This is a genomic window from Pseudomonas sp. PICF6 (assembly GCF_009831705.1).
GTDB classification, from domain to species: Bacteria; Pseudomonadota; Gammaproteobacteria; order Pseudomonadales; family Pseudomonadaceae; genus Aquipseudomonas; species Aquipseudomonas rhizophila.
The window spans coordinates 258085-314784 of record NZ_WUUD01000002.1 but is presented as its reverse complement, the minus strand read 5'-3'; the positions used below and the strand labels follow the sequence as shown (position 1 = coordinate 314784).

Genomic DNA, 56700 nt, shown 5'->3' with positions numbered 1-56700 from the left:
CAGTACAACCTGTGAGCGTCATCTTATGAAACTGGCGATGAAGCTGCGCACACGGCTGTTTCTGAGTATCTCGGCGCTGATTACCGTGGCATTGCTGGGGCTGTTGCTTGGCCTGGTCAGCGTGGTGCAGATGGCCAATACCCAAGAACAATCGGTGCGCGACAACTTCATCCTGCTCGACCTGGGCCTCAAGCTGCGTCAGACCCTGGGCGACCAGTTGATGATCATGCTCGATGAGAAGCCCGACCTGGTGGCACTGGAAGCATCCAAACGGCAATACTTCGAGTTGCTCGACGAGGGCATCGCCCACGAACAGGTGCTGGACGATTCAGCCGACAGCTTCAGCAGGGCCAAAGCCGATTACATCAGTTTTCTGGAGGCTTTTTCAGCCTCTCGCCAGCTACCGGCCCAACTGTCCGGTATCCAGAACCTCACCGAAAAATTCAACGTGCTGCGCACGGGCTTGATCGACGCGTATCGGCAGGCGCTGAACAACATCAGCGACACCCAGAACAAAGCTCGCGAGCGCGCGTTGCTGATTTCCGGATTACTGGGGCTGGTAGGGTTGGCAGTGCTGATCATCGGCTTCATCACAGCCCACGGTATCGCCCGACGTTTCGGGGCGCCGATCGAGGCGCTGGCGGCGGCGGCGGACAATATCGGCCAGGGCAACTTCGAGGTGACGCTGCCGATCTCCTCGGCCTCGGAACTGAACTTGCTGACCCGTCGTTTCGGCATCATGGCCCAGGCTCTGCGCGAGCATCAGGCCACCAACGTCGATGAGCTGCTCGCCGGCCAGCAACGCTTGCAAGCGGTACTCGACAGCATCGACGACGGCTTGCTGATGATCGATCGCCAGGGTCGCCTGGAGCACCTCAACCCGGTGGCCCAGCGTCAATTGGGCTGGGACGAGGAGCGCCTGGGCCAGGGATTGGGCGAGGCGCTGGAACGCAAGGATTTGGATGAGGAACTGCAACTGGTGCTGCGCGGGGGAACGCTGGAGCGGGCGCCGGACGACTTGAGCATCGAAGTGGATGGCGAGTCGCGGTTGCTGACGTATAGCCTCACCCCCGTCAGCCATACCCAGGGGCACATCCTCGGGGCGGTGATGGTGTTGCACGATGTCACCGAACAACGCGCTTTCGAACGGGTGCGCAGTGAGTTCGTGTTGCGCGCGTCCCATGAGCTGCGTACCCCAGTGACCGGCATGCACATGGCGTTCGGCCTGTTGCAGGAGCGCGTGCATTTTCCTGAGGAATCGCGCGAAGCCGATCTGCTCAACACCGTCAACGAAGAAATGCAGCGCCTGATGCAGCTCATCAATGACCTGCTGAACTTCTCCCGCTACCAGAACGGCCTGCAAAAGCTGACGCTGGCACCTTGTTCCATCGAAGAACTGCTGGAGTCGGCCCGGCTGCGGTTTGCCGCACAGGCCCAGGCCAAGGGCATCCAATTGCTCGTGGCGATCCAGGGACCCTTACCGCGCCTGCATGCCGACGCTGCGCAACTGGACCGGGTGCTGGATAACCTGATCGACAATGCCATGCGTCACACGGGCGACCACGGTCAGATCCGCCTGCAGGCCCGTCGCCACGGCGAGCGGGTGATCATCAGCGTCGAGGACAATGGTGAGGGCATTCCCTACGGCCAGCAGGGACGGATCTTCGAACCTTTCGTCCAGGTCGGTCGCAAGAAGGGCGGCGCAGGGCTGGGGCTGGCGCTGTGCAAGGAAATCGTCCAGCTCCACGGTGGGCGCATGGGCGTTTATTCACGGCCGGGGCAGGGCACCCAGTTCTATATGGCGCTGGCGGTCTGAGTCGGTTCAGGCCTCGTCGTCCATGCGTCGCCCCAACAGGCGCCGGCCGCGGGTAATCAGCTCGATCAACTGCACGGCACTGAGCGCATGGGCAAACAGCCAACCCTGCCCGAAAGTCACGCCTTCGCTGCTCAGGTAAGACGCCTGGGCTTCATGCTCGATGCCCTCGGCAATCACCTTGAGCTCTAACGCGTGGGCCATGCGGATAATATGCGGGGCCACACCGCTGCTGGCGGCATCGTGCCCCAGGGCGTCAATGAAGGCTTTGTCGATTTTCAAGCAGTCCACCGGCAAGGTTTGCAGATAGGCGAGGCTGCAATAGCCCGTGCCGAAATCATCGATCAACACCTGATGCCCGACATCGCGCAGCGATTGCAGATTATCCCGGGCGACCAGGACATCGACCAATCCGCGTTCGGTCACTTCAAAGGCTATCTGGTGCGCCGACACCCGATGCAACGCCAGCAGGCGGGCGATCACTTCGCCGATACGTGGCACCATGACGTCGCACGCTGCCAGGTTCACCGAGATGTAGAGCTGCGGATTGGCCCGCAGCAGCTGACCCAACTGGTCGAACAGGCGTTGCAGCACGAAGTCTGTGATCTGACGGATCTGCCCGGTGTTCTCTGCCATCGGAATGAACAGATCCGGGCTGGTGAGGGTGCCGTCCGGGCGCCGCCAGCGCAACAGGGCTTCAGCACCGACGCAATTGCGACTGCGCAGGTCGAAGATCGGCTGGTACAGCACCTGCAATTCCCCGCGCCGGATGGCCCCGTGCAGCTCGGCGTCCATCGATTGGCGCTGACGCGCCAGCAGGAATACCTGGAAACCAATCCCCAGGCCCAGCATCAGGCTGATGGGCAGCAACCACCAGGCGTTGGAGGGAATATTGAAACCATTGCGTTGAGCAATCAGCACCAGTTGATATTCCGGGCTGTCGGTCTGCATCCGATAGATCAGGCGGTTCTGCGTCACTTGCAATGCATTGCGGCTTTTCGAGGGCCAAGGCTCCGTGGGCGGCCAGTATTGATCGGTGCCCAGCACCGGTATCGCCCGCTCGCCATGATCGAGCACCACAAGCAGGCTACTGCCGGGGGGCAGGTCGACCACGTCGGTCAGATGCCCGCGGGAAGTCGCAACGCGAAAATTGCCACGCCCCAGCATCAATGCAGCACGGTTTTCATCCGGCTCGGTGGTGGTATTGAGCCAGTAGCTGTAGGTCGGGCCCCGGATGTCAGGCGGTCGGATCACCGATAACCCGCTGCGGCGTGGACGATTGGAACAAACCCCGCTGCTATCGATATACGCCGCTTCGTAGACGAAACGGTAGTTGAAGCTGACCTGCTGCAACGTCGCGATCATGTCGTCGTCGCATCTGCGCAACGGCTGGTTTTGCAGATCGTCGAGGCTTTCGCGCAACTGTCCGAAAAGCTGCTCGAGTCGCTGCAGAAAGCGCTCGCCCTGAGCATTCATCTGGTCGCTTTCGCGCTGCTGGATTTGCTGCATCACCACGAACAGACTGGCGCCCAGCAATAGCACGGTACTCAGGACAGCCGCCATCATCGCCAGGAGAAACGGGCGATGGAGCCAGCTTTGCAGGGTTTCGCGGGCAGGCGTCATCATTGGTAATCCGAAAGTTACCAATGAGTTATAGCTTCTGATTTGGATTTAGCCCTGACCGTCGGACGGGCGTCATTATTTTGTCTGGTTGAGCACCTGCAGGATAGCCGCACTTTGCGCATCCGGCATGCCGTCGAACCGGGTCGGCCGGAAGCGCATCTGGAAGGCAGCGAGCACATGATGAGTGGCCACATCCCATTCGCCGGTGCGGGGCGTCGGGTAACCGAAACGGGCCAGCTCGGCCTGGAACCAACTGGCGTTCGGTACCTGCGCCGCGAAAACCGCCTGCTGGCGGATTACCGCCTGCTCGTCTGGCCAAATCCCCACCCCAGCTTGCGCCAGGCGCTTCCAGGGAAACAGCGGCCCAGGGTCAAGCTTGCGCATCGGGGCAATATCGCTATGCCCAATGATGTTGCGCGGGTTGATCCCATTACGCTGGGAGATGTCCTTGAGCAAGGCGATCAACGCCTGGACCTGAGCTTCGCTGTAGGGATACCAGAGGCGCCCGGTGGGCGTATCGACGAAACCGGGATTGACGATCTCAATGCCGATGGAGCTGGAATTGAGCCAGGTCCGGCCATCCCATTCACTGTCTCCGGCGTGCCAGGCGCGCCGGCCTTCATCTACCAGCTTGTAGACGGTCGCGCTTTTATCATCGCCGATCAGGTAATGCGCACTGACTTCGCCGTGGGTGAGCAGAGCCAGGGACCGCTCCAGGGAAGCGGAAGTGTAATGCAGCACCACGAACTGGATACGGTTGTCATGATTGACTGAAGGGTGGCTGGTATCGAGCCTGGGGCCGCTGGCGCAACCGGCCAGAACCAGTAAGAAGGCAATGAGCGAAAAAAATTTCATGGCAGGTGCATTACGCGCTGGGGTAATGCAACAGTGTAACGTATCGCGTTGCGATGATCTGGCTCGTATAGCGGGATTCACAAAATGGAACAATTGCCTTCAGCCCCATTCCACTCGGTTGCGCCCGGCATTTTTGGCTCTATATAGCGCCTGATCGGCTCTTTTAAGCACCGAATCGCTGTGCTCCCCGCTTTTGAACGCGGTCATGCCCACGGACACGGTGATTGTGACCGGCTCACCCTTGAAGTGAAACGGGCAGGCCTCGATGGCTGCGCGCAGGGACTCGGCCAGTCTTGCCCCGGCCGCCAGCGGTGTGTCGGGCACCAGCAGGACAAATTCCTCACCGCCAAAGCGGGCGATGAAATCGCTGCCACGCAGACGTCTACGCAGCACCGAAGCGATGATCTTCAGCACCCGATCACCTGCCAGGTGGCCGTAGTTATCGTTGATGCGCTTGAAGTGATCCAGATCGAGCATGGCCAGCAGCAGACTGTTGCCGTGCCGCTGCCATTGGGCAACTTCCTGTTCGAGACGCTCGGACCAGGCGGCGCGGTTAGGCAGCCCGGTGAGCGGATCGATAAGCGCTTTTTGCCGCTGCTCTTCAAGATTATCCCGGACAACCTGGGCATCCTGCTCCATCAGCGCGACGCGCTCGGCCAGGCTTTTGAGGCGAGCCGACACTTCCTGCTCGCGCTGATCGCGCTGCTTCTGGTGCTGGTCCATCGTGCCAAGCAGGCCTTCAAGATGGTTCTCCAGCACTTGCTTGAGACCTTCCAGGTCATCAGCTTCCTGCACGCTGCTTTGCAAGCCATCCACCTGCTCGCGAATCTGCGTGTCCATTTCCCGGGAGGCCGACTGGTTATCGGCATGGTCTTCACTGGCTGCCCGTAAACTGCTCTGGAAGGACTCAAGCCGATCATTGAGGCGCTGCAGGTACGCTTCGAATTCATGTTGGCCGGTGTCGGTAATTGCCAGCATGAGTACGGCAAGATCGTCGAGAATGGGCAGTAATTCATACCAGTTCAAGCCATTTTGCAGCCGTTCGCGCATGGCCTCGGCCTGGGGACGGTGACGCTCGGGCAGGGTCAGATCGCCCAGCAGGCCCAACAGGGTGTCTTCTATATGCCTGGCCACCGAACTGTAGGACGGCTCCGGTGAGTCGGGCAGTTCATAATGGTCGTCCTCCGGCTCAGACGCTGCCGGCTCGACCGCGGCCGAGGGTTCGACGGGCTCTTCCGGGAGGGGCAGCGACTCGTCCAGCGCTTGCGGCGGCTCCTCGGGCATCAGCTCATCAGGGTTCCCAAGGGCGGGTACCGGCACCGCCTGTTCCGTGGGAATCGGTGCCGGCTCGGTTGCCTCCTCCTGCTCGGTAGCCTCATCTCGTTCCAGAGTCGGCTCGGCAGCTTCGGATACCGGCGACGGAGAGCGTTCTGGATCGGGATCGGGATCGACCATTGGCGGAATGAACGCGACCGTTTCAGGCGCTTCATCGACTGTTGCCGCGGGTCCGGCTAACACTGCCGGGGCTGGAACTGGAGTTATGGCAGGCGCAGCGTCAGTCGCTAACTGTGCCGGTGCCGGCGGTGTCGCTTCCAAAACCGTTACCGCGCTGCGCTGGGCAGGTTCGTGCGACGGAGGCGCCGCTTCTTCCTGGCCGTGGCCACCAAACAACCGTTGCAGCAGGCCGGGACGATTCGGTTCAGTGGGCGCTTCCAGCACACTCAGCGCCTGGCCCTGCAAGCTGCTCAGTTCACTGAGCAGCAAAGGAATCTCCCGAGCCTGGTCCACCCGGTCTTCCAACTGCTTGGAAAACTTTTTCAAGGGCCGGCTGACTTCCTTTGGCAGCGGCAAGGTTTGCAACTGAGCGACCAGGGAAGTCAATGCAGCGCTCACCTGTTCGACTCGAGTCTCGCGACGCTGCTCGGAATCAAGCACAGCTTTTTCCAGGCGGGGCAAAAGAGCGGCGAGGGCGGCATCCATGTCATCGCTGCGCACCACTTCGCGCATTTCTTTCATGCACTGATCGACCGCCCGGTCAGTGCCTTCGGCGGCCAGCGTACTGCGCACCAGGCCGCGACGCAGCAAGTCGAGCCGAGCCGCCCAGCGGCGCTCGAGCTTTTCTTGCTGTTCGATGCTCTTGAAGTACTTCTCTCTCCAGCGTTCGGCTTCGTCGCTCATTCATGGGATCCGCGAGGGGCAGGACTCAGTGCGGGGAATGCATCCGCCGTGAGCGAACCCGGCAGACGAATTTCGACCGCGACAGGCAGGTGGTCGGAAATGGGGTGAGCCAGCACCTCGAACCGTTCGAGGGTCAAGGTGGGGCTCAGCAGAATATGGTCCAGACAGCGCTGGGGGCGCCAGCTGGGGAATGTGGCTTCGAGTTGTGGGGCGAGCAGCCCAAGATCACGCAACGGCGAATTTTGCAGCAAGTCGTTGGCATGGGTATTCATGTCGCCCATCAATACCTGGTGCTTGTAGTCACCAATCAGCTCGCGGATGTAGGCCAGTTGCATCGTTCGGGTACGAGCCCCAAGGGCCAGGTGCATCATGACCACGATCAACGCCTCCGGACCTTCGCCAAAGCGCGCCAGGATCGCTCCGCGTCCCTTGGGACCGGGTAACGGGTGGTCTTCTATCGCCCACGGCCGCAGGCGGCTCAACACACCATTGCTGTGCTGGCCCAGGCGTCCGAGGTTGCGATTGAGTTGTTGGTACCAGTAGGGGAAAGCACCCAGTTGAGCCAGATGCTCCACCTGATTGACGTAGCCCGATCTCAGGCTCCCACCGTCGGCCTCTTGCAAGGCCACCAGGTCGAAATCTTTCAGTAGGTCGCCGATCTTCTGCAGGTTGACGGCGCGTCCGGTGTGCGGCAGCAAATGTTGCCAGCCACGGGTCAGGTAATGCCGGTAACGCTCTGTGCTGATGCCCACCTGAATATTGAAACTGAGCAGCCGCAGGCAGTTGTCGGCAGGCAGGCCCGTGGAGGCGATATGATGCTCATTGACCCGCGGTTCATGCAGGCCAACGACGCGTTCGGTGCTCCAGCGGGCCATGGTCAGCGCCGCGCTTAGTTGGCGGCGGCCTTGGTTGCCGCTCGCTCTTTGGCAATCAGCTGGTCGGCCAGCTCCAGCGCCTGGTTAGCACCACCGGCCGAACCGATATCAAAGCGGTATTTGCCGTTGACGACCATGGTGGGTACGCCAGTGATCTCGTATTTCTTGGCAAGTTCTTTGGCTTTGTTGATCTGGCCCTTGATGGCGAAGGAGTTGAACGTCGCCAGAAACTTGTCCTTGTCCACACCTTGGGTGGCGAGGAATTCAGCCATTTCTTCAGGATCGGTCAGACGCTTCTTCTCAACCTGGATCTCATTGAACACTGCAGCGTGAACCTTGTGCTCGACGCCCATGGCTTCGAGGGTCAGGAACATCTGGCCGTGGGCGTCCCATGGGCCGCCGAACATGGCCGGAATGCGTACGAAGTTAACGTCCGAAGGCAGTTTCTCGACCCATGGGTTGATGACCGGCTCGAACGCGTAGCAATGCGGGCAGCCGTACCAGAACAGTTCCACCACTTCGATCTTGCCAGGCACGGCCACCGGAACGGGATTGCTCAATTCGACGTAAGGGGCTTTCGATTCCTCGGCGTTGGCTTGGGCGGCCATGCCGAACAGGCTGACAGCGGCGAGCGCGGCGCTGATGATCAGATTACGCATGCTTTACTCCTGGACAATGAGGTGACCTCGCGAGGCGTGTTTTTCAGACAGGCCGTGACGGGTTCAAGTTCGCTAGTGTAACGGTAGCGGCCACAAAAAAGGGCGGCCAAAGCCACCCTTTTGATGTTCGCATCGACAGATTAATCGAGCGTTAACGTTGCAAGAGATGTAAACCCTCACAACGCCCGGCCAACGGTCTTAGTGCAGGCCCTGAATGTAACTGGCCACCGCCGCGATCTCTTCGTCGCTCAGCTTGCGGGCAATGGTGCGCATCATCGCCTCGCCATCATTGTTACGACCGTCTGCTTCCTTGCGGAAGTCAGTCAACTGCTTGGCAACGTACTGAGCGTGCTGGCCCCCAAGGTGCGGGAAGCCGGCCGCTGCGTTACCTTTGCCGTCAGGCGAGTGGCAACCGGTGCAAGCTGGAAGCCCCTTTTCCAGGTTGCCTCCGCGAAACAGCGCTTCACCACGTGCGACCAGTTTTGGATCGGCGGCGCCAACGCTGCCCTTCTGGCTGGCGAAATAAGCCGCCATGTCCGCCAGGTCCTGATCGTTCAGGTTGGTCAGCAGGCCGGTCATTTCCAGCACGACACGCTTGCCGTCCTTGATGTCCTTCAACTGCTTGGTCAGGTAACGCTCGCCCTGGCCCGCCAGTTTCGGAAAGTTTGGTGCCATGCTGTTGCCATCCGGACCATGGCAGGCCCCACATACGGCGGCTTTCGCCTGGCCGGCGGCGGCATCGCCAGCGGCATGGGCTACGCCGGATATCCCCAATGTCAACAGCAGACTCACGATCAGTTTGTTCATCAGCTAATCCAACTACGGCTAAGGGTTAAAGAGTTATGGACCGGGTTTACTCGCTCATCCACTGGATGATGGCTCGGTAATCCTCGGCACTGCAGTCCATGCACAAACCACGCGGCGGCATCGCCTTGAAACCCTGGGTCACGTGTTGCACCAGCGTCTCCATACCTTTCGCCAACCTCGGCGTCCAAGCTTCCTGATCACCCTTGCGGGGTGCCATGGGGAGTTGGCCGGAATGACAGGCACCACAAACACGGTTGTACACAGCTTCCGGATCCTGTGTAGCCTGAGCGCTGTAAAGCGGCATCAAGACACCGGCAGCTAGCAGCCATTTCGTCATAAAACGACCTTTTCAGGGTTGAGAGCGAGCTGCGTTCTAGTGCGCAATTTCAGTCGGTCGCTCCCGTGAGCTTCATCCTACGCTGGGACAAAGCGCACACAAAATCTGCGGCATTATATACTGGCGTCACTGAAACGGAAACGACACAGCTTGCCGCGTCCATTCCCGACGCCACCCACATCGGAAATCCCATGCAACTGAAGAACCCCATCCTCGGCCTGTGCCAACAGTCCACCTTCATGCTCAGCGCCGCCAAAGTCGATCAATGCCCCGACGATGAAGGCTTTGAAGTGGCTTTCGCCGGGCGTTCCAACGCCGGTAAATCCAGCGCACTGAACACCCTGACCCATGCAAGCCTGGCACGCACCTCGAAAACCCCGGGTCGCACGCAGCTCTTGAACTTCTTCAAGCTAGACGATGAACGCCGTTTGGTCGACCTGCCCGGTTACGGCTACGCCAAGGTGCCGATTCCGCTCAAGCAGCATTGGCAGCGCCATTTGGAAGCCTATCTGGGCAGCCGCGAGAGCCTCAAGGGGCTGATTTTGATGATGGACATCCGTCATCCAATGACCGACTTCGATCTGCTGATGCTCGACTGGGCTGTCGCCAGCGGTATGTCGATGCACATCCTGCTGACCAAGGCAGACAAGCTCACCTACGGCGCAGCCAAGAACACCCTGCTCAAAGTGCAGTCGGAAATCCGCAAGGGGTGGGGCGAGACGATCACCATCCAGTTGTTCTCGGCGCCCAAGCGCATGGGCCTGGAAGAGGCCTACACTGTATTGGCCGACTGGATGGAATTGGCAGACAAGGGCAGCGAAGAGGCGGAATAAGCCAAATCGCGGGCAAAAAAAACCCCGGACTTCGTATGGGGAGGGGGAAGTTCGGGGTCCAAGTTCCGGACCGCTAGGGCGGGGTCCAGATATCTGCCAACACTTAACACAACATAGGAGCATTGAAGGGCTTCACCAGCCTTTCAGAAACTCTGAGTAGCAATTCACGGTTTTAGTTCAGATTATTTTTGGAAATAACCTTAGGAATTTTCCGAACTAATGAGGCCAGGATTCGATTTGGCGAGGGGATTTCCCTCGCCACAGGGCCTACCATATCCCCCCCGACCCACACAGGTCCCCGCAATTTCGGCAGTTGAGACTCAGTGCGCCTCATCCCAGTTATTGCCCACGCCCACTTCCACCAGAAGCGGCACATCCAGCGTGGCGGCGGCGCTCATGTGCTGGCGAATTTCCTCGCGCACCTGGTCGACCAGATCCTCGCGCACCTCCAGCACCAATTCGTCGTGGACCTGCAGGATGACCTTGGCATCCAGCCCCGACGCACTCAGCCAGCGATCCACCGCCACCATGGCTTTCTTGATGATATCTGCCGCTGTGCCCTGCATCGGCGCGTTGATGGCCGTGCGTTCTGCGCCTTTGCGCAAAGCCGGATTTTTCGCGTTGATATCCGGCAGGTACAACCGACGACCGAAAATGGTTTCGACGTAACCTTGCTCAGCTGCCTGGGCACGGGTGCGCTCCATGTAGGCCAGTACGCCTGGGTAGCGGGCAAAGTAGCGGTCGATGTAAGCCTGGGACTGCTTGCGATCCACACCGATCTGCTTGGCCAGACCGAAAGCACTCATGCCGTAGATCAGGCCGAAGTTGATCGCCTTGGCGCTGCGGCGCTGGTCATGAGTGACGGCGTCCAGCTCTACGCCGAAAACCTCGGCGGCGGTGGCCCGGTGCACATCCAGATTATTGCGGAAGGCGTGGAGCAGGCCTTCATCCTTGGCCAGGTGCGCCATGATCCGCAGTTCGATCTGCGAGTAGTCCGCCGCCAGCAGCTTGTAGCCTTTCGGCGCAACGAATGCCTGACGAATCCTGCGGCCTTCGGCGGTGCGAATCGGAATGTTCTGCAGGTTGGGGTCGATCGAGGACAGTCGCCCGGTAGCGGCGACCGCTTGCTGATAATTGGTATGGACGCGGCCCGTGCGGCTGTTGATCTGCTCTGGCAGGCGGTCGGTGTAGGTGCTCTTGAGCTTGCTCAGCGAGCGGTACTGCATCAATACCTTGGGCAGCGGATAATCCTGCTCGGCCAGCTCGGCCAGCACCGCTTCGGCGGTAGACGCCTGGCCCTTGGCGGTTTTGCTGAGCACCGGTAAGCCAAGTTTTTCGTAGAGGATCACCCCCAGTTGCTTGGGTGAACCCAGGTTGAATTCCTCCCCGGCGATGGCAAATGCCTCGCGTTCCAGAGCCACCAGCTTCTCGCCCAACTCAACGCTCTGCACCCCCAGCAGGTTGGCATCGACCAGCGCACCCTGGCGCTCAATGCGTGCCAGGACCGGCATCAGCGGCATTTCGATTTCGTTGAGCACCTTGCCCAGACTTGGCGTGGCAGCCAGTTTTTCCTGCAAGGCCTGGTGCAGGCGGAAAGTCACGTCCGCGTCTTCGGCGGCGTAAGGGCCGGCCAGCTCCAGGGCAATCTGGTCAAAGGTCAGCTGTTTGACGCCTTTGCCGGCGATGTCCTGGATATCGGTCTTGCTTTGTCCCAGGTACTTGAGCGCCAGGCTGTCCATGTCGTGACGGGTTGCTGTGGAGTCCAGTACGTAGGACTCAAGCATGGTGTCGAAGGCAATGCCTTGCACAAGAATGCCGTTGTTTTGATCACCACCGATGGCGCAGTTGGCCAGGATGTTGGTTTCGAATTTGGCATGCTGGCCGACCTTGAGCTTGTTCGGGTTCTCCAGCAATGGCTTGAGCGCCTTGAGCACCGTGTCGCGATCCAGTTGCTCCGGCACGCCCATGTAGGAATGGGTCAAGGGAACGTAGGCCGCCTCAAAGGGCGCGACGGCAAACGACAACCCTACGAGTTGCGCATGCTGGGCGTCGTTACCATTGGTTTCGGTGACGAAAGCAAACAGCGGCGCCTGTTCAAGCTTGGCGAGCCAGGCGTCGAAACGTGCCTGGTCGAGAATGATCTCGTACTTGGCCTCAGCGGCGCCGGGTTGTTCGTCGGCAGCTTCGACGATCTCCTGACCGGCACGCTTGGCATCGCGCTGGTTTTCTTCGAACCAGCTCTTGAACTCCAGCAGGGTATACAGCTCGGCGAGTTTCTCGTGATCCGGCTGGCCCATTTGCAGGTCGTCGAGACCGACATCCAACGGCACGTCGGTCTTGATGGTCGCCAGCTCGTAGGAGAGGAGGGCCATTTCCTTGTGTTCTTCGAGTTTGGCGGCCAGGGTCTTGGCGCCACGAATCGGCAAGGTGGCGACGATCTCCAGTTGCGCATACAGCTCGGTCAGGCCGCCATTGACGCCCACCAGCAGGCCCGAGGCGGTCTTCGGACCGATGCCCGGAACACCGGGAATGTTGTCGGAAGAATCGCCCATCAATGCCAGATAATCGATGATCTGCTCCGGAGCGACGCCAAACTTCTCCTTCACGCCAGCCACGTCCAGGGCGCTACCGGTCATGGTGTTGACCAAGGTAATGTGCCCGTCGACCAGTTGCGCCATGTCTTTGTCGCCGGTGGAGATCACCACCGGCCGGTCGGCTGCGGCGCTGCTGCGGGCCAGGGTGCCGATCACGTCATCGGCTTCGACGTTGTCCACGCACAGCAGCGGGAAGCCCAGGGCCTTGACGCTGGCATGCAGCGGCTCAATCTGCACGCGCATGTCGTCGGGCATGCTGGGGCGGTTGGCCTTGTATTCGGCGTACAGCTCATCGCGAAAGGTCCCACCCTTGGCATCGAACACCACGGCGAACGGGCTGTCCGGATACTGTTTGCGCAGGCTCTTGAGCATGTTCAGCACGCCCTTGACCGCGCCTGTCGGCAGGCCTTTGGAGGTGGTCAGCGGTGGTAGCGCGTGAAAGGCGCGATAAAGATAAGAAGAACCGTCCACCAGGACGAGGGGGGCTTGGCTCATGAGCAGGATCAACCTTTTCGGCGGGTCCGGGGCTAGAATAGCGGGACCGTTGACGACAAAGGGACAAGGTTATCATGCGTACACTAAATCGCCTGTTACTGGCTGGCTTGTTTGCAATCACCCCGCTGGCCGTCATGGCGGCGGACGACGCCCCCTCGGCGGACCCGGATGTCACCATCCGCACCGAAGGCGATAGGACCATTCAGGAGTACCGGCAAAACGGCTTTCTGTACGCGATCAAGGTCACGCCCAAGAACGGCAAGCCTTATTTCCTGGTCCGTGCCGATGGCAGCGACGGGAATTTCATCCGCTCGGATCAGCCGGATATGCTGATTCCATCGTGGAAAATCTTTGAGTGGTAATACCGCTCTCGACTTCAACCGGCGCTCGCTGATGGGCGCCCGTACTGGCAGTTTTTAACCATGTCTGTGTTCACTCCCCTGGCTCGGCCCGAGCTGGAAACCTTTCTCGCCCCTTATGGGCTCGGCCGCCTGCTTGATTTCCAGGGGATCGCCGCCGGCAGCGAAAACACCAATTTTTTTATCAGCCTGGAGCAGGGTGAATTTGTCCTGACCCTGGTGGAACGCGGCCCGGTGCAGGAAATGCCGTTCTTCATCGAGCTGTTGGATGTGCTGCATGACGCCGACCTGCCGGTGCCTTACGCCTTGCGTACCACCGACGGCATTGCGCTGCGAGAACTGGCTGGCAAGCCGGCGCTGCTGCAACCGCGCCTGGCCGGCAAGCACATCAAGCAGGCCAACGCACAGCATTGCGCCCAGGTGGGGGAGTTGCTGGCCCATCTGCACCTGGCGACCAAGGACAACATGATCAAGCGCAAGACCGATCGCGGCCTGGACTGGATGCAGGAGGAGGGCGCGAAGCTGTTGTCGCACCTGGATACCGAACCCCGCCGGTTGCTGGAGGCTGCGCTGGATGAAATCGCCCAACAGAAGGTAAAAATTCTGGCGCTGCCCCGGGCCAACATCCACGCGGACCTGTTCCGCGACAATGCGATGTTCGAGGGCACACACCTGACCGGGCTGATCGACTTCTATAACGCCTGCTCCGGGCCAATGCTGTATGACGTTGCCATCGCCCTGAACGACTGGTGTTCGGATGACAACGGTGTGCTCGATGGCCCACGGACGCGGGCCTTGTTGGGGGCTTATGCGGCGCTGCGCCCATTCACGGCCGCCGAGGCCGAGTCATGGCCGACGATGCTGCGCGTGGCATGCGTGCGCTTCTGGCTGTCACGGTTGATCGCCGCCGAGTCTTTTGCCGGGCAGGATGTACTGATCCACGATCCGATGGAGTTTCAGCAGCGCCTGGCGCAGCGGCAGACGGTCAGTGCGATGTTGCCGTTCGCCCTCTGACGCAACTGAATGCCTCTGTGGCGAGGGAGCTTGCTCCCGCTGGGGTGCGTGCGCAGCAGCCCTAAGATTTTGCGGTCGCTGCGCAACCGAGCGGGAGCAAGCTCCCTCGCCACAGGGTTTGCGCTCGGCAGTTATAGCGACTCCAGGCACCCCGCCAGATCATTCCCCAACTTCTCCAGCAACTGCTCATACCCTTGCGCCGTCGCAGGGGTATAGCCGCCCAGCGCATCCAGCTCCGCCAATTTCACCGGTAACCCGGCCACCAGGGTTTCGGCCAGGCGCGGGCGCAGGGGCGGTTCGCTGAAGACGCACGTCTTGCCCACGGCCTGCAAGCGATTGCGCATCGCCGCCACGTGTTGGGCGCCGGGCTGGACTTCGGTGGCCACGGCAAAAACTCCGGCGTGCTTGAGGCCGTAGTGGTCTTCGAAATAGTCGAACGCTTCGTGGAACACGAAATACGGCTTGCCCGCGACGCTGGCCAGACGGGTCTTCAAACGCGCATCCAGCGCATCGAGACGCTGGTTGAAACCCTTGAGGTTGCTTTGATAGCGGCTGGCATTAGCCGGATCGGCCGCGCTCAGGTCGGCAGCCATCTTGGCGGCAATCACCCGGGCATTGGTTGGCGAGAGCCACAGATGGGCATCGATGGTACCGGGGCGATGGTCGTGATCATGCTCATCGGCGCCATGCTCATCTTCGGCGTGGGAATGACTGTCCTGGGCGAAGTGACGCAACTTGAGCCCCGGCACATCCTGCACCGCGACGGACGGCAACGTACGACCGTTCAGCACGCGCGGCAGGAAACTTTCCATGTCGGGGCCAATCCAGTAGAGCAAATCCACCGACTGCACCTTCCGTACGTCGGAAGGCCGCAGGGCGTAATGGTGAGGTGAAGCGCCGGGCGGCAGCAGGACCTCAGGAACCGCCACGCCGTCCTGCACCGCGGCGGCAATCAGTTGCAATGGCTTGATGCTGGTAAGCACTTTGACTTCGGCCTGGGCCGGGCCGATCAGCAGAAAACTGGCGACAAAAGCGACAAAGATCGAAAAATTTCGGGACACGATGACCACTCGAAGAGGCGAGAACGGGTAACATAATAACGTCTCTCACTAAAATCGTCGCTGCCCATGCCTATTACGCCCCTTGCCAGTCGTCCCCATGACCATTCTCACTGCGTGCACACCGCGCTGTCCGAGGCCGACGCCATCTGCGCGCGCCAAGGGCTGCGCCTGACCGCTTTGCGTCGACGCGTGCTGGAGCTGGTCTGGCAAAGCCACAAGCCGCTGGGCGCCTACGACATACTCGCGGTGCTCAGTGAGCAGGACGGCCGCCGCGCCGCGCCGCCCACGGTTTATCGGGCGCTGGATTTCTTGCTGGAAAACGGCCTGGTGCATCGCATCTCGTCGTTGAATGCCTTTGTTGGCTGCAATCATCCGGAACACGCGCACCAGGGCCAGTTCCTGATCTGTCGCGAATGCCACGCCGCTATCGAGCTGGAGCAGAAGTCCATCAGCGATGCCATCGTTGCCAGCGCCAAAGAAGTGGGTTTCGTGGTTGATACCCAGACCGTCGAAGTGGTCGGGCTCTGCTCCGGTTGCCAGGGGGCCTGATGAGCAATGCGTTGATCCGTCTCGAGCACGTAGGCGTGACGTTCGCCGGCCAGAGCGTGCTGGATAATATTCACCTGAGCGTCGAGCCGGGGCAGATCGTCACCCTGATCGGCCCCAACGGCGCCGGCAAGACGACCCTGGTGCGTGCCGTGCTGGGGTTGCTCAAACCCGACAGCGGCAGCGTCTGGCGCAAGCCGAAGCTGCGGGTCGGTTACATGCCGCAAAAGCTTCATGTCGACCCGACGCTGCCCCTGTCGGTACTGCGCTTCTTGCGCCTGGTGCCTGGCGTGGATCGCGCACGGGCCCTGGCGGCGCTCAACGAAGTCGGTGCCGAACAGGTGATCGACAGTCCGGTACAAAGTGTTTCCGGCGGTGAAATGCAGCGCGTGTTGCTGGCTCGCGCTCTGCTGCGCGAACCCGAGTTGCTGGTGCTCGACGAGCCCGTGCAAGGGGTCGACGTGACCGGTCAGGCCGAGCTGTACAGCCTGATCACCCGCCTGCGCGACCGTCACCGCTGCGGCGTGCTGATGGTTTCCCATGACCTTCACCTGGTCATGAGCACCACTGACCAGGTGGTCTGCCTCAATCGCCACGTCTGCTGTTCCGGGCATCCCGAGCAGGTCAGCGGCGATCCGGCATTCGTCGAACTGTTCGGAAAGAACGCACAAAGCCTGGCGATTTATCACCACCATCACGACCACGCCCATGACCTGCATGGTTCGGTGGTCAGCGACTCGTCTGTTACTACCCATGTTCATGGAGATGGCTGCAAGCATGGCTGATTTTCTGTTGTACGCCCTGCTCGCAGGCTTGGCCCTCGCGATGGTGGCCGGCCCCCTGGGCTCGTTCGTGGTCTGGCGGCGCATGGCCTATTTCGGCGATACCTTGTCCCACGCGGCCTTGCTGGGCGTGGCCCTGGGCTTTTTGCTGGACGTCAGCCCCGCAGTGGCGGTGACCGTCGGCTGCCTGTTGCTGGCGGTGCTGCTGGTGACGCTGCAACAGCGTCAACCGCTGGCGTCCGACACGCTGCTGGGCATTCTGGCGCCCAGCACCCTGTCTCTCGGGCTGGTGGTACTAAGCTTCATGCATGACGTGCGGATTGATCTGATGGCCTACCTGTTTGGTGATCTGCTTGCCATCAGCCCCATGGATCTTTCGTGGATCCTGGGTGGCAGCGCGGCCGTCCTGCTGCTGCTGGTAGCGCTCTGGCGCCCGTTGCTGGCGGTTACTGTGCATGAGGAACTGGCGCGGGTCGAAGGCTTGCCCGTGGTGGGTTTGCGGCTGGCGTTGATGCTGTTGATTGCGGTGGTCATTGCCGTGGCGATGAAAATCGTCGGTGTATTGCTGATTACTTCTTTGCTGATTATCCCGGCAGCCGCAGCACAGCGGCACGCCCGCTCCCCGGAGCAGATGGCCCTGGGCGCGAGCCTGCTGGGCATGCTCGCAGTATGCGGCGGGCTGGCGCTATCGTGGTTCAAGGACACCCCGGCCGGGCCGTCGATTGTGGTCAGCGCCGCCGCGCTATTTCTGCTGAGTTTTGTCCTGCCCCGCCGAGGGGTGTAGACTTGCTCGCTTTTTGCGCAAATAGAGAGTCGCAGGAATGAAGCCGTTCGCCTCCCGTTATCTGCTCCTTGTCGCATTTTCCCTGCTGCTGGGCGCCTGCCAGAGTTCGCCGCCAGTCGCCGAAGCCCCCGACACCCGGGGCCCGGCCCTCGTGCAGTTTGAACAAAGTCTGGCCGGCAATGAGCTGGCCACTGCTGAAGACCAACTGGCCGCCTTGCAGGCCCAGTCGCCGGAAGACCCGGCGCTGGAACCCTACCAACGGCAACTGGCCGAGGCGTATCTGCGCCGCAGCCAAATTGACCTGCAAAAAGGCGATGTAAACGCCGCCGCCACCGCCCTGAGCCGAGCCCGAGCCTTGATGCCCAAGGCGCCGGCGCTCTCCGGTGAGGTCAACAGCGCCATTGCCGAGGCCCGCAAGGTCGAGCTGGAAAAAGCCGAGGCCGCCCTCAAGGCCGCCGAAGCCAAACCGGTCGCCAAAGTGATCGACCCGAGTGCTGAAAGCACGACAGTTGCGCTGAATATCGGCGATATCCAGAAAATGCGTCGACAACTGGATGCCATTGCCGCCGACGTGGTGAATTTTCAATGTGACGTCAGCATCCAGGCGCCGCGCACCGACGATTATCCGTGGTTGGCGACTTTGCTGACCAAGCGGGTCAAGAAACTGGACCCGGGGTTTGATTTGAAACTGCAGAAGCAGATTCTGCGCAACGTGCCGGCGCAAATGGTGCTGACACCGCGCAATCCCTAAAAAGCATCGCGAGCAGGCTCGCTCCCACATGAGGCTTTGTGATCGACACAAAACCACTGTGGGAGCGAGCCTGCTCGCGATAGCGTCCTACCAACAAAAGCTCTGTCAGCCGCCCATCAAGCCGGAATCGCCTTGGCCTTAGGCTCCCGCGCCCACACCCGATGTTGGGCAATAGCGTCGAAGAATGCCGGGAACTGGCTGGCATCCGCGTCAGGAATCAGCCCCGCATCCGCCTCCAGCTTCAACAGCACCAGCAATTGCCGGGCCTCGCCGTTGAGCGCGATGGCTTTCAGGTGCTTGTAGGCTTCCAGTACGTAATGCAACGCCACACCGTCCGCACTCAAGGCTTTGATCGATTCCGCGCCACCTGGGACGAACACCGCATCAAAGGCAATGGACGGCATACCTTCCATGGACGCATCCACCGGCAGCTTTTGCCCAGCGGCTGTGGTGACCGGTGCGGAGGTTGGCCCCAGCACTTTGGCGTGAGCCCCCTTGGCTTCCAGGGCTTGCTTGAGCGCATCGATAATCGCTCCATCGACACCGTTGGCCACCAGCACAGCCACCTTACGGGTCTTGATGTCCCCGGACAGCAGGTTCGCCTGACTCAAGGCGGGGGATTGTTCCAACGAAGGTTTCGGTACGTCCACGGTGCAGGCGGTCGGTGCTGGCAGCCCGAGGTTTATTGCCACCCGCTCGGCCAACTTCAGATCAATGTTGGCGAGGATTTCATTGACCTGTCGTGCCCGAATGAACTCCCGCTCCACCTTGCCCAGTTCGAAACTGTAGGCGGCGATGATGTGTTCCTGCTCGTGGGGGCTCATGCTGTTGTAGAACAGCCGCGCTTGGGAAAAGTGATCGCCAAACGACTCGCTGCGTTGACGAATCTTGTGGGCATCAATGCGCTCTGGATAACTTTCGAAGCCGCCGTCCTGCGGGCCGGGCGGGGTTTCCTTCGGCCAGCCGCCATCGATGGAGTTCGGCTCGTAGGAAGCGCGGCCCTTGTCGATGGTGGTGCGGTGCATGGCGTCACGCTGGCCGTTATGCACCGGAGTAATCGCCCGGTTGATCGGCAGCTCATGAAAATTCGGCCCACCGAGTCGGCTGATTTGCGTATCGGTGTAGGAAAACAGCCGGCCTTGCAGCAGCGGATCATTGGTGAAATCGATGCCCGGCACGATATGCCCAGGGCAGAACGCGACTTGCTCGACCTCGGCAAAGAAGTTATCCGGGTTGCGGTTCAATACCATCTTGCCCAGGGGCGTGATAGGAACGAGCTCTTCGGGAATGAGCTTGGTGGGGTCGAGGAGGTCGAAGTCGAACTTATGCTCGTCTTCCTCGGGGACAATTTGTACGCCAAATTCCCATTCCGGGTAGTCCCCCATCTCGATCGACTCCCAAAGATCGCGACGGTGGTAGTCGGTATCTTTACCGGCGAGCTTCTGCGCTTCGTCCCACACCAGCGAACAGGTGCCGACTGTGGGGCGCCAGTGGAATTTGACGAAGCTGCTCCGGCCCTCGGCGTTGATCATGCGGAAGGTGTGTACGCCGAAACCCTGCATGGACCGCAGGCTTTTGGGAATGGCCCTGTCAGACATGGCCCAAATCACCATATGGGCCGACTCCGGCACCAGCGAGACAAAATCCCAGAAGGTGTCGTGGGCCGAACCGCCCGTAGGAATTTCATTGTGGGGTTCCGGTTTCACCGCATGGACGAAGTCTGGAAACTTCACCGCATCCTGGATGAAAAACACCGGCATGTTGTTGCCCACCAGGTCGAAGTTGCCTTCGTCGGTAAAGAACTTCACCGCAAAGCCCCGCACATCTCGCACGGTGTCGCCGGATCCTCGTGGACCTTGCACCGTGGAAAAACGCACAAATACCGGCGTTTTTTTGCTCGGATCCTGTAGGAAACCAGCCTTGGTCAGCGCCGAATGCGCTTCATAACTCTGAAAGTAGCCATGGGCGCCGGTGCCGCGGGCGTGGACAATACGCTCCGGGATGCGCTCATGGTCAAAGTGCGTGATCTTCTCACGCATGATGAAGTCTTCCAGCAACGAAGGCCCGCGCGCCCCGACCCGGAGGGTGTTCTGGTTGTCGGCAATCTTCACGCCCTGATTGGTGCGTAGCGCCTGCTCGGTGGCGTCGGAGCGAAACTGTTCCAGGCTTTCAAGCTTGGCATTGGTGTTGCCGCGATCCAGCGTGTCGGTCCCGGCCAGTTGGCTTTCGGTGCCGGTGGGCTTGTTGGTACTCATCAGACATAACTCCTCGTTGCGATCCCCGCCGTGGCCAGGACTCTTGAGTTCGATGCCGCAGGCACGGTACCCGGGCATTTTCGAGTTGCTTAGTGAGTGACCGATACCGGTTCGCCGCGTTCCTTTTTTATGTCCTTTGATCGCCTTATTGCCAAATGGCTGGTTCAATCGCAAATAAATGCTAAGAACCTCTATACGGACAGGCTAAAATGCGCGCCCGGCTAACCGCTGATCCTTTTCCAACGCGCCCCACAAGGTTCGCTACGTGATCGAGTTTCAAAACGTCCATAAAACCTACCGGGTCGCCGGTAGGGATATCCCCGCCCTGCACCCGACCAGTCTGACGATTGAGAACGGTCAGGTCTTCGGCCTGATTGGCCATTCCGGTGCGGGAAAAAGTACCCTGTTGCGCCTGATCAATCGCCTGGAAGACTCCAGCGGCGGCAAGATCATTGTCGACGGCGAGGAAGTCACTGCCCTGGACGCCGGCGGCTTGCGGCGTTTCCGTCAGCAGGTCGGGATGATTTTCCAGCACTTCAATTTGCTGGCGTCCAAGACCGTGGCCGACAACGTGGCGCTGCCACTGACGCTGGCGGGTGAATTGTCCCGCAGCGAAATCGACCAGCGCGTCGCCGAATTGCTAGCGCGGGTGGGCTTGTCCGACCACGCCAAAAAATACCCGGCGCAGTTGTCCGGTGGCCAGAAGCAGCGCGTCGGCATCGCCCGCGCCCTGGCGACCAAGCCCAAGATCCTGCTGTGCGACGAAGCCACCAGCGCACTGGACCCCCAAACCACCGCATCGGTGTTGCAACTGCTGGCGGAAATCAACCGCGAGCTGAAGCTGACCATCGTGCTGATCACCCATGAAATGGACGTGATCCGCCGCGTCTGCGATGAAGTGGCGGTGATGGACGCCGGCGTGATCGTCGAGCAAGGACCCGTGGCCGAGGTCTTCTTGCATCCCAAGCACCCGACCACCAAGCGTTTCGTCCAGGAAGACGAGCAGATCGACGAAAGCGAACAGCGCGACGACTTTGCCCACGTACCAGGGCGCATCGTGCGTCTGACGTTCCAAGGCGAAGCGACCTACGCGCCATTGCTCGGCACCGTCGCCCGGGAAACCGGCGTGGACTACAGCATTCTGGCCGGTCGTATCGACCGCATCAAAGACACCCCCTACGGGCAACTGACCCTCGCCGTCACCGGCGGTGACATGGAGGCGGCATTCGCCCGCTTCACCGCGGCTGACGTCCACATGGAGGTGCTGCGCTGATGGAACTGTTGAATTCATTCTTCGCCAACATCGATTGGCTGGAAATCTGGCTGGCGACCGGCGACACCCTGCTGATGCTCTTTGGCTCGCTGCTTTTCACCGTGCTACTCGGCCTGCCGCTGGGCGTGTTGTTATTCCTCTGCAGCCCGCGCCAGTTGCTCGAAGCCCGCGGCGTTTATGCGCTGCTGTCGCTGATCGTCAACATCTTGCGCTCGCTGCCGTTCATCATCCTGTTGATCGTGATGATCCCGTTCACGGTATTGATCACCGGCACCTCCCTGGGCGTGGCCGGCGCGATTCCGCCACTGGTGGTCGGCGCAACACCGTTCTTCGCCCGCCTGGTGGAAACCGCCTTGCGCGAAGTCGATCGCGGCATCATTGAAGCCACCCAGGCCATGGGCGCGACCACGCGGCAGATCATCGTCAACGCCTTGCTGCCGGAAGCCCGCCCGGGCATTTTTGCCGCGATTACGGTGACAGCGATTACGCTGGTGTCCTACACGGCCATGGCCGGTGTGGTCGGTGCCGGTGGTTTGGGTGACCTAGCGATCCGTTTCGGTTACCAGCGCTTCCAGACCGATGTGATGGTGGTCACGGTGGTGTTGCTGCTGGTGCTGGTCCAGGTCCTGCAAACCGTGGGCGACAAACTGGTTGTGCATTTCTCTAGAAAGTAAGGCCTCGCGGCCAATAAACCATGAGCCGGCCATTCGCTGGCAGGCGCCAAGAGCGGGCGCCCCACAAGGAGTTAGCTGAATGAAAAAACTACTGGTTGCCTTCGCTGCCGCCGCAGCATTTTCCGCCCACGCCGCCGACACCCTGACCGTCGCGGCGACGCCGGTGCCGCACGCGGAAATCCTCGAATTCGTCAAACCGGCCCTGGCCAAAGAAGGCGTGGACCTCAAGGTCAAAGTCTTCACCGACTACATCCAGCCGAACGTCCAAGTCGCCGAAAAGCGCCTGGACGCCAACTTCTTCCAGCACCAGCCGTACCTGGATGAGTTCAACAAAGCCAAGGGCACCCACCTGGTGAGCGTGACTGGCGTGCACCTGGAACCTTTGGGCGCGTACTCCAGCAAGTTCAAGACACTGGCAGAAGTGCCAGGCGGTGCCAACGTGGTCATCCCTAACGACGCCACCAACGGCGGCCGTGCGCTGTTGCTGCTGGCGAAGCACGGGGTGATCACGCTGAAGGATTCCAACAACATCCTGTCGACGACCAAGGACATTGTTGAGAACCCGAAGGATTTGAAGTTCCGTGAGCTGGAAGCCGCGACCATTCCGCGGGTGCTGACTCAGGTGGATCTGGCGTTGATCAATACCAACTATGCGTTGGAGGCCAAGCTTGATCCGTCCAAGGATGCGTTGGTGATTGAAGGGAACGACTCGCCGTATGTGAATATTCTGGTTGCCCGTGAGGACGACAAGAACAGTGAGGCGATGAAGAAGCTGGCGGCGGCGCTGCATACGCCGGAAGTGAAGGCTTTTATTCTTGAGAAGTACAAAGGGGCGGTTTTGCCGGCGTTTTGATCTGATCGGGTGGTGAAAAAAAACGGGGCTGCGTGGGAATGCAGGCCCGTTTTTTGGTTTGGGATGTCGATGGGACGATGGGCAGGAAGTTTACTTCCACTCAGTGAGAGGAATAGATCAAGTAGTTACGCGGGTGGTGGAAAAATTCCATACCAGGCACTTGCAACCCAAAATACGCCTGATGCAAGACCCGTTAGTCCAGCTGTTACTCGGGTGAATTTATCCGGCGCTCGTATATTATCTCCTGGCTTTGGAGGTGAAAAATACTCACTAGCGACACACATAATAGCAAGTATAGCCAATAAGCCTGCCCCGAGATTTAACCAAGCAGCGGTTACACTTGAGAGAGGAAATGATTTAAAACAGACCCAAGTTAAAGCAAAAGAAGATAAAGCAATTGAAAGCAACGCTACTTTTTTTGAGTTTCTCATAAGCGATCCTTGCGACATCGTTTATTGCAGTTCGAATGAGGCAAAATATAAATACAATTCCCCCACCACAATCTACCTGTTCCATTTTCATCGATAATCAGAAATCGGACAGGCAACATTTTTCCAACTTATTTAATTATCGGCTTATAGACCATTTCTCTATTTGCTTGTACCCCACATACATAAGTAGCCCCACAAAGGTCGAAGTGAGAAAAGCAATCCAGATAAACCAAGCTGTCCTTCGTGCAGCCTCATAGAAGCTCATCGTATCTGTGTAGTCGCGCTGGTTCAAAATAATATTTGATAACAGATTAGTCGCAAGACCAGCCGTGAAGAACGGAATAACATAAAGCGCTACTTGATACTCACTTTTTAAATCCCTATCGCTAATTGTGTCCTCTGGCAAAATATTAAAAATAGACTGTACCAAGCCTAAAAAAAGTGCCGCCAATAGCAGTAGGGTAATTGCAACTGCAACATCTAACCACTTCGGTGTTTTTGGATCACGTATAAGAAACATTAAGGATACGGAGCAGATGCCCACACCAACAGTTGCATATATATGAAATGCATTGACTGAACCCCACGACATTTTGTACTCCCTATGTGATTTTTCGTTCGTTACGCAACCAAATAAAGCTCACGCAAAATATCGGCTGCTTTGTGTATAGCTTTAGTTTGAAACACCAAAAAGTGCGATAAACTTAACAATACAAACCATCGCGGCTCCGGCTTACTTTATTATGAGGGTAGTACCTGTCGGGACTTACTTGACTTGGACAAGTACTTTGCAAACATGATGGTCTTCGAATTTGGTAGTCATCCTTGGTATTAAAATAATGCTCTACGGATCTTAGAAGAAGCAAACAGTCCTGAGATTGTCGAGGCTGCGCGGCTGAGCCTCGGCAACTTTAGGAAAGTTACAGTGCGCTAGTTGCCGGCCCGAAGCGGAACGTAGACCCCCGAGGACAAGGCGCACAAACGGGCGGATGCTGGCGTAGTTGTAGGCAAAGGCGCAAGGTTGGGTAGCCTGGCGGACGGGGAGTGGTGGTTGCTTGTCTTTCGGGTCCGCTTTGCAGTCGCAGGGGTGGAGGGGGCTACGGGCGCGCCGACTTTGGTCGGGACAGTCGCATCGATGAGGGCGGCGAGAGCTACGCAGCCTTTTTCAGAAATCACTTGCTCCCCAACCCCTAGCAGCATTTGCCCGTTGTTCAGGCCGAATAAGCCCTAGGATCTGCTTCATTGTTCTACAACCCTCATGATAAATTCCCCGCCGCGACCTCTAATGAATAGAGGGCATTCAGGGAGTGAAGTGAGTGATCAAGTCTTTGTTGGTTGGGACATTGCTGGCAATGGCATCAGCATCGGCATCTGCGATGAGTTGCGATAACCCTAGAAACGCCTATGACAGGACCTATTGCGCGTCGCTGAAAATGGTTCAGTCGGATCAGGAAATCAACGAGCAATACAAGAAGACGATGAGTGCTCTGAACCCGGAGCAAAAGAAAAAAGTGAAAGCCGCTCAAATCCAGTGGATCAAAATCCGTGACAACGCCTGTTCCAACGATGGCCTGCTCTACCTGGACTGTGCCAATGAGAAGACCGAGGCGCGTATCGTCATACTCAAGGCTGTCGAGCGCGAGTGCCGTGCTGCCGGTTGCGACGACGCTAAGCTGTCGCAAGTCGAGTGACCCGTAAACAATGAGCACGTCGGGCTTGCTCGTGCTCTTTCAAGATTACGCTCCACCCCTTTTGCACCCGTGACTCACTTGCGGGTCGGAATACCCAGGAAAAACCCGACCTAAAGCGTTGGGTTTTTCTCTGGCGGGTTTACCCGCTATCGCGGCTCAACGCCACGCTCGACCATGGCACGCCATGTCTGCACGCTGGGACGTTCCTGCATCCTGGCATGCCATGCGCGCAATGCGACACATTCTTCAGGAACGGAGAGCTGCACCAGCGAGGCGAAGATCATGCCGCCCAGCACCGCAATATCGGCCATCGAGAACTTGTCACCCGCTACAAAAGGCCGGTCTTTGAGCAGGTTGTCGAAATAGCGCATGCCTCTGATCGCCTTGTCGCCCATTCGGCCGCCCCATTCTGCATTCTGGTACAGCTCGACCTTTGGGCCCAGGCCCGGCGTTGCATGGTGGAAGTACATGCTGACCGCATCGAGAAACTCGATCTCGGCGCGTTTGGTCATCATGTGGATGAGGCCTTTTTCAACAGGTGTTTCGCCCGTCAGCGTCGGTTCGCCGACCAGGCTATCCAGGTATTGGGTAATCGCCGTGCACTCGGCAATCAGCGTCCCATCGCTCAGCTCCAGCACGGGCAGTGTCCCGGAGTAATTGAGGGCCAGGAACTCGGGTTGCTTATGTTCGCCGCTCCAGAGATTCACCGACACGAATTCGATTTTCGAGAGCAATCCCTTCTCCGCCAGCGCTATGCGCACTCGGGCGGGGTAAGGGCCGTTGAACCAATCGTAAATTTTCATCGTAGGAACGGTGTAAACATCAGCGCTCTGTTGTGAAGAAGTCATGACTCGGTTACCTGCCTGTCAATTGGTAGGTAAAAGATTGAGCTGGAGATCGGGCGCTGTCAACCCCCTACCTGACAATTGGCAGGTAAGCAAATCCGGGCGTAGAATCGCGACGACATGAGTGAATCGAATTTCGAAATGAGGCCAAAACGTGAACGAAAATGCTCGAGAAGCCATCTTGGCGGCAGCGAAATCCGCTGCACAACTGCACGGTTACAATGGGATAAATTTCCGTAACATTGCCGAAGAGGTGGGCATCAAGAACGCCAGCATTTATTACCACTTCCCGAGCAAGGCCGGCCTGGCCGCGGCGGTTGCTGAACGCTACTGGCAGGACACGCGGCGGGTGCTTGAAGGGATCCGGGCCGGCAATACCGATCCTAAGGAGTGCGTGCAGCTGTACGCCGCCATTTTTCGAACGTCGCTTCAGGACGGCAACAAACTTTGTCTGTCCAGCTTCATGGCAGCCGAATACGAAGACCTTCCCGATGAGGTGTCACGAGAGATCAGGACCTTTGTGGACGGTAACGTAACGTGGCTTGCCCAGGTATTGGCAGATGCCGGAACTGGCGGCACGCAAGAATGTGAACGCCGAGCCCTCGCTATTTACACCGCTGTGGCGGGTGCTCAGTTAATCGCGCGAACTCGGGCGGATGTGAGCCTGTTCGATGATTTGATATCGAGCTATCAGGAGGCGGGATTGATGCCTGCCTGATCCGGTAAAGCAGACGATGCGATTTGTCTGTAGGAATGGTTGGCGCTGCTTCGCCGCCCAGCGGGAACAAGCCCCCTCGCCACGGGGTTCGGTTTAATCGGGATATCGGGACTGTGGGTGTAATTCAGTTGTTCGCCTTACTGGCAGGGTGCCACAATCGCTCTCTTTCAGTTGCGTCACGATCAGGTGGATCACATGGATTGCCCAGGATCTCGGAATGACCAGGCTTTCTTCATAGCCGAGCAGGTGCGAACTGACCGACTGCAGCAACTGTTTCGCCAATCGGTTTCTGCGGTGTTCGGGAGCTACCTCGCTGCCATCATGCTGTGTTGGCTGTGCTGGGATCGCTTTGAACACAGCGTCATCTTTTGGTGGTTGGCCATCTTGACTGGCTCGACGCTGTTGCGCATTTCGTTGTTCGTTGCCTATGTTCGCAGCGACGAAAGCGAGCGCACCCCCCAACGCTGGGAGCGCAAATACTGGATCACACTGGTATTGTCCGCCAGCATCTGGGGAGGAGGCGCATTAGCGGTCATGCCGGCGGACGATCTGTTGTCCCAGGCATTGGTCATGCTTTTTACTGTCGGCATGTCCGTCAGCGCGGTGTCCTGCTACTCCGCCTACCGTGATATGACCCTCGTCTCCATTGGCCTGGTGCTGTTGCCGTGCACCGCCTGGCTGCTGTTTCAACCGTCGCCGATTCAAGTGGGCATCGCACTCTCGATTTTGGTGTTCGCAGCATTTGCCGCCCGCGCTACACACAAAATGTCCCAGGCACTGGAAACCGCTTTTCGACTCACCCGCGAAATGGAACAGGCCAACAGCATTTCAACTCGCGCAGCCCAAACCGATGAATTGACCGGCCTGAAGAGCCGTCGGGCTTTTTTCGAGCATGCCCAACAGCTCTACGACGAATGCAAGGCCAAGCGGGTAGGGTTGTGCGCCGTCATGCTGGACATGGATCACTTCAAGCACATCAACGACACCTACGGCCATCAGGTGGGGGATCAGGTTCTGCGCCAGATGGGGGCAGTCATCAGTTCGTCGTTTCGGGGAACGGATATTCATGGTCGGCTAGGCGGGGAAGAGTTCGCCATCCTGCTTCCGGACACTTCCATCGAAGTCGCTACCCAAATTGCAGAACAGCTCATCGATACGATTGCGGGTTTGATGATCGAGCCTGTTCACTGCATATCAGCCAGCCTCGGCGTCGCGTCGACGGAGGCTTGTAATAAGGACCTTCACAGCCTGATGAACGATGCGGACAAAGCTCTGTATCGAGCAAAGGCCTTGGGGCGTAATCGAGTGGCTGTTGCTTAGTCGGATTGGCTTACATCATCAGTTGGAATTTGATCGTGTCCACGCTCTGCATCACCTTCCAAAAGCGGAACGCGGAGCGTCCCTGGCGGCATTCCCACGCAGGAGCGTGGGAATGATCGAGAAGCCCATCATTCTACTTTGAACGCCCTTTCTCCGAAGGTCTGCAATTGCGCTGGCCCTGCTGATACCCCCTAGCACCTCCTTCCCCTTGAATCACTTCGCGGCCCACACGCTCTGTCGACACGGCGGCGCTTAAAAATAAATTTCCTTTCGGATCAACTGGTTAATTCAAATTCGGCAAATTTTCAAAAATTTATCTTGCGCGCAAACTATTTGTCCGTTAATTTTATCTCAACTGGTTAGCGCACAAACATTTAGCGCAAACCAAATCGATCAAACCAATCAGCAAGCGAGGAAACACCATGAACGTTCTCTATACCGCAGTCGCAACCTCCACCGGTGGCCGTGATGGCCGTGCTGTTTCCAGCGACAAGATTCTCGACGTGAAACTGGCCACACCAAAAGCCCTGGGCGGCGCCGGTGGTGAAGCCACCAACCCTGAGCAGTTGTTCGCCGCCGGTTACTCGGCCTGCTTCATCGGCGCATTGAAGTTTGTCGCCAGCCAAAGCAAACGCAGCATCCCTGCTGACGCCTCAATCACGGCACACGTCGGCATCGGCCAGATCCCTGGCGGTTTCGGTCTGGACATTGACCTGCACATCAATCTGCCGGGTCTGGATCAAGCCGATGCTCAAGCGCTGGTCGACGCGGCTCACCAGGTCTGCCCGTACTCCAACGCGACACGCGGCAACGTCGACGTCCGTTTGCACGTCACCGTCTAACTCACTTCATCTACGAATAAAAAGGATCAGGACATGAACACTTTCAACAAAACGCTTGTTGGCTCGCTTCTCGCACTGGCGCTCGGCAATGCATTCGCAACTTCTTTTGTTCAACCTACGGTCGCTGAGGGCGGCTCGGACCGGCTGATCGATAAACGTGTCGCCGAAGGTGGTTCGGATCGGCTGATCGAAAAACGTGTCGCTGAAGGCGGTTCGGATCGGCTGATCGATAAACGTGTCGCTGAAGGTGGTTCGGATCGGCTGATCGATAAACGTGTCGCCGAAGGTGGCTCGGACCGGCTGATCGATAAACGTGTCGCCGAAGGCGGCTCGGACCGGCTGATCGATAAACGTGTCGCCGAAGGCGGCTCGGATCGTTTGATCGAAAACCGGGTAGGCTGAACAAACCCTTCAACGCTCCGAAAACGGGTCAAATCAACCCATGTTGCTTCCAAAAGAAAAAACGCCGCTTATCTCTCACGAGGAAGCGGCGTTTTTTTGCAACGTGTCATAGGGCCCTAAACGATGCTATCCACCACCCCACCATCCACACGCAACGCCGCTCCGGTGGTGGCCGAGGCTTGTTCCGAACTGGCATAGATGATCATGTTGGCGACTTCCTCGACGCGCGCCGCACGCTGGATGATCGAGGTGCTGCGGTGCTGGTTGACGAAATCCGCCGCGACCTTTTCCAGGCTTTCCCCGCTACGCTCAACGTCTGCCTGGAGCATCTGGGCAACTCCTTCGGAAAGCGTCGGCCCAGGCAGTACCGAATTCACCGTAACGCCGGTGCCGGCGAGGCGCTTGGCCAGGCCGCGAGCAATGGACAGTTGGGCGGTTTTGGTAAAGCCGTAGTGGATCATGTCGGCGGGGATGTTCAGACCCGATTCCGACGAGACAAACACAATCCGCCCCCAACCGCGCTCGACCATGCCCGGCGCGTAGGCCCTGGAAACACGCACGCCCGACATCACGTTGGTTTCGAAAAAGCGCTGCCATTCGCTGTCCGGCGTTTCGAAAAAGTCTTCCTGTTTGAAAATACCCAGGTTGTTGATGACGATATCGAAGCTTGGGTGCTTGGCGATCAGTGCCTGGCAGCCAGCCTCATGACTAAGGTCACCCACAAAGCCCGCGGCACTTGAAGCAAGGTCGCCCAGCCGCTGCAACGCGTCCTCCACGCTGCTCTCGCTGCGACCATTGATGACCACGTGGGCGCCGGACTCGAGGAAGCCTTTGGCTGTGGCGAAACCAATGCCGCTGGAGGAGCCGGTGACTAAGACGTGGCGTCCGGTGAAGTCGATTTTCATGAGGGGACTCCTTGATTAATGAACCAGAGGAAGTGCGATATTTCTGAATGGACGGTAATCCGACGGATTTAGAGATGGCTTTGCCATTCCAACGTCACCGATATCGCAGGTCCTTAATCATGGACACGATTGAGGCTTTGCGCCTCCTCGTGATCAATCAGCCATCAGGAAGCCGACCACACCGCCAGCTCATAGCCATCCGGATCGATAAAGTGGAAACGTCGGCCGCCAGGGAAAGCGAACACTTCACGGCTGATGATCGCCCCTGCGGCCTCGAGTCTGAGTTGGGTGCCTTCAAGGTCATCCGCGTACAGGATGATTAACGGGCCGCCTGGGCGCACAGGTTCACCGGTCGTGAAGCCACCGGTCAGACGACCGTCGCTGAATTCGGTGTAGGTCGGGCCGTAGTCGACGAAACTCCAGCCGAATGCGCTCGCATAGAAGGCTTTGCTTCGGGCGATATCGCTGACATTGAGCTCGATGTTGTCGATCTGGCGGTCATTACCTCGAATGCCCATTGACGCGTCCTTGGCTGATTGGGGATAGGCGAGCTTAGGACATTCAGCCCGCACTGTGCTTGGAAAAATAGACCTCTGTTTGCCTGAAAGAATGTGTCAGCTTGGTTGGGGCTGCTGCGCAGCCCAGCGGGAGCTAGCTCCCTCGCCACAGGGTGAGCCGTTCGGTTGGATATGTGTTGTCTGTCAGGCTCGCTCCCACAGTTTTTCCGGGTTGTTCACAGATATCGCATCCATCACAAATCCCCGTGGGAGCTGAGCTTGCTCGCCATAGCGGTGGGTCAGCTTGCACTGATGTTGAATGGGCCGCCGTCATCGCGAGCAAGCTCGGCTCCCACAGGGGTTCTTGGGTGTTCGCATATCCTGCATTCACCACAAATCCCTGTGTCACTCATATGCAGCAACAGGCCTTCAGTACCACCGCGCCTCACCTGGCGGGCGTTTTTTGAAGCGTTTCATGCTCCACATGTACTGGCTCGGGTAGGCCCGTACATAACGCTCCACCACCTGGCTCATGGCGGCGCAGGCGGTTTCGGTGTCGGTGCTGTACATGGCGTCTGGGGCGGCTTCGAGGATGACTTTGTAGCCGGAGCCGTCCGGCAGGCGCAGGGCGTGGAGGAATACGCCGACGGCCTTGCCACCGGCGAGCATGTTCGGTACGAACTTGCTGGTCAGGGCCTGGGTGGCAAAGAAGGGGACGAAGATGCCGGCAGACTCGGCCGGTTCCGGGTCGGCGGGAATGCCCACTTGACCGCCCTTTCGGACCTCTTTGATGACGCTGAGGATACCTTCCTTAGTCGACGCCGCGACTTTGTTGCCCAGTTGCACGCGCTGTTTGCGCAGCAATTCATCCACCGCTTTAAGCTTGGGCGGACGGTAGAAAATGATCGGTTTGCACTGGCTGCAATAGAAGTGGTTGAGCACTTCCCAGTTGCCCAGGTGGCTGGTGATGCCCACCACGCCTTTGCCGGAAGCGAGCGCTTCTTTTAATACGTCCAGGCCTTCGACTTCCCGCACCAGGTCGATGGAGCGCTGGGCCGGCCAGATCCAAGCGCAGGCGCTTTCGGTCAGGGATTTGCCGATGTCCTTGAGGCTTTGGCCCACCAGGCGTTCGCGCTCGGCCGGGTCCATCTCGGGGAAACACTTGGCGAGGTTGATCCGCACCACGTCGCGGGAACGATTGGGCAGCTTCCACATGAGCCAGCCGATGGCCGAACCCGACGCCTGCACCGCGCGCCAAGGCAGCATCGCAAACAACCGCAGAGCGCCGACCAGCAAGGCGCCTTTCAACTTATCCACAGGTCACTCCTGAATTCATGGGCGTGTTGCGAGCCGGCTATTCTAACCGCCGTTTGCCAGCTCCGCGTAGCGGTCGCAGTCCTGGGTGTGGTCCATGACCATTCCCGAGGCCTGCATCAAGGCGTAACAAATGGTCGGCCCGACAAAGGTGAAGCCGGCTTTTTCCAGGCCCTTGCTCATCTGCACGGCCTGGGGCGTGATGGCCGGCACTTCGGAGCGGTCCTTGAAGTGGTTGATGACCGGCTTGCCGTCCACGAACGACCAGAGGAACGCCACCGGATCCTCCAGGGCCAGCCAGGCTTGGGCATTGCGCCGGGCCGCATTGAGCTTGAGGCGGTTGCGGATGATGCCGGGGTCGAGCATCAGCTCGTCGATTTCTGCATCGCTCATCTGCGCCACGCGCTGCACGTCAAAGCCGAACAGCACCTGCCGGTAGCGCTCGCGTTTGCGCAAAACGGTGATCCAGGACAGCCCGGCCTGGAACCCTTCGAGCAAAAGCAACTCGAACAAACCCTGCGCATCGCGCAGCGGCGTGCCCCACTCCTGATCGTGATAAGCCATGTACAAAGGATCGTCAGAACACCAAAAGCAGCGTGGCATAAGGCTCCAGGGGGCGTGCGCACGAACGAATCGGGTATACTCCCGCTCTTTAAATCGCAGCCCAAGAAACAGGTGAATTTCGTGAGCCAGCCTACGCCAGCCGTGCGTACCTTCCAAGACTTGATCCTCGCCCTCCAGCAATACTGGGCCGAGCAAGGTTGCGTGGTACTTCAGCCCTACGATATGGAAGTAGGCGCCGGCACTTTCCACACTGCCACGTTTCTGCGTGCCATCGGCCCGGAAACCTGGAACGCCGCTTATGTGCAGCCCAGCCGCCGCCCGACTGACGGCCGCTACGGCGAAAACCCGAACCGTCTGCAGCACTACTACCAGTTCCAGGTGGTCCTGAAACCGAACCCGGAAAACTTCCAGGAGCTGTACTTGGGCTCGCTCAAGCACGTCGGCCTCGACCCGCTGGTGCACGACATTCGTTTCGTTGAAGACAACTGGGAATCGCCAACCCTGGGCGCCTGGGGCCTGGGCTGGGAAGTCTGGCTCAACGGCATGGAAGTGACCCAGTTCACTTACTTCCAGCAAGCGGGTGGCATCGAATGCTACCCGGTGACCGGCGAAATCACCTATGGCCTGGAACGCCTGGCCATGTACCTGCAAGGCGTGGACTCGGTCTACGACCTGGTATGGGCCGACGGCCCGTTCGGCAAAGTGACCTACGGCGACGTGTTCCACCAGAACGAAGTGGAGCAATCGACCTACAACTTCGAACACGCCAACGTCGACAAGCTGTTCGAGCTGTTCGATTTCTATGAAAGCGAAGCCAAGCGCCTGATCGAGCTGGACCAGCCGCTGCCGTTGCCGAGCTACGAAATGGTGTTGAAGGCGTCCCATACCTTCAACCTGCTGGACGCACGCCGGGCGATTTCCGTGACTGCGCGCCAGCAATACATCCTGCGTGTACGCACCCTGGCGCGTTCCGTTGCGCAAGCCTACCTGCTGGCCCGTGCCAAGCTGGGCTTCCCGATGGCGACCCCGGATTTGCGTGATGAAGTGTTGGCTAAGCTGGAGGCTGCACAATGAGTGCTCAAGATTTTCTGGTTGAACTGGGCACCGAAGAACTGCCACCCAAAGCCCTGAACACCCTGGCCGATGCGTTCCTGGCCGGTATCGAGAAAGGCCTGCAAGCCGCTGGCCTGAACTTCGAAGCCAAGCATGTCTACGCCGCACCGCGTCGTTTGGCCGTGCTGATCACCGCCCTGGCGACCCAGCAGCCGGACCGCAGCATCAACCTCGACGGCCCGCCACGCCAGGCCGCGTTCGATGCCGACGGCAACCCAACCCAAGCCGCCCTCGGTTTCGCCAAGAAATGTGGCGTGGACCTGAGCGAAATCGACCAGAGCGGGCCGAAGCTGCGCTACAGCCAGAGCATCAAGGGCAAGCCGACCGCCAGCCTGTTGCCGACCATCGTCGAAGATTCCCTGAACGACCTGCCGATTCCCAAGCGCATGCGCTGGGCCGCGCGCAAGGAAGAGTTCGTGCGTCCGACCCAATGGCTGGTGATGCTGCTCGGTGACCAAGTCATCGACTGCACGATCCTGGCCCAGAAGGCCGGTCGCGATTCCCGCGGTCACCGCTTCCATCATCCGCAGAGCGTGCGCATCACCTCGCCGGCCAATTACCTGGCCGACCTGCGTTCCGCCTACGTATTGGCTGACGCCAACGAGCGTCGCGAACTGATCAGCAAGCGCACCGAAGAGTTGGCCACCCAGCAGGAAGGCACCGCCATCGTGCCGCCAAGTCTGCTGGACGAAGTGACCGCGCTGGTGGAATGGCCAGTGCCGCTGGTGTGCTCGTTCGAGGAACGTTTCCTTGAAGTGCCGCAGGAAGCGCTTATCACCACCATGCAGGACAACCAGAAGTATTTCTGCCTGCTGGACGCTGAAGGCAAGTTGCTGCCGCGCTTCATCACCGTCGCCAACATCGAAAGCAAGGACCCGCAGCAGATCATCGCCGGTAACGAGAAAGTCGTTCGCCCGCGCCTGACGGACGCCGAGTTCTTCTTCAAGCAGGACAAGAAGCAACCGCTGGAAAGCTTCAACGAACGCCTGCAGAACGTGGTGTTCCAGGAAAAACTCGGCAGCGTCTACGACAAGGCCGAGCGCGTTTCGAAACTGGCTGCTTTCATCGCTCCACGCATTGGCGGCGACGCCCAGCGCGCCGCCCGTGCCGGCATCCTGTCCAAGTGCGACCTGTCCACCGAAATGGTCGGTGAGTTCCCGGAGATGCAAGGTGTCGCCGGTTACTACTACGCCCTCAACGACGGCGAGCCGCAAGACGTGGCCCTGGCGCTGAACGAGCAGTACATGCCCCGCGGTGCCGGCGCTGAACTGCCGACCACCCTGACCGGTGCGGCCGTGGCCATCGCCGACAAGCTCGACACCCTGGTGGGTATCTTCGGCATCGGCATGTTGCCTACCGGCAGCAAAGACCCGTACGCCCTGCGTCGCGCGGCGTTGGGTGTGCTGCGGATCCTGATCGACAAGCAACTGGACCTGGACCTGAACGACGCTGTGGCGTTCGCCGTCAATGCGTTCGGCAGCAAGGTCAAGTCTGCCGGTCTGGCCGACGCGGTGCTGGAATTCATCTTCGACCGCCTGCGTGCGCGTTATGAAGACGAAGGCGTCGATGTCGCCACCTATCTGTCGGTGCGTGCCCTCAAGCCCGGTTCGGCCCTGGACTTCGACCAGCGCGTCCAAGCGGTGCAGGCTTTCCGCCAACTGCCGGAAGCAGCAGCGCTGGCGGCGGTGAACAAGCGGGTGTCGAATCTGCTGAGCAAGGCCGAGCCTACAATTTTCGCCGTACCTGAGGCGCGGTACTTTGATAACGCCGTGGAGTTCTCACTCAACTCGGCTATCCAGCAGGCGTCTACGTCCGTGCAACCGCTGATGGAAAAGCGCGAGTATGCCGAAGCGCTGGCACGCCTGGCAGCACTGCGCGATCCTGTCGATGCGTTCTTTGAAGCCGTGATGGTGAATGCGGACAACGAAGATGTTCGCAAGAATCGCTATGCACTGCTGGCGCGCCTGCGGGGCCTGTTCCTCAATATTGCCGACATTTCCATGCTGGGTTGAGGGGCTGCTGTTGAAACTGCTGATTCTCGATCGGGACGGAGTGATCAACCACGACTCCGACGCTTATATCAAATCGGTGGAGGAGTGGTTGCCGCTCCCCGGTTCGATCGAAGCCATCGCGCAGTTGAGCAAGGCCGGCTGGACGGTGGCGGTTGCCACCAACCAGTCGGGCATTGCCCGCGGTTACTACGACCTCGCGGTCCTTGAGGCCATGCATGAGCGCTTGCGCGCATTGGTGGCCGAGCAGGGCGGTGAAGTCGGGCTGATCGTCTACTGCCCGCACGGGCCGGACGAAGGTTGTGATTGCCGCAAGCCCAAGCCGGGCATGTTGAAAACCATTGCCGCTCACTACGATGTAACGCTGGCGGGAGTGTGGTTCGTCGGCGACAGCCTGGGTGACCTGGAGGCGGCCAAGGCCGTCGATTGTCAGCCCGTTTTGGTAAAGACCGGCAAAGGCGAGAAGACTCTGGGCAAGACCCTGCCGGTGGGCACCCTGATTTTTGAAGACTTGGCGGCGATTGCCGCTGAACTTATCCACAATTAGAGCTCCCAAGACATCCTGATCAAGGACTGTTCGGGAAGCGCTTAAACAGTCGGGCACTGCCCGCAACGGTAAATGCCGCTATGTCGATATTGCAGGCCATCAGAACCTTTCTCTTTTACCTGCTGCTGGGCACCAGTTCGTTGTTGTGGTGCACGTTGAGTTTTTTTGTAGCGCCTTTCATGTCGTTCAGGACGCGCTACCGTTTTATCAATGTGTACTGGTGCCGTTGCGCGCTGTGGCTGAGCAAGGTTTTTCTGGGGATACGGTATGAAGTAAAAGGCGCCGAAAACGTGCCTGAGCGGCCGTGCGTGATCCAGTCCAACCACCAGAGCACCTGGGAGACTTTCTTCCTTTCGGCTTACTTCGAGCCCCTGAGCCAAGTGCTCAAACGTGAGCTGCTGTTCGTACCTTTCTTCGGCTGGGCCATGGCAATGCTGCGCCCCATCGCCATTGACCGGGACAACCCCAAGGTTGCTCTCAAGCAAGTGGCGAAAAAAGGTGATGAGCTACTCAAGGACAAGGTTTGGGTTTTGATCTTTCCAGAAGGTACCCGTGTTCCCTACGGGACGATCGGCAAATTCTCCCGCAGTGGCAGCGCATTGGCGGTAAACGCTGACCTGCCGGTGCTGCCGATTGCACACAATGCCGGCAAGTTCTGGCCCAAGGGTGGCTGGCTCCGGACACCGGGCGTCATCACCGTGGTGATCGGCAAGCCCATGTATGCCGAAGGTAGCGGGCCCCGCGCCATTGCCGAGCTCAATGAACGCGTACAAACCTGGAACGAACAGACCCAACGGGAGATGGGTTCGCTTCCACCCGGTCCTGTCGCGGAAGTGCCCACGGAACAAGCCGCTGTTTGATATCTGTGGATAACCTGTGCACCGTTTTTTCAAAATTCGTAACTTTTCTGTTTTATGTATTTGTTTTTAATACATATTTCATAAAAACATAAAAGCCGCCGACAGGTGCATAAGTTTTTTATAGCACCAAGATCGTCCGAAGGCTCGGGCCCCGTTCGGACGATCTTTACTCCGCCAACAACGGGAATCGCAGGCTGAACGTCGTGCCTTTGCCTACCACGCTATGGCATTCGATTTTCCCCTCATGATGGTCCACCACGGCCTTGACCATCGACAGTCCCAAGCCAATGCCATCCACACCGTGAGCCGAGGAAAACCGTCGATACTGGCTGAACAGGTCCGGTAGTTCTTCGGCGCTGATGCCCTTGCCCTGGTCGGCGACGTTGCAGGTCAACCAACCCGACGTGCAATGAACCTGCAGGGAAATGCAGGCGTCGGGCGGGCTGTACTTGATGGCATTTTCCAGCAGATTGAACAGGGCACGGGTCAGCAATGATTGATCCGCGCTCACCATCGCCTCTTCATCCTCTATTTCATGAATCAACTGGATGCGTTTTGCCTGGGCGATGGGCAGCGCCTGGTCAAGTACATCCAGGACCAACATGGCGAACAGCGTCGGTTGGAATTGATACGCCTCAGACTCGGCCTTGGCCAGTTGCACAAAGCCGTCGGTCAATTCCAAGGCGCGACGCACCTGCCGCTCGATCTGATCGAAGAGCGGATTATTCGCTCCGTTCTGATGCCGCTGCACATCCAGCAGGGCCAGGATCGCCGAGTGGGGCGCGCGCAAATCATGGGACAAAAAACGCAGCATGACGCTGCGCTGCTCTTCGGCTTCGCGCTCCGCGCTCAGGTCGATGAGGCTCAGTAACCAGCCTATCGGCGCCTCACCATCAACCGGCAATAGCGGGGCTCGTTCCAGACGCAGGCTGCGCTCCCGGCTGTCGCGAAACTCCACCAGGGGCAATGTGGATAATCGGTGAGGCACCCCGCGCTCCAGTCCTGGGTAACCCAGCTGCGCGAGATGCTCCAATACATCGCCCCCCGCCAAGCCATGGCCGAAGAGATCACGCGCTTTGCGGTTACCCAGCAATATCTTGCCTTGGGGATCGCTGATCATTGTTGCCACCGGCAGGTATTCGAGGCCATCGGCAATAAAGCGACGGGTGTCCCGGGTTCTCCCCATGGCTTGCTCCAGGGCCATGATCTGGCCCTGCAAGCGGTCGCTGCCCGTGTAGGGCGCACGACGCCGTTCGGGGAACACCTTGGGCTCCGCATCCAGGCGCGCCAGTTCCCAGCCAAAGTAGGCCAGCACCACGCTCAGCCGCCGCCAATTCCAGATCAGATAGCCAAACACGATGCCCAGCACGCTCGCCATGGGCGACCACCACCAACCTTCAGCCGCAAGTACGACACTGATCAGCAGGGCCATGCTCATGCCACCCACTGTCGTCCACAGCGCCAGGCGAGGGCGCAGCAATAGCAACCCCAGCACAACAGCGACCACAAACACCGACAACAACGCCGCTTCTGGCCCGTGGCGTGTTGGCTGGGTACTGAACGACAACAACGCGGTGAGCGGTAATAGAAGAAGACTTATCCACAACCATTCCCGTACCAATTGGCGAAACATGCGTTGGACTTGGGTCGGTTCACGGCTTTCACGACGACGCTGGTTGCTCATAAGCACCCTGACAGAACATAGGAACGGGGGATTTTTTTCATGGGGGGTCGCGTGTCGCCCCAGCAGGCTGAAGACCAAAGACTATAGCGGACTCGATAGGTGGCGCGCTGCTACCTTTCCCTGCGCGTCATGAGCCGGTATTGTCACTGCCAGCGACAGGGGACCTGCAACCCGACAACTTATCGGCCCGCCGAGGTTACATCGGGCAAGTGGAATATTTGTTCAGATTGCAGGCCACCCTGATGATGTCCGTTACTCTCGAGATCAAGGAATCGCATCCCATGCGTGTCGCCATACTGGATGACGAACCGGCCGAGCTGCGCCGGGTGGAACAGACACTGCAACAAATCCCCGGCAGGGGCGAGCAAGCCTGGACCTTGCACAGTTTTGAGCGCGGCGAAGACCTGTTGCGGCAGCTGCGCCGGGAAACCTTCGACCTGTTGATCCTCGACTGGCAATTGCCCGACATCAGCGGGTTGTCGCTGCTGCGCTGGACGCGGGAGCACATGGACTCGCCCCCGGCCGCCATCATGCTCACCAGCCGCGACGGCGAGCACGATGTGGTCCAGGCCCTCAACGCCGGGGCCGACGACTACGTGAGCAAGCCCTTCAGGCCTAACGAACTCAAGGCCCGGGTCACAGCCGTATTGCGACGCCATAACCTGCAACGTGCTCCAGCCAGCGACGTGCTGGTATTCAACGACCTGGAATTCGACGACGCCGAACTGACCGTCACCCGCGCCGGTATCCCCATCAGCCTGACCGAACGGGAATACCGCCTGGCCCGCTGCCTGTTCGCCAACCTGGGCCGTCCACTGTCCCGGGAGTATTTCTACGAGCGCTTCTGGACCCACGAGGAAATGACCTCGTCGCGCCCGCTCGACACCCACATCTACCGTCTGCGCAACAAACTCGGGCTGACGGCGGATCGAGGTTGGCAGTTGCTGACGATTTATGGGTATGGGTATCGGTTGGAGAGTGTGGCGGCGGGGAGTGAGGCTTCGGTGGCGAGTTAGGGCCAACGGGCGAAAAAAAGGCCAACGCATATGCGTTGGCCTTTTTCGTTGGGGCAGGGTGGCTGTGGATCAGAAATCCAGGTTAGACACCGCCAACGCATTGCTTTCGATGAAGTCACGACGAGGCTCGACCGCATCACCCATCAGGGTGTTGAAGATCTGGTCCGCGCCGATGGCGTCTTCGATGGTGACTTTCAGCATCCGGCGCGAGCCTGGGTCCATGGTGGTTTCCCACAGCTGGTCCGGGTTCATTTCACCCAGACCTTTATAGCGCTGGATGGTGTGGCGCTTGGTGCTTTCGGCCATCAGCCACTCAAGGGCTTCCTTGAACTCGGTAACGGCTTTCTTGCGCTCACCACGCTGGATGTACGCGCCTTCGTCCAGCAGGGTGCTCAGTTGCGCGCCCAGGGAGACGACAGTCTTGTAGTCGTTGCTGCCGAAGAAGTCGCGGTTGAAAGTGACGTAGTTGGACAGGCCGTGGGAGATCAGTTCGACCTCTGGCAGCCAGACGTTACGCTCACGGTCTTCACGCAGGCTGGCTTTGTACACCAGGCCAGACTTCTCTACGGTGCGCAGACGAACTTCGTACTGGGCCAGCCAATCCTGCATCGCAGCGTGATCGGACAGCTGTTCCATGCTGACAGCCGGCAGGTAGATGAAGTGCTCGGTCAGCTCCTGTGGGTACAGGCGCGACAGGCGCTTGAGAGTCTTCATCACCAGGCGGAAGTCGTTGACCAGGCGCTCAAGGGCTTCGCCGGAAATGCCTGGGGCCTCTTCGTTCAGGTGCAGGCTCGCATCTTCCAGGGCCGACTGCGTCATGTACTCTTCCATGGCGTCGTCGTCTTTGATGTATTGCTCTTGCTTGCCTTTCTTGACCTTGTACAGCGGAGGCTGGGCGATATAGATGTAGCCGCGCTCGATCAGCTCCGGCAACTGACGGAAGAAGAACGTCAGCAACAGGGTGCGGATGTGCGAACCGTCGACGTCGGCGTCGGTCATGATGATGATGTTGTGATAACGCAGCTTGTCGATGTTGTACTCATCGCGGCCGATGCCACAGCCCAGCGCAGTGATGAGCGTGCCGACTTCCTGGGAGGAGATCATCTTGTCGAAGCGCGCCTTCTCGACGTTCAGGATCTTGCCCTTGAGCGGCAGGATGGCCTGGGTGCGGCGGTTGCGGCCCTGCTTGGCGGAACCGCCAGCAGAGTCACCTTCCACGAGGTACAGTTCGGACAAGGCAGGGTCTTTTTCCTGGCAGTCGGCCAGCTTGCCCGGCAAACCGGCGATGTCCAGCGCGCCTTTGCGGCGGGTCATCTCACGGGCCTTGCGCGCTGCTTCACGGGCACGGGCGGCGTCGATCATCTTGCCGACCACCAGCTTGGCTTCGTTGGGGTTTTCCAGCAGGAAGTCGGAGAAGTATTTGCCCATTTCCTGTTCGACCGCGGTCTTCACTTCGGAAGAAACCAGCTTGTCCTTGGTCTGGGAACTGAACTTCGGATCCGGCACTTTCACCGAAATGATCGCCGTCAGGCCTTCACGGGCATCGTCACCGGTGGTGGCGACTTTATGCTTCTTCGCCAGGCCTTCCTGTTCGATGTAGTTGTTCAGGTTACGGGTCAGCGCCGAACGGAAACCCACCAGGTGAGTACCGCCATCGCGCTGTGGAATGTTGTTGGTGAAGCACAACAGGTTCTCGTTGAAGCTGTCGTTCCACTGCAGGGCGATTTCCACGCCGATGCCATCTTCGCGCTGGACGTTGAAGTGGAACACCTGATTGACCGCAGTCTTGTTGGTATTCAGGTATTCAACGAATGCACGCAGGCCCCCTTCGTACTTGAACAGCTCTTCCTTGCCGCTGCGCTCGTCCTTGAGGACGATACCGACACCGGAGTTGAGGAAGGACAGTTCACGAATCCGCTTGGCCAGGATGTCCCAGCTGAAGTGGATGTTCTTGAAGGTTTCGCTGGAAGCCTTGAAGTGAATCTGGGTGCCGGTGGTTTCGCTGTCGCCTACGATCGCCATTGGCGCCTGAGGCACACCGTGGACGTAGGTTTGTTCCCAGATCTTGCCACTGCGGCGAACGGTAAGAACAAGCTCTTCGGACAGTGCGTTCACGACCGATACACCTACGCCGTGCAGACCGCCGGAAACCTTGTAGGAGTTGTCATCGAACTTACCGCCGGCGTGCAGCACGGTCATGATGACCTCGGCTGCGGAAACGCCTTCTTCTTTGTGTACGTCTACCGGGATGCCACGACCGTTGTCACGAACAGTGATGGACTCATCCGGGTGGATGATGATGCTGATGTCATCGCAATGACCGGCGAGGGCTTCGTCGATGGAGTTGTCGACCACCTCGAACACCATGTGGTGCAGACCGCTGCCATCGTCGGTGTCACCAATGTACATACCGGGACGTTTGCGTACGGCATCCAGGCCTTTCAGCACTTTAATGCTCGTTGAGTCGTACGTATTTTCTTCGCTCAATGCCTTCACTCCCGATGGTCGTGGGTCTGGGTGATACGGCCCTGTTCCACGTGGAACAGAGCGACTGGCGTTTCCGTCTGCCAGCCTTCCCTCAATAATTCGTGATCTACACAGGTGATAAAAACCTGGCAGCGTAAGTCTTCCAGCAAGCGGCAGAGTGCGCGGCGGTGGGCTTCGTCCAATTCGGACGGCAAGTCATCCACCAGATAAATACACTGACCGCGTCGAGCCTGGCTGACCAAATGGCCCTGGGCAATACGCAATGCACACACCACCAACTTCTGCTGCCCCCGGGACAAGATGTCCGCGGCATTATGTGCGCCCAATCTAAGGCGCAAGTCAGCGCGTTGCGGTCCAGCCTGGGTATGGCCCATCTGCTGGTCCCGCTGCAGCGAGCCAGCCAGTACGGTGCTCAGTTCCCGGTCCTTGTCCCAGCCTCGGTAATAGCTGAGCGTCAGGCCCTCAAGCTCAACCAGTTCGCTCAAGGTCTGCTCGAAGACCGGTTTCAAGGCTTTGATGTAAGCGCGGCGGTATTCATCTATTTCAGCGCTGGCCTGGCACAGTTCCCTGTCCCAAACCGCTTGCGAAACGGCGTCAAGTGTACCATGCCGCAGCCAGGAATTTCGCTGGCGCAGCGCCTTCTGCAAGCGCTGCCAAGTGGCCATGAACCGCGGTTCCACGTGGAACACGCCCCAGTCGAGAAACTGTCGACGAATCTTCGGCGCGCCTTCCAGCAAACGGAAACTGTCCGGGTTGATCAACTGCAACGGCAGGATCTCCGCCAGTTGCGCGGCGCTGCGGGCATTCTGCCCATCGATGCGGATCTGGAATTCGCCTTGCCGGTCCCGTGATATCCCCAAGGCACTGTGACCGCCTTGCGCCAACTCCACCTGTCCGAACACGGTGCAGGCCAACTGATCGTATTGGATGACCGGTAACAGACGGGTGCTACGAAACGAACGAGCAAGCCCCAGCAGGTGAACAGCTTCCAGAACACTGGTTTTGCCGCTGCCGTTAGCGCCGTAAAGGATATTGATGCGGGGGGAAGGGGAGAAGGTCACCGGGTGCAGATTGCGCACCGCGGTGACCGAGACGCGACTTAAGGACATCTAGCTGATTACAGACGCATCGGCATGACAACGTAGGCCGAGTCGTCGTTATCGGATTCCTGCACCAGCGCACTGCTGTTGGAGTCCGACAGGATCAGACGCACTTGCTCAGTGGTCATCACGCCCAGTACGTCGAGCAGGTAGCTGACGTTGAAGCCGATTTCCAGAGAGCCGCCGTTGTATTCAACGCCCACTTCTTCTTCCGCCTCTTCCTGCTCCGGGTTGTTCGCCTGGATTTTCAGCTGACCGTTGGCCAATTGCAGACGAATGCCGCGGTACTTCTCGTTGGACAGGATCGCGGTACGGCTGAACGCCTCGCGCAGCGCCTGGCGGTCACCCAAGACCAGTTTGTCACCGCCTTTGGGCAGCACGCGCTCGTAGTCAGGGAATTTGCCGTCCACCAGCTTCGAGGTGAAGGTGAACTCACCCGTGGTGGCGCGGATATGGTGCTGGCCCAACACGATACTGACATTGCCGTCCGGCTCGGTCAGTAGGCGCGCGAGCTCCAGGATACCTTTGCGCGGGACGATGACTTGGTGGCGGTCTGGCTGACCGATATCGGCCTGCATCGAGCACATGGCCAGACGGTGACCGTCGGTGGCGACGGCGCGGATGATACCGGCGGACACTTCCAGGAGCATGCCGTTGAGGTAGTAACGCACGTCCTGCTGCGCCATGGCGAAGCTGGTGCGTTCGATCAAACGGCGCAATTTGCTTTGCTCGAGGCTGCAGGTCAGCGAGCCTGGGCCTTCTTCCACCGTCGGGAAGTCGTTGGCCGGCAGCGTCGACAAGGTGAAACGGCTGCGACCGGCCTTGACCACGAGCTTCTGCTCATCGACCTTGATGTCGATCAGCGCATCGTTGGGCAGGCTTTTGCAGATGTCCATCAGCTTGCGCGCCGGCACGGTGATGGAACCTGGATCGGCCGGTTCTTCAAGCTGTACACGACCGACCAGCTCGACTTCCAGGTCGGTACCGGTCAGCGACAATTGCTGGCCTTCGACAACCAGCAGCACGTTGGAAAGTACCGGCAAGGTCTGGCGGCGTTCGACGACGCCTGCGACCAGTTGCAGGGGTTTCAACAGGGCTTCGCGTTGAATGGTGAAATGCATGGTCTAGTCCCTTGCCTTAATAAGCTGCGCTGGTGGTCATCAAGTGGTCAGTGTTCGCAGCAGGTTCTTGTAGTCCTCGCGGATGTCCGCGTCGGATTCCTTAAGTTCGTTGATCTTACGACAGGCGTGCAACACCGTGGTGTGGTCGCGTCCGCCAAACACATCGCCAATTTCCGGCAGACTGTGGTTGGTCAGCTCCTTGGACAAGGCCATCGCCACCTGACGCGGGCGAGCCACCGAACGCGATCGGCGTTTGGACAGCAGGTCGGATATCTTGATTTTGTAGTATTCAGCGACAGTGCGCTGAATGTTATCCACAGAAACCAGCTTGTCCTGGAGCGCTAACAAATCCTTCAAGGACTCGCGAATCAACTCGATGGTGATGTCGCGGCCCATGAAGTGCGAATGAGCGATGACCCGCTTGAGGGCGCCTTCGAGCTCACGGACGTTCGAGCGGATACGCTGGGCAATGAAGAATGCGGCATCGTGAGGCAGTTCGACCTTGGCCTGATCAGCCTTCTTCATCAGGATCGCCACCCGGGTTTCCAGCTCCGGCGGCTCGACGGCAACCGTCAGGCCCCAGCCAAAACGCGACTTGAGACGTTCTTCCAGACCTTCGATTTCTTTCGGGTAGCGGTCACTGGTAAGAATGACCTGCTGCCCGCCTTCAAGCAATGCGTTGAAGGTGTGGAAAAACTCTTCCTGGGAACGCTCCTTGCGGGCGAAGAACTGAATATCGTCGATCAGCAAGGCGTCCACCGAACGGTAGAAGCGCTTGAACTCGTTGATCGCGTTCAGCTGCAGCGCCTTGACCATGTCGGCCACGAAACGCTCGGAATGCAGGTACACGACCTTGGCATTCGGGTTCTTCTTTAATAGGTGGTTACCCACCGCGTGCATCAAGTGGGTTTTACCCAAGCCTACGCCACCATAAAGGAAGAGTGGGTTGTAGCCATGCTTGGGGTTGTCCGCGACCTGCCAGGCTGCCGCTCGCGCCAGTTGGTTGGACTTGCCCTCAACGAAGTTCTCAAAGGTAAAGGTGCGGTTCAGGTAACTGGTGTGCTTGAGCGCGCCTTCGACCTGGACGGTGCGCTGTTCGGCGCGTACCGGAGCTTGTTGGGAGCTGGCGCCGGCCATTGGGTCGAAGCTGTCCCGCGAGGGCTCTTCGCTGACCTCGGCCACTTTTTGTGCATTACGCTTGCTCGGTGCCGGCGTGGGGGCCGGTGCGGCATGGTTAACCGGCGCCGCGACAGCCTGGGCCTGGGAGGCCGCAGCGGCCAACGGGGCGTTGGGGGCGGCGCGCGGCGCAGAGCTGCGTTTGCTGCCTATTAATAAGGACAGCGCAGGCGCCATGCCATTGCCATGCTCATCGAGCAGTTCCATGACCCGTCCCAGGTACTTTTCGTTGACCCAGTCAAGAACGAAACGGTTCGGTGCATAGACGCGCAACTCGTCGCCTTCGGCTTCGACCTGTAGCGGACGGATCCAAGTGTTGAATTGTTGGGCAGGCAGCTCATCGCGCAAAAGCTCCACGCACTGCTGCCAAAGTTCCACTGACACGGATATCCCCTAAGTTGAAAGCCGGTGAGGCAAAAACAAGCGGCCATTGTAGCGAGCGGACGCCCACTTATCCACATGCAGGTTGCTCATCCACCATGATTTATCAATGCCTTAACAACGAGCAAGACGACAGGCGGTCGGTGGATAAGCTCTGTGGATAACCGCCCGTGAGGTCGTTGCACAAGTGGGGGTTGAAGTCGGTGGATAACCTCCCTGTGGATAAGTAGCCATTCCACACACAGCTTATCCGACAGCGCAGCACAGGCTGAACACCGCTTTCCCCTGTAGTTGTCATTCTCTGTACATGGCGGACTACAAGGCCTAGGCATGGTTATCCACAGATAGGTGCCAGCCTTGCTTTTATAAGCTTTACAGAAAAGCTTTAAATAATTCCCTTCTTTTTATTTCTATATCTGGAGTCCTGCGATGAAGCCGCTATCCAGGCGCGATATCTATTTGAAGTAAACGCTGGTTGGAAATTGACCTAGAGGCTTGCTTTCTCTAGAATCCCCGGTCTCTTAAAACGGGGGCCATTCCGGCCCGTTGTGGACGAACCCAGGTAACACGACATGAAACGTACTTTCCAACCAAGCACTATCAAACGCGCTCGTACCCACGGTTTCCGTGCTCGCATGGCTACCAAGAACGGTCGTGCCGTCCTGTCGCGTCGTCGCGCCAAAGGTCGTGCGCGTCTGGCAGTTTGATAATCCGGCACTGGAGGTGAGTCAGGACTTCAGTCGGGAAAAGCGTCTGCTTACACCCCGGCATTTCAAGGCAGTCTTTGACTCCCCTACCGGCAAGGTTCCGGGGAAAAATCTCCTGCTCCTTGCGCGCAGCAACGATCTTGATCACCCCCGACTAGGGCTGGTTATCGGGAAAAAGAGCGTCAAGCTCTCCGTTCAGCGCAATCGCCTCAAACGTCTGATGCGCGAATCGTTTCGCCTGAACCAGGATTCTCTGGTCGGTTGGGACATTGTTATCGTCGCGCGCAAAGGTTTGGGTGACGTAGAAAACCCCGAATTGATTCAGCATTTCGGCAAACTCTGGAAGCGCTTGGCTCGTAACAAGCCAGCACCGCCAGCAGTCAACACCGAAACTGTAGGGGTAGACAGTCCCGATGCGTAAACTGGCACTCGTTCCGATCCAGTTTTATCGCTACGCCATTAGTCCCCTGATGGCCAGTCACTGTCGTTTCTACCCCAGTTGTTCTTGCTACGCGTATGAAGCCATAGAAAATCATGGCCTTCTGCGCGGTGGCTGGCTGACCTTTCGTCGTTTAGGTCGCTGTCATCCGTGGAATCCCGGCGGTTATGACCCGGTTCCGCCTATCCCTACCTCCCGTTCTTCTTCGATGGCCGAGTAATCATGGATATCAAACGCACGATCCTGATCGTCGCCCTGGCAATCGTGTCCTACGTAATGGTTCTTAAATGGAACCAGGACTATGGCCAGGCTGCCCTGCCGACTCAGAATGTTGCAGCCAGCAATACCGCACCGAGCTTGCCGGACACCACGACTGGCAATAGCACCGCCAGTAATGACGACATCCCCCGCGCGGCAAACGATACCACTGCTCCTGCCGAAGCCCCTGTGGCTGCAAGCAAGGATCTGATCCAGATCAAGACTGACGTGCTTGAGCTGGCAATCGATCCACAAGGTGGTGACGTCGCTCAGTTGAAGCTGCCGTTGTATCCGCGCCGCCAGGACCATCCGGAAATTCCATTCCAGTTGTTCGATAACGGCAATGAGCGGACCTATCTGGCCCAAAGTGGTCTGATCGGCACCAACGGCCCGGATGCAAACCCGGCCGGCCGCCCGGTTTACTCCTCCGAGAAGAAGACTTATCAACTGGCTGACGGTCAGGACCAATTGGTCGTGGACCTGAAGTTCAGCAAGGACGGCGTCAATTACATCAAGCGTTTCACTTTGAAACGTGGCCTGTATGACGTGACTGTTTCCTATCTGATCGACAACCAGAGCGCACAGCCCTGGTCTGGTGCGATGTTCGCGCAGCTCAAGCGTGACGCCAGCGATGATCCTTCCTCCAGCACCGCCACCGGTACCGCGACTTACCTGGGCGCTGCCCTGTGGACAAGTTCGGAGCCGTACAAGAAAGTGTCCATGAAAGACATGGACAAGGCGCAGCTCAAGGAAACCGTACAAGGTGGCTGGGTTGCCTGGTTGCAGCACTATTTTGTCACCGCCTGGATCCCGCAGAAAGGCGAGAACAACGTCGTCCAGACGCGTAAAGACAGCAAAGGCAACTACATCGTCGGTTATACCGGCCCGGCATTGACCGCTGCACCAGGTGCAAAAGTCGAGACCAGCGCGATTCTGTATGCCGGTCCAAAAAGCCAAGCGGTGTTGAAAGAGTTGTCCCCAGGTCTGGAACTGACCGTGGACTACGGGTTCCTGTGGTTCATTGCCCAGCCAATCTTCTGGCTGCTGCAACATATCCACAGCATCGTCGGTAACTGGGGCTGGTCGATCATCTTCCTGACCATGCTGATCAAGGGGATCTTCTTCCCATTGTCGGCAGCCAGCTACAAATCCATGGCTCGCATGCGCGCAGTGGCACCGAAACTGGCCGCCCTGAAAGAACAACATGGCGATGACCGGCAGAAAATGTCCCAGGCCATGATGGAGCTGTACAAGAAAGAGAAGATCAACCCGTTGGGTGGTTGCTTGCCGATTCTTGTCCAGATGCCTGTGTTCCTGGCGCTGTACTGGGTGCTGCTGGAAAGCGTCGAGATGCGCCAGGCACCGTTCATGCTGTGGATTACCGACCTGTCGATCAAGGATCCGTTCTTCATCCTGCCGATCATCATGGGCGCGACCATGTTCATTCAGCAGCAGCTGAACCCAACGCCTCCGGACCCTATGCAGGCGAAGGTCATGAAGATGATGCCGATCATCTTCACCTTCTTCTTCCTGTGGTTCCCTGCGGGCCTGGTGCTGTACTGGGTTGTGAACAACGTGTTGTCGATTACCCAGCAGTGGTACATCACGCGTAAGATCGAAGCGGCTACGAAAAAAGCCGAGGCGTAACTTGCTCTGTGGATAACCACACAAAACGCCCCCTAGTGGGGCGTTTTGCTATCTGCCACTTTTGTCTGGATACCGGTTTATGAGCGCACCTCGTGAAACCATCGCCGCCGTTGCCACTGCCCAAGGTCGCGGCGGAGTCGGCATCGTCCGTATTTCGGGACCGTTGGCCAGCGTCGCGGCAAAGGCCATCAGCGGTCGAGAACTCAAACCGCGGTTTGCTCACTACGGCCCTTTTTTCAGTGATGACCAGCAGGTGCTCGATGAAGGCCTGGCTTTGTATTTTCCTGGTCCCAACTCGTTCACCGGCGAAGATGTGCTGGAACTGCAAGGCCATGGTGGTCCGATCGTCCTGGACATGTTGCTCAAGCGTTGCCTCGAACTGGGGTGTCGTCTTGCGCGACCAGGCGAGTTCAGCGAACGCGCATTCCTCAATGACAAGCTCGACCTGGCCCAGGCCGAAGCCATTGCTGATCTGATCGAAGCCAGTTCCGCACAGGCCGCGCGCAATGCCTTGCGATCCCTGCAGGGCGCTTTTTCCCAGCGTGTGCATAACCTCACCGAGCAACTGATCGGCCTGCGGATCTACGTCGAGGCCGCGATCGACTTTCCCGAGGAAGAGATCGACTTTCTCGCCGATGGTCACGTGCTCAGCATGCTCGACAAGGTCCGCGATGAGTTATCCACAGTACTGCGCGAAGCCGGGCAGGGTGCTTTGTTGCGCGATGGGATGACGGTGGTGATCGCCGGAAGGCCAAATGCCGGCAAATCCAGCCTCCTCAACGCCTTGGCAGGCCGTGAGGCCGCGATTGTCACCGAGATCGCCGGCACCACCCGGGATATTCTGCGCGAACATATCCACATCGATGGCATGCCCCTGCATGTGGTCGACACGGCCGGCCTGCGGGATACCGACGACCATGTGGAAAAAATCGGCGTGGAGCGTGCGCTCAAAGCCATCGGCGAGGCTGACCGCGTGTTGTTGGTGGTCGATGCCACGGCCCCGGAAGCGGATGATCCTTTCGCTTTGTGGCCAGAGTTTCTGGAAACCCGGCCTGACCCTTCGAAAGTCACGCTGATTCGAAACAAGGCCGACCTGACCGGGGAACCCGTGACCCTGGAGGTCAGCGCTGATGGCCACGTCACCATTAGCCTCAGTGCGAAATCCGCGGATATGGGACTGGAGTTGCTGCGCGAACATTTAAAGGCCTGCATGGGTTACGAGCAGACTTCGGAAAGCAGCTTCAGCGCCCGTCGTCGGCACCTTGAGGCGCTGCGCCATGCCAGCGCGGCGCTTGAGCACGGTCGCGCGCAACTGACCCTTGCCGGAGCCGGTGAGCTACTGGCCGAAGATTTACGTCAGGCCCAGCAAGCTCTCGGGGAAATTACCGGGGCCTTCAGCTCTGATGACCTGCTTGGTCGAATCTTCTCCAGCTTCTGCATCGGTAAATAACCCATTCCTTAAGAACCCGGCCGCTATCGACCCTACAACGAGTCCATGCAGCCGGTTTTTTCCCTTTTCTGGAACGATTGCCCTGCATGGCGGCTTGCCTGTGGGCGGTGTCTGGATCAAAAACCAGTTTTCCTGTGGATTAAGCCCTGTGAATAACTGGCCCTGAGCTCGGTTGATAAACCCCCTTCAAAACTGAAGATAACCACCTCTGTGGATAACCACCCCATTCATCCACAGGCTTACACCGGTTATCCAAGCCCCTCAGCCGCACCTGACCACAGGGTTTTGAATCTCTGTACATATTGAATACAAAGGCCTTCAGAGCTTTATCCACAGAAGTGAGGCTCAGTAAGAATAAACATAAAAACAAAGGTTTTATAAATTTCTTTCTTTTTAATTTCTTTAACCTCGACTTCTCCACAGCTGGTTAAATTTTGTGCAAAGGGTTCTTTAGGAAAGGGGAAGTCCCTATACTTGCCGACCTGGCTCGAAAAACGCCCAAAGCCAGGCTCAAACCTATTTCCGAATTACCTGAATTAAGCAGGCACGAGGTGCGTGGTGGATTTCCCTTCCCGTTTTGAAGTGATCGTCATCGGCGGCGGTCATGCCGGTACCGAGGCAGCACTTGCATCAGCACGCATGGGGGCTAAAACCCTGTTGCTGACGCATAACGTGGAAACCCTCGGCGCCATGAGCTGCAACCCCGCCATTGGTGGGATTGGCAAAAGCCATCTGGTCAAGGAAATCGATGCCCTCGGTGGCGCGATGGCCATGGCCACGGATAAAGGTGGCATTCAGTTTCGTGTATTGAACAGCCGTAAAGGCCCGGCCGTGCGGGCTACTCGTGCCCAGGCCGACCGTGTCCTGTACAAGGCCGCTGTCCGCGAAATCCTGGAAAACCAGCCGAACCTGTGGATATTTCAACAGGCAGCCGATGACCTGATCGTCGAGCAGGACCAGGTGCGTGGTGTTGTGACCCAGATGGGCCTGCGCTTCTTCGCTGATTCCGTGGTGCTGACCACCGGGACCTTCCTCGGTGGACTTATCCACATCGGCATGCAGAACTATTCCGGCGGTCGCGCAGGTGATCCACCCTCAATCGCACTGGCTCAGCGCCTGCGTGAGTTGCCGTTGCGTGTCGGTCGCTTGAAAACCGGTACGCCACCGCGCATCGATGGCCGCTCTGTGGATTTCTCGGTGATGACCGAGCAGCCGGGCGATACGCCGATTCCGGTCATGTCGTTCATGGGCTCCAAAGCGCAGCACCCGAAACAGGTGAGCTGCTGGATCACCCATACCAATGCCCGCACTCACGAAATCATTGCCGCCAACCTGGATCGCTCGCCCATGTATTCCGGCGTGATCGAAGGTATCGGCCCGCGTTATTGCCCATCGATCGAAGACAAGATCCATCGGTTTGCCGACAAGGAAAGCCATCAGGTCTTCATCGAACCCGAAGGCCTGACGACGCACGAGCTGTACCCGAACGGGATTTCCACTTCCCTGCCGTTCGACGTGCAACTGCAGATCGTCCAATCGATTCGCGGCATGGAAAACGCCCACATCGTTCGTCCGGGCTATGCCATCGAATACGATTACTTCGACCCGCGGGACCTCAAGTACAGCCTGGAAACCAAAGTCATCGGCGGCCTGTTCTTTGCCGGACAAATCAACGGCACCACCGGTTACGAAGAGGCCGGTGCCCAAGGCCTGCTGGCTGGTGCCAACGCAGCGCTGCGCGCCCAGGGCAAAGACGCCTGGTGCCCGCGCCGCGATGAGGCGTATATCGGTGTGCTTGTGGATGATTTGATTACGCTGGGTACCCAGGAACCGTATCGGATGTTCACCTCCCGTGCCGAATATCGTCTGATCCTGCGTGAAGACAACGCTGACCTGCGCCTGACCGAGAAAGGTCGCGAGCTGGGGCTGGTCGATGACGTTCGCTGGGCCGCGTTCTGCAAGAAACGCGAGAGTATCGAGCTGGAAGAACAGCGCCTGAAAAGCACTTGGGTTCGTCCTGGTACCGAGCAGGGCGATGCCATCGCGACCAAATTCGGCACACCGCTGACCCACGAATACAACTTGCTCAACTTGTTGAGCCGCCCGGAAATCGATTATGCCGGGCTGGTGGAAGTGACCGGTCAGGGTGCGGAAGATCCGCAGGTGGCCGAGCAGGTCGAGATCAAGACCAAATACGCCGGTTACATCGACCGTCAGCAAGACGAGATCGCCCGTCTGCGCGCCAGTGAAGACACCAAACTGCCTGTGGATATCGATTACACCGGCATTTCCGGGTTGTCGAAGGAAATCCAGAGCAAGCTCGGTGCAACTCGTCCCGAGACCCTGGGCCAGGCTTCGCGCATTCCCGGCGTGACCCCGGCGGCCATTTCCCTGTTGATGATTCATTTGAAAAAACGCGGCGCGGGCCGTCAGTTGGAGCAAAGCGCTTGAGTTCGATGGTCACCTCGCAACACGCCGAAGAGTTATCCACAGGTGCCCGTCAGCTCGGCGTCAGCCTGACCGAAGCCCAGCACGCGCAGTTGCTGGGCTATCTGGCCCTGTTGATCAAATGGAACAAGGCCTACAACCTGACCGCGGTGCGCGATCCGGATGAAATGGTCTCGCGGCATCTGCTCGACAGCCTCAGCGTCATGTCCTTCATCGAAGACGGCCGCTGGCTCGATGTCGGCAGTGGCGGTGGCATGCCGGGTATCCCGCTGGCGATCCTGTTTCCTGGCTCGCAAGTGACCTGCCTGGACAGCAACGGCAAGAAAACCCGCTTCCTGACCCAGGTCAAACTCGAACTCAAACTGGATAACCTGCAAGTTATCCACAGCCGCGTCGAAGCGTTCCAGCCTGCCCAGCCTTTCAACGGGATCATCTCCCGGGCGTTCAGCAGCATGGAAAACTTCAGCAACTGGACTCGCCACCTGGGCGATGCCGATACGCGCTGGCTGGCAATGAAGGGCGTTCATCCGGCCGATGAGCTGGTAGCATTGCCGGCAGACTTCCACCTCGATAGCGAACACGCCCTGGCCGTACCCGGTTGCCAAGGCCAACGCCATCTGCTGATACTGCGCCGCACGGCATGATTGGGAATACAAGCAACAATGGCTAAGGTATTCGCGATAGCGAACCAGAAGGGTGGTGTGGGTAAAACCACCACCTGCATCAACCTCGCAGCATCCCTGGTCGCGACCAAGCGCCGGGTGTTGCTGATCGATCTCGATCCACAGGGCAACGCCACCATGGGTAGCGGTGTGGATAAACATGGCTTGGAAAACTCCATTTACGATGTTCTGATCGGCGAATGCGATCTGGGCCAGGCCATGCATTTCTCCGAACACGGCGGTTATCAACTGCTGCCGGCCAACCGTGACCTGACGGCGGCCGAAGTGGTTCTGCTGGAAATGCAGATGAAGGAAAGCCGCCTGCGCAGCGCCTTGGCGCCGATTCGGGAAAATTACGATTACATCCTGATCGACTGCCCACCGTCGCTTTCGATGCTGACTCTCAACGCCCTGGTGGCCGCTGATGGGGTGATTATTCCCATGCAGTGCGAGTACTTTGCCCTCGAAGGGTTGAGCGACCTTGTGGATAACATCAAGCGCATTGCCGAACTGCTGAACCCGGAGCTGAAAGTCGAGGGCCTGCTGCGGACCATGTATGACCCGCGCCTGAGCCTGATGAACGACGTATCCGCCCAGCTCAAGGAACACTTCGGCGAGCAGCTCTACGATACGGTCATTCCCCGTAACATCCGTTTGGCCGAAGCGCCGAGCTACGGCATGCCGGCCCTGGCCTACGACAAACAATCCCGAGGCGCGCTGGCCTACCTGGCCCTGGCGGGCGAGATGGTTCGCCGCCAGCGCCGAAACCCACGCACCGCTGCTGCCCAGCCAACTTAAGGAAACCCCATGGCCGTCAAGAAACGAGGTCTCGGACGTGGACTGGATGCACTGCTCAGTGGCCCCACTGTCAGTTCGCTGGAAGAGCAGGCCGTACAAGTCGATCAGCGCGAGCTGCAACACTTGCCCCTGGACCTGATCCAGCGCGGCAAGTATCAGCCGCGTCGGGACATGGATCCGCAGGCACTGGAAGAGCTGGCCCAGTCGATCAAGAGCCAGGGCGTGATGCAGCCGATCGTGGTTCGGCCGATCGCCAACGGGCGCTTCGAGATCATCGCCGGCGAACGCCGCTGGCGTGCCAGCCAGCAGGCGGGTCAGGAAACCATTCCGGCGATGGTCCGCGATGTACCGGATGAAACCGCCATCGCCATGGCGCTGATCGAGAATATCCAGCGCGAAGACCTCAACCCGATCGAAGAGGCTGTGGCCCTGCAGCGTTTGCAGCAGGAGTTCCAGCTGACTCAACAGCAGGTCGCCGAGGCGGTGGGCAAGTCCCGCGTGACCGTGGCCAACCTGTTGCGCCTGATTGCCTTGCCGGAAGTCATCAAGACCATGCTATCCCATGGTGATCTGGAAATGGGGCATGCCCGGGCGTTGCTCGGTTTGCCGGAAAATCAACAGGTTGAAGGGGCGCGACATGTTGTCGCACGAGGCCTGACTGTGCGCCAAACCGAGGCACTGGTTCGTCAGTGGCTCAGTGGTAAACCGGCACCTGTCGAAGCACCGAAAACCGATCCGGATATCGCACGCCTGGAACAGCGCCTGGCCGAGCGCCTAGGCTCTGCGGTGCAGATTCGCCACGGCAAGAAGGGCAAAGGGCAATTGGTGATCGGTTATAACTCCCTCGATGAGCTGCAAGGTGTCCTTGCGCACATTCGCTGAAACAATTGCTCTTGTAGCGCGCAGTCGGAAATCACTACCTGGCAGTTGAATAGGGGCAGAACCGCCCCTATACTCTGCGCGCATTTTGTCGGCACAAATTATGCCAAGTTATTGAATTATGGCGGCCGATCATTGGAGAGCAAAAGCGATGGAAACACGCACGCCAAACCGCTTGCCGTTCCATCGTCTGGCTGTTTTCCCGGTGTTGATGACCCAATTCGTCGTTGTACTGATCGCTGCTTTGGCGCTCTGGCAATGGAAGGGAGTCGTCGCCGGATACTCAGGGCTTTGCGGAGGCCTGATAGCCTTGCTTCCCAATATTTATTTCGCTCATAGGGCATTTCGGTTTTCCGGCGCCCGAGCAGCCCAAGCCATCGTCCGGTCTTTTTATGCCGGTGAGGCGGGGAAACTGATTTTGACGGCAGTGCTGTTTGCATTGACGTTCGCAGGTGTGAAGCCACTGGCGCCGCTGGCTGTATTCAGCGTCTTCGTGCTGACCCAACTGGTTAGCTGGTTCGCTCCCCTGCTAATGAGAACAAGACTTTCGAGACCTTAGGGCGTTTGAGGCAACCATGGCAGAGACAACCGCTTCGGGCTATATCCAGCACCACTTGCAGAACCTGACCTTCGGGCAGCTACCCAATGGCGGCTGGGGCTTTGCTCACACCGCAGCAGAAGCCAAGGAAATGGGCTTCTGGGCCTTCCACGTCGATACGCTCGGCTGGTCGGTCGCACTGGGTCTGATCTTCGTGCTTCTTTTCCGCATGGCGGCGAAGAAGGCGACTTCCGGTCAGCCTGGTGCACTGCAGAACTTCGTTGAAGTATTGGTCGAATTCGTCGATGGCAGCGTGAAAGACAGCTTCCATGGCCGTAGCCCGGTGATCGCACCGCTGGCACTGACCATCTTCGTCTGGGTGTTCCTGATGAACGCCATCGACCTGGTACCGGTCGACTGGATTCCTCAG

55 protein-coding genes (1 of these 55 only partly in view) are annotated in these 56700 nt (G+C 58.8%); 33 read left to right on the top strand and 22 right to left on the bottom strand.

Features of this window, described 5'->3' with window-relative positions; genetic code table 11:
- Positions 1-15 carry the end of a sigma-54-dependent response regulator transcription factor AlgB gene (gene algB, locus GSM73_RS02455; protein ID WP_047229793.1) on the top strand. It extends 1332 nt beyond the left edge of the window, so the window shows 15 of its 1347 coding nt (coding positions 1333-1347); its start codon lies beyond the left edge, outside the window; it ends in the stop codon at positions 13-15.
- A gap of 10 nt (positions 16-25) precedes the next feature.
- Positions 26-1816 carry an ATP-binding protein gene (locus GSM73_RS02450; RefSeq protein WP_139048721.1) on the top strand — a complete coding sequence of 597 codons (1791 nt, stop codon included), beginning with the start codon at positions 26-28 and terminating at the stop codon, positions 1814-1816.
- A 6-nt stretch (positions 1817-1822) separates the two neighbouring features.
- On the opposite strand, the gene GSM73_RS02445 is transcribed toward GSM73_RS02450, so the two are convergent.
- The 7 genes from GSM73_RS02445 to GSM73_RS02415 form a co-directional block, all read right to left on the bottom strand.
- The gene (locus tag GSM73_RS02445; RefSeq protein ID WP_160891507.1) at positions 1823-3436 is read right to left on the bottom strand and encodes an EAL domain-containing protein; all 1614 of its coding nucleotides are present in this window, start codon (positions 3434-3436) and stop codon (positions 1823-1825) included.
- A gap of 75 nt (positions 3437-3511) precedes the next feature.
- The gene (locus tag GSM73_RS02440) at positions 3512-4291 is read right to left on the bottom strand and encodes an N-acetylmuramoyl-L-alanine amidase (protein ID WP_047229791.1); all 780 of its coding nucleotides are present in this window, start codon (positions 4289-4291) and stop codon (positions 3512-3514) included.
- 99 nt (positions 4292-4390) lie between these two features.
- On the bottom strand, positions 4391-6469 hold the full coding sequence (locus GSM73_RS02435; RefSeq protein WP_076383147.1) for a GGDEF domain-containing protein: 2079 nt from the start codon (positions 6467-6469) through the stop codon (positions 4391-4393).
- Complete coding sequence (locus GSM73_RS02430) at positions 6466-7344, bottom strand: endonuclease/exonuclease/phosphatase family protein (RefSeq protein WP_047229789.1); 879 nt, start codon at positions 7342-7344, stop codon at positions 6466-6468. Before GSM73_RS02430 ends, GSM73_RS02435 begins: the two co-directional genes overlap by 4 nt.
- A gap of 14 nt (positions 7345-7358) precedes the next feature.
- Positions 7359-8003 (bottom strand): thiol:disulfide interchange protein DsbA/DsbL, encoded by a 645-nt coding sequence (locus GSM73_RS02425; protein WP_047229788.1) that lies wholly within the window; start codon positions 8001-8003, stop codon positions 7359-7361.
- Positions 8004-8201: 198 nt separating this feature from the next.
- Positions 8202-8810 carry a cytochrome c gene (locus tag GSM73_RS02420; protein ID WP_160891461.1) on the bottom strand — a complete coding sequence of 203 codons (609 nt, stop codon included), beginning with the start codon at positions 8808-8810 and terminating at the stop codon, positions 8202-8204.
- Between the two features lie 46 nt (positions 8811-8856).
- A complete protein-coding gene (locus GSM73_RS02415; protein ID WP_003196231.1) occupies positions 8857-9147 on the bottom strand; it encodes a cytochrome c5 family protein in 291 nt (96 codons plus the stop codon).
- Positions 9148-9338: 191 nt separating this feature from the next.
- On the opposite strand from GSM73_RS02415, the gene yihA reads away from it, so the two are divergent.
- Entirely contained in the window at positions 9339-9980 is a 642-nt protein-coding gene (gene yihA / locus GSM73_RS02410) for a ribosome biogenesis GTP-binding protein YihA/YsxC (protein ID WP_160891460.1), read from the top strand.
- Between the two features lie 320 nt (positions 9981-10300).
- On the opposite strand, the gene polA is transcribed toward yihA, so the two are convergent.
- Positions 10301-13069, bottom strand: coding sequence for a DNA polymerase I (gene polA / locus GSM73_RS02405; RefSeq protein ID WP_160891459.1), 2769 nt, complete (start codon positions 13067-13069; stop codon positions 10301-10303).
- Between the two features lie 74 nt (positions 13070-13143).
- Between polA and GSM73_RS02400 the strand changes: the two genes are divergently transcribed.
- Entirely contained in the window at positions 13144-13431 is a 288-nt protein-coding gene (locus tag GSM73_RS02400; RefSeq protein WP_047229784.1) for a DUF2782 domain-containing protein, read from the top strand.
- A gap of 60 nt (positions 13432-13491) precedes the next feature.
- Positions 13492-14442, top strand: a complete 951-nt coding sequence (locus tag GSM73_RS02395) for a homoserine kinase (RefSeq protein ID WP_047229783.1) — start codon at positions 13492-13494, stop codon at positions 14440-14442.
- A gap of 131 nt (positions 14443-14573) precedes the next feature.
- Here the strand turns inward: GSM73_RS02395 and znuA are convergent, their stop codons facing one another.
- Complete coding sequence (znuA, locus tag GSM73_RS02390) at positions 14574-15503, bottom strand: zinc ABC transporter substrate-binding protein ZnuA (RefSeq protein ID WP_160891457.1); 930 nt, start codon at positions 15501-15503, stop codon at positions 14574-14576.
- Positions 15504-15569: 66 nt separating this feature from the next.
- Here znuA and zur point away from each other — a divergent pair, with 66 nt between their 5' ends.
- Genes zur through GSM73_RS02370 form a run of 4 tightly spaced genes read left to right on the top strand, consistent with a single transcriptional unit; the run spans position 15570 to position 18366 of the window.
- Positions 15570-16052: a zinc uptake transcriptional repressor Zur gene (gene zur, locus GSM73_RS02385; protein WP_047229782.1), complete on the top strand. Its 483-nt coding sequence runs from the start codon at positions 15570-15572 to the stop codon at positions 16050-16052.
- Positions 16052-16834 (top strand): zinc ABC transporter ATP-binding protein ZnuC, encoded by a 783-nt coding sequence (znuC, locus tag GSM73_RS02380; RefSeq protein ID WP_160891455.1) that lies wholly within the window; start codon positions 16052-16054, stop codon positions 16832-16834. Before zur ends, znuC begins: the two co-directional genes overlap by 1 nt.
- A complete protein-coding gene (gene znuB / locus GSM73_RS02375) occupies positions 16827-17615 on the top strand; it encodes a zinc ABC transporter permease subunit ZnuB (protein ID WP_047229780.1) in 789 nt (262 codons plus the stop codon). The genes znuC and znuB overlap by 8 nt, the downstream gene beginning before the upstream one ends.
- Before the next feature lie 37 nt (positions 17616-17652).
- Positions 17653-18366, top strand: coding sequence for a PA5502 family lipoprotein (locus GSM73_RS02370; protein WP_160891453.1), 714 nt, complete (start codon positions 17653-17655; stop codon positions 18364-18366).
- A 116-nt stretch (positions 18367-18482) separates the two neighbouring features.
- On the opposite strand, the gene katE is transcribed toward GSM73_RS02370, so the two are convergent.
- On the bottom strand, positions 18483-20621 hold the full coding sequence (gene katE, locus GSM73_RS02365; RefSeq protein WP_047229778.1) for a catalase HPII: 2139 nt from the start codon (positions 20619-20621) through the stop codon (positions 18483-18485).
- A 265-nt stretch (positions 20622-20886) separates the two neighbouring features.
- On the opposite strand from katE, the gene GSM73_RS02360 reads away from it, so the two are divergent.
- The 3 genes from GSM73_RS02360 (at position 20887) to GSM73_RS02350 (ending at position 23421) form a co-directional block, all read left to right on the top strand.
- On the top strand, positions 20887-21894 hold the full coding sequence (locus GSM73_RS02360; protein WP_047229777.1) for a methionine ABC transporter ATP-binding protein: 1008 nt from the start codon (positions 20887-20889) through the stop codon (positions 21892-21894).
- A complete protein-coding gene (locus tag GSM73_RS02355) occupies positions 21894-22568 on the top strand; it encodes a methionine ABC transporter permease (protein WP_047229776.1) in 675 nt (224 codons plus the stop codon). Before GSM73_RS02360 ends, GSM73_RS02355 begins: the two co-directional genes overlap by 1 nt.
- A gap of 79 nt (positions 22569-22647) precedes the next feature.
- Positions 22648-23421 carry a MetQ/NlpA family ABC transporter substrate-binding protein gene (locus GSM73_RS02350; protein WP_160891451.1) on the top strand — a complete coding sequence of 258 codons (774 nt, stop codon included), beginning with the start codon at positions 22648-22650 and terminating at the stop codon, positions 23419-23421.
- A gap of 125 nt (positions 23422-23546) precedes the next feature.
- Here the strand turns inward: GSM73_RS02350 and GSM73_RS02345 are convergent, their stop codons facing one another.
- Entirely contained in the window at positions 23547-23852 is a 306-nt protein-coding gene (locus GSM73_RS02345) for a hypothetical protein (RefSeq protein WP_156893483.1), read from the bottom strand.
- Positions 23853-23988: 136 nt separating this feature from the next.
- Entirely contained in the window at positions 23989-24444 is a 456-nt protein-coding gene (locus tag GSM73_RS02340) for a hypothetical protein (RefSeq protein ID WP_076383154.1), read from the bottom strand.
- A 724-nt stretch (positions 24445-25168) separates the two neighbouring features.
- Between GSM73_RS02340 and GSM73_RS02335 the strand changes: the two genes are divergently transcribed.
- The gene (locus GSM73_RS02335; RefSeq protein WP_080962942.1) at positions 25169-25543 is read left to right on the top strand and encodes a lysozyme inhibitor LprI family protein; all 375 of its coding nucleotides are present in this window, start codon (positions 25169-25171) and stop codon (positions 25541-25543) included.
- 146 nt (positions 25544-25689) lie between these two features.
- Here the strand turns inward: GSM73_RS02335 and GSM73_RS02330 are convergent, their stop codons facing one another.
- Positions 25690-26391, bottom strand: a complete 702-nt coding sequence (locus GSM73_RS02330) for a glutathione S-transferase (RefSeq protein WP_076383155.1) — start codon at positions 26389-26391, stop codon at positions 25690-25692.
- A 151-nt stretch (positions 26392-26542) separates the two neighbouring features.
- On the opposite strand from GSM73_RS02330, the gene GSM73_RS02325 reads away from it, so the two are divergent.
- From GSM73_RS02325 to GSM73_RS02310, 4 genes are all read left to right on the top strand, one after another.
- Entirely contained in the window at positions 26543-27106 is a 564-nt protein-coding gene (locus GSM73_RS02325; RefSeq protein ID WP_047230116.1) for a TetR/AcrR family transcriptional regulator, read from the top strand.
- Between the two features lie 195 nt (positions 27107-27301).
- Entirely contained in the window at positions 27302-28426 is a 1125-nt protein-coding gene (locus GSM73_RS02320) for a diguanylate cyclase (protein ID WP_047230115.1), read from the top strand.
- A 422-nt stretch (positions 28427-28848) separates the two neighbouring features.
- On the top strand, positions 28849-29268 hold the full coding sequence (locus GSM73_RS02315; protein WP_003196182.1) for an organic hydroperoxide resistance protein: 420 nt from the start codon (positions 28849-28851) through the stop codon (positions 29266-29268).
- 33 nt (positions 29269-29301) lie between these two features.
- Positions 29302-29670: a hypothetical protein gene (locus GSM73_RS02310; protein WP_160891449.1), complete on the top strand. Its 369-nt coding sequence runs from the start codon at positions 29302-29304 to the stop codon at positions 29668-29670.
- A 116-nt stretch (positions 29671-29786) separates the two neighbouring features.
- Here GSM73_RS02310 and GSM73_RS02305 read toward each other — a convergent pair whose 3' ends face one another.
- The 4 genes from GSM73_RS02305 to tag all read right to left on the bottom strand — a co-directional run bounded on the left by GSM73_RS02305 (position 29787) and on the right by tag (position 32989).
- Positions 29787-30575: an SDR family NAD(P)-dependent oxidoreductase gene (locus tag GSM73_RS02305; protein WP_047230113.1), complete on the bottom strand. Its 789-nt coding sequence runs from the start codon at positions 30573-30575 to the stop codon at positions 29787-29789.
- A gap of 164 nt (positions 30576-30739) precedes the next feature.
- Positions 30740-31093 (bottom strand): VOC family protein, encoded by a 354-nt coding sequence (locus GSM73_RS02300; RefSeq protein WP_047230112.1) that lies wholly within the window; start codon positions 31091-31093, stop codon positions 30740-30742.
- 408 nt (positions 31094-31501) lie between these two features.
- Complete coding sequence (locus GSM73_RS02295; protein ID WP_047230111.1) at positions 31502-32389, bottom strand: lysophospholipid acyltransferase; 888 nt, start codon at positions 32387-32389, stop codon at positions 31502-31504.
- A gap of 42 nt (positions 32390-32431) precedes the next feature.
- Positions 32432-32989, bottom strand: a complete 558-nt coding sequence (tag, locus tag GSM73_RS02290) for a DNA-3-methyladenine glycosylase I (protein ID WP_047230110.1) — start codon at positions 32987-32989, stop codon at positions 32432-32434.
- Positions 32990-33070: 81 nt separating this feature from the next.
- Between tag and glyQ the strand changes: the two genes are divergently transcribed.
- The 4 genes from glyQ (at position 33071) to GSM73_RS02270 (ending at position 37479) form a co-directional block, all read left to right on the top strand.
- Positions 33071-34024 carry a glycine--tRNA ligase subunit alpha gene (gene glyQ, locus GSM73_RS02285; protein ID WP_022641565.1) on the top strand — a complete coding sequence of 318 codons (954 nt, stop codon included), beginning with the start codon at positions 33071-33073 and terminating at the stop codon, positions 34022-34024.
- The gene (glyS, locus tag GSM73_RS02280; protein ID WP_047230109.1) at positions 34021-36075 is read left to right on the top strand and encodes a glycine--tRNA ligase subunit beta; all 2055 of its coding nucleotides are present in this window, start codon (positions 34021-34023) and stop codon (positions 36073-36075) included. The genes glyQ and glyS overlap by 4 nt, the downstream gene beginning before the upstream one ends.
- Positions 36076-36079: 4 nt before the next feature.
- Positions 36080-36619 (top strand): D-glycero-beta-D-manno-heptose 1,7-bisphosphate 7-phosphatase, encoded by a 540-nt coding sequence (gene gmhB / locus GSM73_RS02275; protein WP_171061292.1) that lies wholly within the window; start codon positions 36080-36082, stop codon positions 36617-36619.
- Positions 36620-36699: 80 nt separating this feature from the next.
- Positions 36700-37479, top strand: a complete 780-nt coding sequence (locus tag GSM73_RS02270) for a 1-acyl-sn-glycerol-3-phosphate acyltransferase (RefSeq protein WP_047230107.1) — start codon at positions 36700-36702, stop codon at positions 37477-37479.
- Between the two features lie 166 nt (positions 37480-37645).
- Here GSM73_RS02270 and GSM73_RS02265 read toward each other — a convergent pair whose 3' ends face one another.
- Entirely contained in the window at positions 37646-39163 is a 1518-nt protein-coding gene (locus GSM73_RS02265) for a HAMP domain-containing sensor histidine kinase (protein ID WP_107323178.1), read from the bottom strand.
- A gap of 281 nt (positions 39164-39444) precedes the next feature.
- On the opposite strand from GSM73_RS02265, the gene GSM73_RS02260 reads away from it, so the two are divergent.
- Entirely contained in the window at positions 39445-40179 is a 735-nt protein-coding gene (locus tag GSM73_RS02260) for a response regulator transcription factor (RefSeq protein ID WP_076386511.1), read from the top strand.
- A 69-nt stretch (positions 40180-40248) separates the two neighbouring features.
- Here GSM73_RS02260 and gyrB read toward each other — a convergent pair whose 3' ends face one another.
- Genes gyrB through dnaA form a run of 4 tightly spaced genes read right to left on the bottom strand, consistent with a single transcriptional unit; the run spans position 40249 to position 46447 of the window.
- Complete coding sequence (gyrB, locus tag GSM73_RS02255; protein WP_047230120.1) at positions 40249-42666, bottom strand: DNA topoisomerase (ATP-hydrolyzing) subunit B; 2418 nt, start codon at positions 42664-42666, stop codon at positions 40249-40251.
- Between the two features lie 5 nt (positions 42667-42671).
- Complete coding sequence (gene recF / locus GSM73_RS02250) at positions 42672-43775, bottom strand: DNA replication/repair protein RecF (protein ID WP_047230105.1); 1104 nt, start codon at positions 43773-43775, stop codon at positions 42672-42674.
- 8 nt (positions 43776-43783) lie between these two features.
- Positions 43784-44887 carry a DNA polymerase III subunit beta gene (gene dnaN / locus GSM73_RS02245; RefSeq protein WP_007903001.1) on the bottom strand — a complete coding sequence of 368 codons (1104 nt, stop codon included), beginning with the start codon at positions 44885-44887 and terminating at the stop codon, positions 43784-43786.
- A gap of 39 nt (positions 44888-44926) precedes the next feature.
- Positions 44927-46447, bottom strand: a complete 1521-nt coding sequence (gene dnaA / locus GSM73_RS02240; protein WP_047230104.1) for a chromosomal replication initiator protein DnaA — start codon at positions 46445-46447, stop codon at positions 44927-44929.
- Positions 46448-47016: 569 nt separating this feature from the next.
- On the opposite strand from dnaA, the gene rpmH reads away from it, so the two are divergent.
- The 11 genes from rpmH to GSM73_RS02185 form a co-directional block, all read left to right on the top strand.
- Complete coding sequence (gene rpmH, locus GSM73_RS02235) at positions 47017-47151, top strand: 50S ribosomal protein L34 (RefSeq protein WP_003213577.1); 135 nt, start codon at positions 47017-47019, stop codon at positions 47149-47151.
- 16 nt (positions 47152-47167) lie between these two features.
- Positions 47168-47572 (top strand): ribonuclease P protein component, encoded by a 405-nt coding sequence (gene rnpA / locus GSM73_RS02230; RefSeq protein WP_047230119.1) that lies wholly within the window; start codon positions 47168-47170, stop codon positions 47570-47572.
- Complete coding sequence (gene yidD, locus GSM73_RS02225) at positions 47565-47810, top strand: membrane protein insertion efficiency factor YidD (protein ID WP_010465488.1); 246 nt, start codon at positions 47565-47567, stop codon at positions 47808-47810. Before rnpA ends, yidD begins: the two co-directional genes overlap by 8 nt.
- A gap of 2 nt (positions 47811-47812) precedes the next feature.
- Complete coding sequence (yidC, locus tag GSM73_RS02220) at positions 47813-49495, top strand: membrane protein insertase YidC (protein WP_047230103.1); 1683 nt, start codon at positions 47813-47815, stop codon at positions 49493-49495.
- Positions 49496-49574: 79 nt separating this feature from the next.
- Entirely contained in the window at positions 49575-50945 is a 1371-nt protein-coding gene (mnmE, locus tag GSM73_RS02215) for a tRNA uridine-5-carboxymethylaminomethyl(34) synthesis GTPase MnmE (protein ID WP_107323176.1), read from the top strand.
- Positions 50946-51503: 558 nt separating this feature from the next.
- The gene (gene mnmG / locus GSM73_RS02210; RefSeq protein ID WP_160891447.1) at positions 51504-53396 is read left to right on the top strand and encodes a tRNA uridine-5-carboxymethylaminomethyl(34) synthesis enzyme MnmG; all 1893 of its coding nucleotides are present in this window, start codon (positions 51504-51506) and stop codon (positions 53394-53396) included.
- A gap of 5 nt (positions 53397-53401) precedes the next feature.
- On the top strand, positions 53402-54037 hold the full coding sequence (gene rsmG, locus GSM73_RS02205) for a 16S rRNA (guanine(527)-N(7))-methyltransferase RsmG (protein WP_171061291.1): 636 nt from the start codon (positions 53402-53404) through the stop codon (positions 54035-54037).
- Positions 54038-54055: 18 nt separating this feature from the next.
- Positions 54056-54853 carry a ParA family protein gene (locus GSM73_RS02200; protein ID WP_003187199.1) on the top strand — a complete coding sequence of 266 codons (798 nt, stop codon included), beginning with the start codon at positions 54056-54058 and terminating at the stop codon, positions 54851-54853.
- A 9-nt stretch (positions 54854-54862) separates the two neighbouring features.
- A complete protein-coding gene (locus tag GSM73_RS02195) occupies positions 54863-55735 on the top strand; it encodes a ParB/RepB/Spo0J family partition protein (RefSeq protein WP_003207098.1) in 873 nt (290 codons plus the stop codon).
- 148 nt (positions 55736-55883) lie between these two features.
- Positions 55884-56291: a F0F1 ATP synthase subunit I gene (locus GSM73_RS02190; RefSeq protein WP_047230099.1), complete on the top strand. Its 408-nt coding sequence runs from the start codon at positions 55884-55886 to the stop codon at positions 56289-56291.
- A gap of 16 nt (positions 56292-56307) precedes the next feature.
- Positions 56308-56700 (top strand): FoF1 ATP synthase subunit a (locus GSM73_RS02185; protein ID WP_256676654.1); only part of this gene is annotated, 393 nt, incomplete at its 3' end.

Excerpts from the sequence above, each read along its gene's own strand:
- GSM73_RS02450 (WP_139048721.1), top strand. The coding sequence starts at position 26 with ATGAAACTGGCGATGAAGCTGCGCACACGGCTGTTTCTGAGTATCTCG.
- GSM73_RS02445 (WP_160891507.1), bottom strand. The coding sequence starts at position 3,436 with ATGACGCCTGCCCGCGAAACCCTGCAAAGCTGGCTCCATCGCCCGTTT.
- GSM73_RS02440 (WP_047229791.1), bottom strand. The coding sequence starts at position 4,291 with ATGAAATTTTTTTCGCTCATTGCCTTCTTACTGGTTCTGGCCGGTTGC.
- GSM73_RS02435 (WP_076383147.1), bottom strand. The coding sequence starts at position 6,469 with ATGAGCGACGAAGCCGAACGCTGGAGAGAGAAGTACTTCAAGAGCATC.
- GSM73_RS02430 (WP_047229789.1), bottom strand. The coding sequence starts at position 7,344 with ATGGCCCGCTGGAGCACCGAACGCGTCGTTGGCCTGCATGAACCGCGG.
- GSM73_RS02425 (WP_047229788.1), bottom strand. The coding sequence starts at position 8,003 with ATGCGTAATCTGATCATCAGCGCCGCGCTCGCCGCTGTCAGCCTGTTC.
- GSM73_RS02420 (WP_160891461.1), bottom strand. The coding sequence starts at position 8,810 with ATGAACAAACTGATCGTGAGTCTGCTGTTGACATTGGGGATATCCGGC.
- GSM73_RS02415 (WP_003196231.1), bottom strand. The coding sequence starts at position 9,147 with ATGACGAAATGGCTGCTAGCTGCCGGTGTCTTGATGCCGCTTTACAGC.
- yihA (WP_160891460.1), top strand. The coding sequence starts at position 9,339 with ATGCAACTGAAGAACCCCATCCTCGGCCTGTGCCAACAGTCCACCTTC.
- polA (WP_160891459.1), bottom strand. The coding sequence starts at position 13,069 with ATGAGCCAAGCCCCCCTCGTCCTGGTGGACGGTTCTTCTTATCTTTAT.
- GSM73_RS02400 (WP_047229784.1), top strand. The coding sequence starts at position 13,144 with ATGCGTACACTAAATCGCCTGTTACTGGCTGGCTTGTTTGCAATCACC.
- GSM73_RS02395 (WP_047229783.1), top strand. The coding sequence starts at position 13,492 with ATGTCTGTGTTCACTCCCCTGGCTCGGCCCGAGCTGGAAACCTTTCTC.
- zur (WP_047229782.1), top strand. The coding sequence starts at position 15,570 with ATGCCTATTACGCCCCTTGCCAGTCGTCCCCATGACCATTCTCACTGC.
- znuC (WP_160891455.1), top strand. The coding sequence starts at position 16,052 with ATGAGCAATGCGTTGATCCGTCTCGAGCACGTAGGCGTGACGTTCGCC.
- znuB (WP_047229780.1), top strand. The coding sequence starts at position 16,827 with ATGGCTGATTTTCTGTTGTACGCCCTGCTCGCAGGCTTGGCCCTCGCG.
- GSM73_RS02370 (WP_160891453.1), top strand. The coding sequence starts at position 17,653 with ATGAAGCCGTTCGCCTCCCGTTATCTGCTCCTTGTCGCATTTTCCCTG.
- katE (WP_047229778.1), bottom strand. The coding sequence starts at position 20,621 with ATGAGTACCAACAAGCCCACCGGCACCGAAAGCCAACTGGCCGGGACC.
- GSM73_RS02355 (WP_047229776.1), top strand. The coding sequence starts at position 21,894 with ATGGAACTGTTGAATTCATTCTTCGCCAACATCGATTGGCTGGAAATC.
- GSM73_RS02350 (WP_160891451.1), top strand. The coding sequence starts at position 22,648 with ATGAAAAAACTACTGGTTGCCTTCGCTGCCGCCGCAGCATTTTCCGCC.
- GSM73_RS02345 (WP_156893483.1), bottom strand. The coding sequence starts at position 23,852 with ATGAGAAACTCAAAAAAAGTAGCGTTGCTTTCAATTGCTTTATCTTCT.
- GSM73_RS02340 (WP_076383154.1), bottom strand. The coding sequence starts at position 24,444 with ATGTCGTGGGGTTCAGTCAATGCATTTCATATATATGCAACTGTTGGT.
- GSM73_RS02330 (WP_076383155.1), bottom strand. The coding sequence starts at position 26,391 with ATGACTTCTTCACAACAGAGCGCTGATGTTTACACCGTTCCTACGATG.
- GSM73_RS02320 (WP_047230115.1), top strand. The coding sequence starts at position 27,302 with ATGGATTGCCCAGGATCTCGGAATGACCAGGCTTTCTTCATAGCCGAG.
- GSM73_RS02315 (WP_003196182.1), top strand. The coding sequence starts at position 28,849 with ATGAACGTTCTCTATACCGCAGTCGCAACCTCCACCGGTGGCCGTGAT.
- GSM73_RS02310 (WP_160891449.1), top strand. The coding sequence starts at position 29,302 with ATGAACACTTTCAACAAAACGCTTGTTGGCTCGCTTCTCGCACTGGCG.
- GSM73_RS02305 (WP_047230113.1), bottom strand. The coding sequence starts at position 30,575 with ATGAAAATCGACTTCACCGGACGCCACGTCTTAGTCACCGGCTCCTCC.
- GSM73_RS02300 (WP_047230112.1), bottom strand. The coding sequence starts at position 31,093 with ATGGGCATTCGAGGTAATGACCGCCAGATCGACAACATCGAGCTCAAT.
- tag (WP_047230110.1), bottom strand. The coding sequence starts at position 32,989 with ATGCCACGCTGCTTTTGGTGTTCTGACGATCCTTTGTACATGGCTTAT.
- glyS (WP_047230109.1), top strand. The coding sequence starts at position 34,021 with ATGAGTGCTCAAGATTTTCTGGTTGAACTGGGCACCGAAGAACTGCCA.
- GSM73_RS02270 (WP_047230107.1), top strand. The coding sequence starts at position 36,700 with ATGTCGATATTGCAGGCCATCAGAACCTTTCTCTTTTACCTGCTGCTG.
- GSM73_RS02265 (WP_107323178.1), bottom strand. The coding sequence starts at position 39,163 with ATGAGCAACCAGCGTCGTCGTGAAAGCCGTGAACCGACCCAAGTCCAA.
- GSM73_RS02260 (WP_076386511.1), top strand. The coding sequence starts at position 39,445 with ATGCGTGTCGCCATACTGGATGACGAACCGGCCGAGCTGCGCCGGGTG.
- recF (WP_047230105.1), bottom strand. The coding sequence starts at position 43,775 with ATGTCCTTAAGTCGCGTCTCGGTCACCGCGGTGCGCAATCTGCACCCG.
- dnaN (WP_007903001.1), bottom strand. The coding sequence starts at position 44,887 with ATGCATTTCACCATTCAACGCGAAGCCCTGTTGAAACCCCTGCAACTG.
- rpmH (WP_003213577.1), top strand. The coding sequence starts at position 47,017 with ATGAAACGTACTTTCCAACCAAGCACTATCAAACGCGCTCGTACCCAC.
- yidD (WP_010465488.1), top strand. The coding sequence starts at position 47,565 with ATGCGTAAACTGGCACTCGTTCCGATCCAGTTTTATCGCTACGCCATT.
- yidC (WP_047230103.1), top strand. The coding sequence starts at position 47,813 with ATGGATATCAAACGCACGATCCTGATCGTCGCCCTGGCAATCGTGTCC.
- mnmE (WP_107323176.1), top strand. The coding sequence starts at position 49,575 with ATGAGCGCACCTCGTGAAACCATCGCCGCCGTTGCCACTGCCCAAGGT.
- rsmG (WP_171061291.1), top strand. The coding sequence starts at position 53,402 with ATGGTCACCTCGCAACACGCCGAAGAGTTATCCACAGGTGCCCGTCAG.
- GSM73_RS02200 (WP_003187199.1), top strand. The coding sequence starts at position 54,056 with ATGGCTAAGGTATTCGCGATAGCGAACCAGAAGGGTGGTGTGGGTAAA.
- GSM73_RS02195 (WP_003207098.1), top strand. The coding sequence starts at position 54,863 with ATGGCCGTCAAGAAACGAGGTCTCGGACGTGGACTGGATGCACTGCTC.
- GSM73_RS02190 (WP_047230099.1), top strand. The coding sequence starts at position 55,884 with ATGGAAACACGCACGCCAAACCGCTTGCCGTTCCATCGTCTGGCTGTT.